51 protein-coding genes (2 of these 51 cut by a window edge) are annotated in these 57671 nt (G+C 70.6%); 25 read left to right on the top strand and 26 right to left on the bottom strand.

The genetic code is table 11. The features are described from left to right. The 3 genes in view from GA707_RS06115 to GA707_RS06125 are tightly spaced (at most 47 nt apart) and all read left to right on the top strand, a layout consistent with a single transcriptional unit that may run on beyond the window. Positions 1 to 846 carry the 3' portion of a Gfo/Idh/MocA family protein gene (locus tag GA707_RS06115; RefSeq protein ID WP_152177510.1) on the top strand. The gene continues 348 nt to the left of window position 1, outside the view, so 846 of the gene's 1194 nt are visible here — the last part of the coding sequence; the start codon falls outside the window, past its left edge; the stop codon is at positions 844 to 846. Positions 847 to 876: 30 nt separating this feature from the next. Beyond that, a complete protein-coding gene (locus GA707_RS06120) occupies positions 877 to 1917 on the top strand; it encodes a sugar phosphate isomerase/epimerase family protein (protein ID WP_370460006.1) in 1041 nt (346 codons plus the stop codon). Between the two features lie 47 nt (positions 1918 to 1964). Further along, complete coding sequence (locus GA707_RS06125; RefSeq protein ID WP_152177511.1) at positions 1965 to 3062, top strand: Gfo/Idh/MocA family protein; 1098 nt, start codon at positions 1965 to 1967, stop codon at positions 3060 to 3062. Positions 3063 to 3207: 145 nt separating this feature from the next. Here the strand turns inward: GA707_RS06125 and GA707_RS06130 are convergent, their stop codons facing one another. The 7 genes from GA707_RS06130 to GA707_RS06160 all read right to left on the bottom strand — a co-directional run bounded on the left by GA707_RS06130 (position 3208) and on the right by GA707_RS06160 (position 11352). Continuing rightward, complete coding sequence (locus tag GA707_RS06130) at positions 3208 to 4134, bottom strand: type IV toxin-antitoxin system AbiEi family antitoxin domain-containing protein (protein ID WP_152177512.1); 927 nt, start codon at positions 4132 to 4134, stop codon at positions 3208 to 3210. A 149-nt stretch (positions 4135 to 4283) separates the two neighbouring features. After that, entirely contained in the window at positions 4284 to 5315 is a 1032-nt protein-coding gene (locus GA707_RS06135) for a Gfo/Idh/MocA family protein (RefSeq protein ID WP_152177513.1), read from the bottom strand. Between the two features lie 4 nt (positions 5316 to 5319). Further along, entirely contained in the window at positions 5320 to 6231 is a 912-nt protein-coding gene (locus GA707_RS06140; RefSeq protein WP_152177514.1) for an ATP-binding cassette domain-containing protein, read from the bottom strand. Next, complete coding sequence (locus tag GA707_RS06145) at positions 6228 to 7268, bottom strand: ABC transporter permease (protein WP_152177515.1); 1041 nt, start codon at positions 7266 to 7268, stop codon at positions 6228 to 6230. Before GA707_RS06145 ends, GA707_RS06140 begins: the two co-directional genes overlap by 4 nt. 4 nt (positions 7269 to 7272) lie before the next feature. Next, positions 7273 to 8271 (bottom strand): substrate-binding domain-containing protein, encoded by a 999-nt coding sequence (locus tag GA707_RS06150; RefSeq protein ID WP_152177516.1) that lies wholly within the window; start codon positions 8269 to 8271, stop codon positions 7273 to 7275. A 94-nt stretch (positions 8272 to 8365) separates the two neighbouring features. Then, positions 8366 to 10384: a 3D-(3,5/4)-trihydroxycyclohexane-1,2-dione acylhydrolase (decyclizing) gene (gene iolD, locus GA707_RS06155; protein ID WP_152177792.1), complete on the bottom strand. Its 2019-nt coding sequence runs from the start codon at positions 10382 to 10384 to the stop codon at positions 8366 to 8368. A gap of 11 nt (positions 10385 to 10395) precedes the next feature. Continuing rightward, complete coding sequence (locus tag GA707_RS06160) at positions 10396 to 11352, bottom strand: TIM barrel protein (protein ID WP_226963560.1); 957 nt, start codon at positions 11350 to 11352, stop codon at positions 10396 to 10398. A gap of 261 nt (positions 11353 to 11613) precedes the next feature. Here GA707_RS06160 and GA707_RS06165 point away from each other — a divergent pair, with 261 nt between their 5' ends. The 7 genes from GA707_RS06165 (at position 11614) to GA707_RS06195 (ending at position 20239) form a co-directional block, all read left to right on the top strand. Further along, entirely contained in the window at positions 11614 to 12855 is a 1242-nt protein-coding gene (locus GA707_RS06165) for a glycosyltransferase family protein (protein ID WP_226963561.1), read from the top strand. Between the two features lie 76 nt (positions 12856 to 12931). Then, complete coding sequence (locus tag GA707_RS06170; protein WP_226963562.1) at positions 12932 to 14230, top strand: glycosyltransferase; 1299 nt, start codon at positions 12932 to 12934, stop codon at positions 14228 to 14230. Beyond that, entirely contained in the window at positions 14227 to 15441 is a 1215-nt protein-coding gene (locus tag GA707_RS06175; protein WP_226963563.1) for a glycosyltransferase family 4 protein, read from the top strand. The genes GA707_RS06170 and GA707_RS06175 overlap by 4 nt, the downstream gene beginning before the upstream one ends. Beyond that, complete coding sequence (locus GA707_RS06180; RefSeq protein ID WP_226963564.1) at positions 15434 to 17233, top strand: ABC transporter ATP-binding protein; 1800 nt, start codon at positions 15434 to 15436, stop codon at positions 17231 to 17233. Before GA707_RS06175 ends, GA707_RS06180 begins: the two co-directional genes overlap by 8 nt. 5 nt (positions 17234 to 17238) lie before the next feature. Then, the gene (locus tag GA707_RS06185; protein WP_152177519.1) at positions 17239 to 18546 is read left to right on the top strand and encodes a phosphotransferase; all 1308 of its coding nucleotides are present in this window, start codon (positions 17239 to 17241) and stop codon (positions 18544 to 18546) included. After that, a complete protein-coding gene (locus tag GA707_RS06190; RefSeq protein WP_152177520.1) occupies positions 18543 to 19664 on the top strand; it encodes a hypothetical protein in 1122 nt (373 codons plus the stop codon). Before GA707_RS06185 ends, GA707_RS06190 begins: the two co-directional genes overlap by 4 nt. Positions 19665 to 19759: 95 nt before the next feature. Next, positions 19760 to 20239 carry a hypothetical protein gene (locus GA707_RS06195; protein WP_152177521.1) on the top strand — a complete coding sequence of 160 codons (480 nt, stop codon included), beginning with the start codon at positions 19760 to 19762 and terminating at the stop codon, positions 20237 to 20239. A gap of 266 nt (positions 20240 to 20505) precedes the next feature. On the opposite strand, the gene rplI is transcribed toward GA707_RS06195, so the two are convergent. The 8 genes from rplI to GA707_RS06235 all read right to left on the bottom strand — a co-directional run bounded on the left by rplI (position 20506) and on the right by GA707_RS06235 (position 27612). Then, positions 20506 to 20952 carry a 50S ribosomal protein L9 gene (gene rplI, locus GA707_RS06200; protein ID WP_152177522.1) on the bottom strand — a complete coding sequence of 149 codons (447 nt, stop codon included), beginning with the start codon at positions 20950 to 20952 and terminating at the stop codon, positions 20506 to 20508. A gap of 26 nt (positions 20953 to 20978) precedes the next feature. Then, complete coding sequence (gene rpsR, locus GA707_RS06205) at positions 20979 to 21215, bottom strand: 30S ribosomal protein S18 (RefSeq protein ID WP_152177523.1); 237 nt, start codon at positions 21213 to 21215, stop codon at positions 20979 to 20981. A 159-nt stretch (positions 21216 to 21374) separates the two neighbouring features. Next, positions 21375 to 21995 (bottom strand): single-stranded DNA-binding protein, encoded by a 621-nt coding sequence (locus tag GA707_RS06210; protein ID WP_152177524.1) that lies wholly within the window; start codon positions 21993 to 21995, stop codon positions 21375 to 21377. Positions 21996 to 22113: 118 nt separating this feature from the next. Then, positions 22114 to 22401, bottom strand: a complete 288-nt coding sequence (gene rpsF / locus GA707_RS06215; protein WP_152177796.1) for a 30S ribosomal protein S6 — start codon at positions 22399 to 22401, stop codon at positions 22114 to 22116. 376 nt (positions 22402 to 22777) lie between these two features. Then, complete coding sequence (locus GA707_RS06220) at positions 22778 to 23017, bottom strand: hypothetical protein (RefSeq protein ID WP_152177525.1); 240 nt, start codon at positions 23015 to 23017, stop codon at positions 22778 to 22780. Between the two features lie 64 nt (positions 23018 to 23081). Then, entirely contained in the window at positions 23082 to 23906 is an 825-nt protein-coding gene (locus GA707_RS06225; protein WP_152177526.1) for an alpha/beta hydrolase, read from the bottom strand. Next, on the bottom strand, positions 23903 to 25300 hold the full coding sequence (locus GA707_RS06230; RefSeq protein ID WP_152177527.1) for a hypothetical protein: 1398 nt from the start codon (positions 25298 to 25300) through the stop codon (positions 23903 to 23905). Before GA707_RS06230 ends, GA707_RS06225 begins: the two co-directional genes overlap by 4 nt. Continuing rightward, positions 25300 to 27612, bottom strand: coding sequence for a transglycosylase domain-containing protein (locus GA707_RS06235; protein WP_152177528.1), 2313 nt, complete (start codon positions 27610 to 27612; stop codon positions 25300 to 25302). The genes GA707_RS06230 and GA707_RS06235 overlap by 1 nt, the downstream gene beginning before the upstream one ends. 211 nt (positions 27613 to 27823) lie before the next feature. Between GA707_RS06235 and GA707_RS06240 the strand changes: the two genes are divergently transcribed. After that, on the top strand, positions 27824 to 28915 hold the full coding sequence (locus GA707_RS06240) for an inositol-3-phosphate synthase (RefSeq protein ID WP_152177529.1): 1092 nt from the start codon (positions 27824 to 27826) through the stop codon (positions 28913 to 28915). A gap of 128 nt (positions 28916 to 29043) precedes the next feature. Beyond that, the gene (locus GA707_RS06245; protein WP_152177530.1) at positions 29044 to 29268 is read left to right on the top strand and encodes a biotin/lipoyl-binding carrier protein; all 225 of its coding nucleotides are present in this window, start codon (positions 29044 to 29046) and stop codon (positions 29266 to 29268) included. Positions 29269 to 29288: 20 nt separating this feature from the next. Here GA707_RS06245 and GA707_RS06250 read toward each other — a convergent pair whose 3' ends face one another. Next, positions 29289 to 30032 carry a PP2C family serine/threonine-protein phosphatase gene (locus tag GA707_RS06250; protein ID WP_152177531.1) on the bottom strand — a complete coding sequence of 248 codons (744 nt, stop codon included), beginning with the start codon at positions 30030 to 30032 and terminating at the stop codon, positions 29289 to 29291. Positions 30033 to 30057: 25 nt separating this feature from the next. Next, positions 30058 to 31599: a CCA tRNA nucleotidyltransferase gene (locus GA707_RS06255; protein ID WP_152177532.1), complete on the bottom strand. Its 1542-nt coding sequence runs from the start codon at positions 31597 to 31599 to the stop codon at positions 30058 to 30060. A gap of 133 nt (positions 31600 to 31732) precedes the next feature. Between GA707_RS06255 and GA707_RS06260 the strand changes: the two genes are divergently transcribed. The 7 genes from GA707_RS06260 (at position 31733) to trxA (ending at position 40911) form a co-directional block, all read left to right on the top strand. Then, entirely contained in the window at positions 31733 to 32188 is a 456-nt protein-coding gene (locus tag GA707_RS06260) for an NUDIX hydrolase (RefSeq protein ID WP_193315225.1), read from the top strand. Beyond that, positions 32188 to 34626: a DUF6049 family protein gene (locus GA707_RS06265; RefSeq protein WP_152177534.1), complete on the top strand. Its 2439-nt coding sequence runs from the start codon at positions 32188 to 32190 to the stop codon at positions 34624 to 34626. Before GA707_RS06260 ends, GA707_RS06265 begins: the two co-directional genes overlap by 1 nt. Positions 34627 to 34693: 67 nt before the next feature. Continuing rightward, positions 34694 to 37300 (top strand): hypothetical protein, encoded by a 2607-nt coding sequence (locus GA707_RS06270; protein ID WP_152177535.1) that lies wholly within the window; start codon positions 34694 to 34696, stop codon positions 37298 to 37300. Positions 37301 to 37305: 5 nt separating this feature from the next. Continuing rightward, entirely contained in the window at positions 37306 to 37905 is a 600-nt protein-coding gene (gene sigM / locus GA707_RS06275; protein WP_193315194.1) for an RNA polymerase sigma factor SigM, read from the top strand. Positions 37906 to 38176: 271 nt separating this feature from the next. Continuing rightward, positions 38177 to 39277: a hypothetical protein gene (locus tag GA707_RS06280; RefSeq protein WP_152177536.1), complete on the top strand. Its 1101-nt coding sequence runs from the start codon at positions 38177 to 38179 to the stop codon at positions 39275 to 39277. 190 nt (positions 39278 to 39467) lie between these two features. After that, positions 39468 to 40451 (top strand): thioredoxin-disulfide reductase, encoded by a 984-nt coding sequence (trxB, locus tag GA707_RS06285; protein ID WP_152177798.1) that lies wholly within the window; start codon positions 39468 to 39470, stop codon positions 40449 to 40451. Positions 40452 to 40578: 127 nt separating this feature from the next. Next, a complete protein-coding gene (gene trxA / locus GA707_RS06290; protein ID WP_152177537.1) occupies positions 40579 to 40911 on the top strand; it encodes a thioredoxin in 333 nt (110 codons plus the stop codon). 253 nt (positions 40912 to 41164) lie between these two features. Here the strand turns inward: trxA and GA707_RS06295 are convergent, their stop codons facing one another. From GA707_RS06295 to rpmH, 9 genes are all read right to left on the bottom strand, one after another. After that, a complete protein-coding gene (locus tag GA707_RS06295; RefSeq protein WP_152177538.1) occupies positions 41165 to 42271 on the bottom strand; it encodes a ParB/RepB/Spo0J family partition protein in 1107 nt (368 codons plus the stop codon). Then, positions 42268 to 43164, bottom strand: a complete 897-nt coding sequence (locus tag GA707_RS06300; RefSeq protein WP_370460007.1) for a ParA family protein — start codon at positions 43162 to 43164, stop codon at positions 42268 to 42270. The genes GA707_RS06295 and GA707_RS06300 overlap by 4 nt, the downstream gene beginning before the upstream one ends. Positions 43165 to 43901: 737 nt before the next feature. Continuing rightward, on the bottom strand, positions 43902 to 44873 hold the full coding sequence (locus GA707_RS06305; RefSeq protein WP_152177540.1) for a zinc-binding dehydrogenase: 972 nt from the start codon (positions 44871 to 44873) through the stop codon (positions 43902 to 43904). 256 nt (positions 44874 to 45129) lie between these two features. Then, positions 45130 to 45888, bottom strand: a complete 759-nt coding sequence (gene rsmG, locus GA707_RS06310; protein ID WP_370460008.1) for a 16S rRNA (guanine(527)-N(7))-methyltransferase RsmG — start codon at positions 45886 to 45888, stop codon at positions 45130 to 45132. 285 nt (positions 45889 to 46173) lie between these two features. Continuing rightward, on the bottom strand, positions 46174 to 46899 hold the full coding sequence (locus GA707_RS06315) for a R3H domain-containing nucleic acid-binding protein (RefSeq protein WP_152177542.1): 726 nt from the start codon (positions 46897 to 46899) through the stop codon (positions 46174 to 46176). Between the two features lie 41 nt (positions 46900 to 46940). Beyond that, positions 46941 to 48092, bottom strand: coding sequence for a membrane protein insertase YidC (gene yidC, locus GA707_RS06320; protein WP_152177543.1), 1152 nt, complete (start codon positions 48090 to 48092; stop codon positions 46941 to 46943). Positions 48093 to 48101: 9 nt separating this feature from the next. Next, complete coding sequence (gene yidD, locus GA707_RS06325) at positions 48102 to 48503, bottom strand: membrane protein insertion efficiency factor YidD (RefSeq protein ID WP_370460009.1); 402 nt, start codon at positions 48501 to 48503, stop codon at positions 48102 to 48104. Next, positions 48500 to 48883, bottom strand: coding sequence for a ribonuclease P protein component (gene rnpA / locus GA707_RS06330; RefSeq protein WP_152177544.1), 384 nt, complete (start codon positions 48881 to 48883; stop codon positions 48500 to 48502). The genes yidD and rnpA overlap by 4 nt, the downstream gene beginning before the upstream one ends. 9 nt (positions 48884 to 48892) lie before the next feature. Continuing rightward, complete coding sequence (gene rpmH, locus GA707_RS06335) at positions 48893 to 49030, bottom strand: 50S ribosomal protein L34 (RefSeq protein WP_152177545.1); 138 nt, start codon at positions 49028 to 49030, stop codon at positions 48893 to 48895. A 636-nt stretch (positions 49031 to 49666) separates the two neighbouring features. Between rpmH and dnaA the strand changes: the two genes are divergently transcribed. The 6 genes from dnaA to GA707_RS06365 form a co-directional block, all read left to right on the top strand. Beyond that, positions 49667 to 51352: a chromosomal replication initiator protein DnaA gene (dnaA, locus tag GA707_RS06340; RefSeq protein WP_152177546.1), complete on the top strand. Its 1686-nt coding sequence runs from the start codon at positions 49667 to 49669 to the stop codon at positions 51350 to 51352. A 662-nt stretch (positions 51353 to 52014) separates the two neighbouring features. Beyond that, positions 52015 to 53151 (top strand): DNA polymerase III subunit beta, encoded by a 1137-nt coding sequence (gene dnaN / locus GA707_RS06345; RefSeq protein ID WP_152177547.1) that lies wholly within the window; start codon positions 52015 to 52017, stop codon positions 53149 to 53151. Positions 53152 to 53327: 176 nt separating this feature from the next. Further along, complete coding sequence (gene gnd, locus GA707_RS06350; protein ID WP_152177548.1) at positions 53328 to 54458, top strand: phosphogluconate dehydrogenase (NAD(+)-dependent, decarboxylating); 1131 nt, start codon at positions 53328 to 53330, stop codon at positions 54456 to 54458. 24 nt (positions 54459 to 54482) lie between these two features. Beyond that, entirely contained in the window at positions 54483 to 55685 is a 1203-nt protein-coding gene (recF, locus tag GA707_RS06355) for a DNA replication/repair protein RecF (RefSeq protein ID WP_152177549.1), read from the top strand. Next, positions 55682 to 56245: a DUF721 domain-containing protein gene (locus GA707_RS06360; protein ID WP_152177550.1), complete on the top strand. Its 564-nt coding sequence runs from the start codon at positions 55682 to 55684 to the stop codon at positions 56243 to 56245. Before recF ends, GA707_RS06360 begins: the two co-directional genes overlap by 4 nt. A gap of 271 nt (positions 56246 to 56516) precedes the next feature. After that, on the top strand, positions 56517 to 57671 hold the start of the coding sequence (locus GA707_RS06365; protein ID WP_152177551.1) for a M14 family metallopeptidase. 1992 nt of this gene lie beyond the right edge of the window; the window shows 1155 of its 3147 coding nt (coding positions 1-1155); it begins with the start codon at positions 56517 to 56519; its stop codon lies off the right edge, out of view.

Below are 57671 nucleotides of genomic sequence, written 5' to 3' on the forward strand. Positions count from 1 at the left end.
ATGGCCGACGCCGCCGCCGCCCACCCCGAGCTCGTCACCGGCACCGGCTTCGTCTACCGCCGCCAGCCCGCCGTCGCCGCGATCCGCGACCTGCTGCGCGCCGAGCTCGGCGAGGTCTCGCACTTCAACGGCCGCTACTGGTGCGACTACGCCCGCAGCGCGCAGACCCCGATGGCCTGGCGCTACAAGGGGCGTCCCGGCACCGGAGCGCTCGCTGACATCGGCAGCCATCTCATCGACCTCGCCGAGTTCGTCGTCGGCCCCCTCTCCCACGTGAGCGGTGCCGCCTTCACGACCAAGGTCACCGAGCGCCATCTCGCCGCCGGCACCACCTACGGACACGCCAAGGCCCAGCTGACCGACGTCACCGAACCCGTCGAGAACGACGACGTCGCGACCTTCACCGCACACTTCGAGAACGGCGCGGTCGGGACGTTCTCCATCTCGCGGATCGCGCCGGGCCACGCCAACAGCCTCGCCTTCGACCTGTTCGCCGAGACCGGGGCTACCAAGTGGGACATGGACGCACCCGCCGAGTTCTCCGTCATCCGAAACCTCCGCGGTGACGGCTACGACGGCTACAACCGGGTCCTCGTCGGGCCCGACCACCCCTACCTCAAAGGCGGGGTGCCGATGGACTTCCCCGGCGTCTCCTTCGGCGTCGGCGACCTCTTCGGCTTCCAGGCACGCGCCTTCCTCGAGCAGGTGGCGGGGATCGACGGTGGCCTGCCACCCGTCGCGAGCTTCGCCGACGGAGTCCGCGACCTGACGATCATCGACGCCGTCATCCGCTCCGCCGAGCAGAACGGCGCCACCGTCGAGCTGCCTCCCCATCACGCGTCCTGACCGACGCCCGCGCCAGCGACTCTGCTCGGCGTGACCACCGCATACCCGATCGCCGTTTCCCAACCACGCACCCAGGAGCACTCCATGTACATCGGTGTCTACAACGCCTGCCTCGCCGACAAGCCGCTCGGTGAGTCGCTCGACGTCATCACCGGACTCGGCCTGAACAGTGTCGAGATCAACTCCGGCGGGTTCCTCCCGCCTATCCACCTGCCGGTCGAGGAGCTGCGCGCGAGCGAGGATGCCCGCCAGGCGTACCTCGGCGAGTTCGCCTCCCGCGGGCTGACGCTCACCGCGCTGAACTGCAACGGCAACCCGCTGCACCCGCGCGCCGACTTCCCGCACCGGCAGGACCTGCTCGACTCGATCGACCTCGCCGCCCTGCTCGGCGTCAAGCGGGTCGTGACGATGTCCGGCACGCCCGCCGGCAGCCCCGGCGGCACCAACCCGGTGTGGAACCCGCTCCCCTGGTGGAGTCCGCTGCTCGACGTCCGCGACCACCAGTGGGAGGTCGCCGTGCCGTTCTGGAAGGACGTCCAGGCGCGTGCGGCCGCCGCGGACGTCAGGGTCGCCATCGAGATGCACCCGGGCAACATCGTCTTCAACCCGGCGACGATGCACCGGCTCGCCGAGTCGATCGGCGCCACCCATGTCGGCGCCGAGATGGACCCGAGCCACCTGTTCTGGCAGGGCATCGACCCGGTGCTCGCGCTGAAGGACCTCGGCTCGCTCGTGTACTGCTCCGCGGCAAAGGACACCCGGATCAACGAGGCCGCCAAGGTCAACGGCGTGCTCGACGACCGCTTCACGCGGGTGAGCGAGGGTGAGCCCGGGTATCTCTCGCTCGGCGGCGGCACGACGCTCTCGGGTTGGCCGACGAACAGCTCATGGGACTTCGTCGCGATCGGCAAGGGTCACGACGTGGTGTTCTGGACCGAATTCCTCCGCGCGCTGCAGGCGATCGACCCGGACCTGCCCTGCAACATCGAGCACGAGGACCAGGAGCTGGGCCAGCTCGAGGGACTGAAGTTCGCGGCCGACAACATGCTCGCCGCCGAGCGCGCCCTCTGACCCTGTCCTTTCCCCGCGGCCCCGGGTCGCCATGACAGGCTCGGCACATGACTGAACCACTGCGCATCGGCATCCTCGGGGCGGCCCGGATCGCTCCGCTCGCCATCGTGGCCCCTGCGCAGGCGACCGGTGCGCGGCTGGTCGCCGTCGCCGCCCGGGACCGTTCGCGCGCCGAGGCGTTCGCGGCCGAGCACTCGGTGGAGCGGGTCCTCGACTCGTATGCGGCGGTCCTGGACGACCCGGACGTCGAGGTCGTCTACAACCCGCTCCCGCACGGGATGCACGCCGCATGGAACATCAGGGCGATCGAGGCGGGCAAGCACGTCCTGACCGAGAAGCCGTCGGCGGCGAACGCCGACGATGCGAGGGTGGTCCGCGAGGTCCTGCGCGTGCGGCGGGGGCGCGGGGATGTCCCCGAGCCGGTATTCATGGAGGGCTTCCACTACCCATACCACCCGATGTTCCATCGGGTGGTGGAGCTCATCGAGTCCGGCGCGGTCGGGGAGGTGGGCCACATCGACGTGCCGCTGCTCATGCCCGACCCCGGCGTCGACGACCCGCGGTGGCGGTGGGACCTCGCCGGAGGATCCGTCATGGACCTCGGCTGCTACTCGCTGTCGTGCCTGAAGCTGCTCGGCGAGAGGTTCTGCGGCGGGGCGCCGGTCGTGGTGTCCGCCGAGGCCGAGACCCGGGAGGATGACGGACGGATCGACGAGCGGCTGTTCGTCCGCGTGGCGTTCCCCTCGGGTGCGACCGGTTCGGGGGGATCCGACATGGCGGCGGACGACTGGTCGTTCACGTTGGTCGTGACCGGGACGCAGGGCGAGATCGTCGTGCCCGCGTTCCCGCTCCCGCACCAGGACGACCGGATCATCGTGCGGTCCGGCGGCACGTCCGAGGCCATAGCGCGGACCCGCCCGGCGGAGTTCGCCGAACTCACCGCCGAGCGGGAGGGGGACCACGTCGAGCGGCTCGGGTCGCGGTCGAGCTACACGTACCAGCTCGAGGCGTTGACCGCGGCGGTGCGTCAGGGCGCTTCGGTCGTGACGGACGCCGACTTCGCTGTGGACGTCATGGAGCTCATCGACGCCGCGTATGCCGCCGCCGGCCTCCCATCGCGGCCCTCCAGCGCGTTTGGTGCGTAGTTACCAGTTCGGTCCGAGACATCGCACCGATTGGTGTCACGACACACCGGTCGAGGACCGTGCGGGCAGCCACGCCGCGAGCGCGTCCTACCGTCACGCCACGCCACGCCACCCCGCGACTCCCCAGCCGAACCACGTCGCGACCTCACCCCCGGCCCGCGCCCTGCGACGCGCGGGCCTGGTGCATCGCCTGGGCGAGGATCCGCTCGAGCCGGCCACGGGTGAACAGGTCACTCCAGGTCAGCCGGACCACCACATACCCCAGGGCTCGCAGCGCATCCTCTCGGCGCTTCTCCGCGATAAGTGCCTCACCGGCGTCCCGGCCGCCGTACTTGACGTCCCCGTCGAACTCCGCGACGACGCAGCCATTGACGAGCAGGTCCACCCGCCCGACGAACGCACCGGTGGGCGTGCGGAGCTCGACCTGGGACTCCACCTGGTAGCCCAGTCCGCGAATGAGTATGCGGCCGAGACTTTCGCCCGGTGACTCGGCCTTGGCGTCGGTCGCCTCGATGAGTTCCCGGCCCCGGGGCGCGAGCCGCGCGAGCTCGACGCGGCACCTCTCCAGTCGGGCTCGGGAGGTCAGCCCTCGATGGAGCGCGGCGTCCGCCGCGACGATGGCGGTGGCGAGACTGTCCCGCCGGACCGTCTGGAAGATCGCGGTCTCGACCGACACCGACCGCACACCCGCGACGAGCGTGCCCTGCTCGGCAGAGGGCATTGCGTAGGTGATGACGCCGGGTCGGTGGTATCTCTCCCGGCCGGGTGCGCAGAGAACGACCGTCTCGAGGTCGGACCGAATGAGGGGCAGGTCGTGCAGGCTGAGCGCCGAGCGCGCCGCAGCCCAGGCCCGCGGCCGTGCTCGGAGGATCCCGCGCGTCAAGGCGGCGTGTCGAGCGCCACGGGTCGCCGGGGGCTCACCGTGTGCGTAGACGCCGTATCCGAGCCGCGTGATCTCGTCCTTGCGCACCGCTCTCAGCAGCTCGTTGTCGCTCATTCCCCACGCAAGCGCGTCGCGCCGGGTGAAGACACCGCCGAGTGCTGCGGCCTGGAGCTCGAAGGCGAAGGTCATGCCGCATACCGTCGCGCCGTCAGGCGTCCCATGGCCATGGCCAGGTCGAACACTTGGGGACGACGCGCCCGGGTCCGCCACCCGATGTGGGCAGCGGACCCGGTGTCGTGCTCGACCGAGCGGTGCGAAGTCTCAGACCGAACTGGTAACTACGCGCCAAACGCGGGGTCGACGAGCTCGACGGGGACGGGGCGGCCCGTCGCGAGGGACTCTATCCCGGCGGTGCACACCGCAGTGGCGGCGTAGCCGTCCCACGACGTCGGGCCGACGACCTCGCCGCGCAGCGACGCGTCGACCCAGGCTTGGACCTCGAGGTCGTAGGCGCGCGAGAAGCGGTCGCGGAAGTCCTCCGGGATGACGCCACCCCACAGCCCGCCGCCACCGTCGCCGCCGGCACTCGTCGTGTAGACCTGCACCGAGGGACGGCCGGCCACGACGGTGCCGCGCTCGCACGTCACCTCGCAGCGCACCTCGTAGCCGATCTGGTTGCGGACGAACACCTCCGACGTCACGAGCGCCCCCGAGGCCATCCGGAAGATCGCGACCTGCGGGTCGATCGTGCCCGCGGGAGCGACCGACGTCGCGGCGGGCGACAGCACGGTGATCTCGGTGATCTCCTCGCCGAAGACGAACCGGGCGACGTCGACCTCGTGGACCAAGCTGTCGCGGACGATCATCTCGGACAGGAACGTGTCCGGGACCGCCTTGTTGCGGTGCACGTTGTGGAGTAGCAGCGGCCGCCCGAGGCGTCCGCTGTCGACGATCTCCTTGAGCTGGGCGTACTCGGGGTCGAAGCGCCGCATGAAGCCGACCTGGATGAGCGGCCTACCTCCCGTCCGCTCCGCCTCGAGCACCCGGATCGAGGACTCGGCGTCCATCGTCATCGGCTTCTCGCACAGGACCGGCTTGCCGTGCTCGATACACGCGAGCAGCTGCGGCTCGTGGACGAACCCCGGCGAGGCGAGCACGACCGCGTCGACCTCGGGGTCGGCGATGAGGTCGAGCGGGTCGCCGACCGCTCGCACCCCGAACCGCTCGGCGAGCTCACCGGCCCGCGCCTGGTCGGGGTCGCTCACGGCCACGAGCGTGGCGTTCGCGGTCCGGCCGGCGAGCCGCTCGGCGTGGTCGGCGCCCATGAGCCCGACGCCGACCACGCCGACGCGCAGCGTCTGTGCCGTCATCCCGTCACGCCTTCTCGTCGTCCGAGCCCGCGTCCTCGCCCGACCCACTGTCCACCGTGGGCGACCCCACTGAGCCGTGTCGGACCTCGTGCCCCTCGACCGTCTTGCCGGGGTCCACGGCGCGCAGCTCGTGGCTGAGCTCGGCGAGCTCCTGTCCGCCGGCCATCTCGCCGGTCAGCTGGTCGAGCGTCAGCTCGTCGCGGTGGGCGTCGAGGACGACGCGGCCCAGCTTGAGGATAACGAAGTGGCTGCCCACGAGGTAGGCGTGGTGCGGGTTGTGGGTGATGAAGATGACGCCGAGACCGGCGTCGCGCATCTTGACGATGTACTTGAGCACCACGCCGGACTGCTTGACGCCGAGCGCCGCGGTCGGCTCGTCGAGGATGACGACCTTGGCGCCGAAGTACACCGCGCGGGCGATGGCGATGACCTGCCGCTGGCCGCCGGAGAGCGACCCGACGGGCCGGTCCATGTCGGGGATGACGATCCCCATCTTCTCGAGCTCTTCGCCGGCGATCCGCTTCATCTCCGCCACGTCGAGCGCGACGCCCTTGCGGATCTCGTTGCCGAGGAAGAAGTTCCGCCAGACCGACATGAGCGGGGCCAGCGCGAGGTCCTGATAGACGGTGGCGATGCCCCGGGCCTGGGCCTCACGGGGGGAGTTGAACTTCGTCTCCTTGCCCTCGACGCGCATCACCCCGTCGGTGTGCTGGTGCAGGCCGGCGATGATCTTGATCAGCGTCGACTTTCCGGCGCCGTTGTCGCCGAGGACGCAGGTGACCTCGCCCTGGCGGACCCGGATGTTCACGCCCCGCAGGGCGTGGACGTTGCCGTAGCTCTTGCCCACGTCGTCGAGCTCGAGCATGTACTCGCCGCGCGGCTCCGCGGCGGGTTCTACTTCAGCCGTGGCGGTCATCGTGCATCAGCCCTCTTCTTGACGTACATGTTGACGAGCACGGCGCCGATGAGCATGACGCCGAGGAAGGTGCGCAGCCAGTCCACGTCCCAGCCCGCATACGAGATGCCGAGGCGGGTCATGCCGTAGATGAGCGCACCGACGGCCGCACCCACGATCGAGCCGTAGCCTCCGGTGAGGAGACATCCGCCGATGACGGCGGCGATGATGTAGATGAACTCGTTGCCGATGCCCTGACCGGACTGCACGGTGTTGAACTCGAACAGGTTGTGCATGCCGACCAGCCAGGCCGCGAAGCCGGTGCCCATGAAGAGCGCCAGCTTGGTCGCCTTGACCGGCACACCGACGGCCCGGGCGGCTGCGGAGTCACCGCCGGTCGCAAGGATCCAGTTGCCGTACCTCGTCCGCAGCAGGAGGAACGACAGCAGCGCGGTCAGCAGGAACCAGTACACGACCGTGATCTTGATGTTGACCGACCCGATGTTGAACTCGGAGGCGAAGACCGCCTGGGCGCTCTCGTAGCCGTCGAGGTCGTTGATCCGGTTCGAGGACACCCCGCCGGTGACGATTCGCGTCACCGCGAGGTTGATGCCCTGGAGGACGAAGAACGAGCCGAGCGTGACGAGGAAGCTCGGGAGCCCGGTCGTGTTGAACAGCCAGCCGTTGAACGCTCCGACGCTGAGCGACAGCACGAGGGCGAGGACGACCCCGACCCAGACGTTGAGGCTGAAGTACCACGCCAGGTGCGCGGCGGCGAGCCCGGAGAACGTCACCGCCACACCGGTCGAGAGGTCGAACTCCCCGCCGATCATGAGCAGGGCGACGAAGATCGCCATGATCCCGATCGTCGAGCAGACGTAGAGGATCGTCCCGATGTTCGCGATGTTCCGGAAGGCGGGGGCGACGGCGAAGAACAACGCCGCGATGACGATGGCGCCGATGAAGGCACCCACCGCCGGCATCGAGAGGAACGTGTTGAGCGCCGACCGGGTCACGACCCGGTCGTCTCCAGACGTGGCGGTGGGTGCCGTACTCATGACGTCACCGAGTGCCGTTGGCGGCGAACTCCGCCACGGCGTCGATGTTGTCGGCGTCGATGAAGGCCGGACCGGTCGCGACGGGTTGACCACCGCCGATGGTGTTGCCGTTGTTGATGTACAGCCAGATGGCGTCGATGGCCATGTACCCCTGCAGGTAGGGCTGCTGGTCGATGGCCCACTCCACGTCGCCGTTCTGGATGGCCTCGACGAGAGCCGCGTTGGTGTCGAAGGTGCCGATCCGGGCCTCGCTGCCGGCTCCCTCCGTGGCGCTGACCGCATTGAGGGCGAACTGTGCGCCGAGGGTGACGATGTAGTCGATCGACGGGTCCTCGGTGAGCGTGGCCTGGAGGGTCGTCACGACGGCGGAGTCGTCGCGTCCGTCGACGTAGACGCGCTCGACCGTGGCACCGGCGGCGCCCTCGATGACACCGTCACAACGGTCCTCGAGCTGCTGCTGACCCTGCTCCTGGATGACGCAGATGACGTTGGTCGCACCGTCCTCGACGACCCGCTCACCGACGGCGATGCCGGCCGGGGTCTCGCCCTGGCCGAAGTAGCCGATCGCTCCGAGGTCCTTCCAGTCGGCCTCACCCGCGTTGAACATCGTCACCGGGATGTCGGCCGCGACGGCGGCCTCGATGGCGGCGCCGAGGGCGCCGGTGTTCGGCGAGGTGACGGCGATGCCGTCGACACCCTTGTCGATCGCGGCCTGGATGAGCTGCGCCTGGCGCGTGGCATCCGGGTCGTTGGAGTACTCCAGGTTGACGTTGTCCTTCTGGGAGGCCATCTCGGCGCCCTTGCGGATGATGTCCCAGAACGTGTCTCCGGGAGCCTGGTGAGTGATCATCGCGATGGTGATCTCCTCGGTGCCGGCCTCGCCGGCTGCCGCGCCGGCCGAGTCGCCACTGTCCTCACGGCCGCCCTCGGAGGAGCAGGCGGCGAGGGAGAGCGCGGCGACCAACGCCACGGCTGCGACGCGGAATCGAGAGGGGAGGGTCATGCTGGTTGTCCTTTCGGGAGTGACCGCGTCGTCGCGGTGCACTGGTGGGATCTGCGGAGGTCCGCATCCTGCAGGAGGGCCGGACCGGATCTGGTCACCGGGTGCGTCCACCTCCTCTGCGCGTGGCCGGCGCCCCGGTGGGGGCGACGAGTGCACGCTGGCTCTTCTTGTGCTCCGCATACGTCCGGTATGCGTCGCTCGTCGAGTCGAGGTCGCTTACCTCGCTCACGGGCACGTCCCACCAGCTCTCGCTGTCGGGCGCGTGGACGAAGGGGTCGGTCTCGACGTGGATGACGACGGGCCCACCGTCGGCGGGCCAGGCCCGGGCCTCGGCGATCGCGGCCTCGAGCTCCTCGCGCGAGTGCACCTCGATGACGTGTGCGCCCAGCGAGCGGGCGTTGGCGGCGAGGTCCACCGGGAGGAAGTCGCCCTCGAGGCGGTGGCTGCCCTCGTCGCGCATCCGGTAGCGGGTGCCGAAGCGCTGGGAGCCGAGGCTCTCGGAGAGGGAGCCGATCGAGTGGAAGCCGTGGTTCTGGACGAGGACGACGATGACCTTGGCCCGCTCCTGGACGGCCGTGACGAGCTCGGTCGGCATCATCAGGTAGCCGCCGTCGCCGACCATCGCGAACACCTCGCGGGTCGGGTCGGCGAGCCGGATGCCGAGCGAGGCCGGCACCTCGTAGCCCATGCAGGAGTAGCCGTACTCGACGTGGTAGCCCTTGCGGTCGCGCACCCGCCACAGCTTGTGCAGGTCGCCCGGCATCGAGCCGGCCGCACAGAGCACGACGTCGCGCGGGTCGGACAGCTCGTTGACGCACCCGATGACTTCGCCCTGGGTGAGCAGGCCCTTCTCCAGACCCTTGGTCACCTTCTTCGGCGGGTTGTAGGTCGCCTCGACCCGCGCGTCCCAGTCCTTCCACAGGCGGCCCTGCTTGCGGCGGTATGCGGCGCTCACCGACCAGCCCTCGAGCTCGGCCGAGAGCGCCGTGAGCGTCTCGCGGGCGTCGGCGACCACCGCATACCCGCTGTGCTTGCCGGCGTCGAAGCCGGCGATGTTGATGTTGACGAACCGGACTCCCTCATCCTGGAAGGCGGTGCGGGAGGCGGTGGTGAAGTCGCTCCAGCGGGTGCCGATCCCGATGACGACGTCGGCCTCGGCGGCGATCGCGTTGGCTGCGGTCGTGCCGGTGGAGCCGATGGCGCCCAGCTGCTGCGGGTGGCCGTGCGGGAGCGAGCCCTTGCCGGCCTGCGTCTCGCCGACCGGGATGCCGGTCGCGGAGCAGAATGCCTCGAGCGCGTCCTCGGCGCCGGAGTAGTGGACGCCGCCGCCGGCGACGAGGAGGGGTCGCTTGGCGCTGCGGATGACCGCGGCCGCCTGCTCGACCCGGATCGTGTCGGGCCGGGGCCGGGAGACGTACCAGACCCGCTCCTCGAAGAGCTCGACCGGCCAGTCGTGGACCTCGGCCTGGACGTCCTGCGGGAGCGAGATCGTCACGGCCCCGGTCTCGGCCGGGTCCGTGAGGACCCGCATGGCCCCGAGGAGTGCGGCGGGCAGCTGCTCGGGCCGGGTCACCTCGTCGAAGAAGCGCGACAGCGGCCGGAAGGCGTCGTTGACGGTGACGTCGCCCGCGTGCGGCAGCTCGAGCTCCTGGAGCACCGGCGCGCTGGCGCGGGTCGCGAAGGTGCCGGAGGGAAGGAGGAGGACGGGTATGCGGTTGATCGTCGCGAGGGCCGCTCCGGTGAGCATGTTGGTCGAGCCCGGTCCGATCGAGGCCGTGCACACCCACGTCGAGAGCCGGTCCTGCTGGCGGGCGTAGGCGACGGCGGTATGCACCATCGCCTGCTCGTTGCGCGCGAGGACGTAGGGCAGGTCGGGCTCGCGGCTCTGCCCTTTGCCAGCCGGCCTGCTCGCGGCGAGCTCCTCCTGAAGGAGGGCCTGACCGATGCCGGCGACGTTGCCGTGGCCGAAGATGCCGAGGCACCCGGCGAAGAGGCGTCGGCGCTCGCCGTCGCGCTCGGTCCACTGCTGTCCGAGGAACCGGATCGTGGCCTGGGCGACGGTGAGGCGGACGGTCGGCTGCTGGGCGCGGTCCGTGGTGGACGGCCGCGACATGCGGAGCGGGCTCATGAGCGGCTCTCCTCCAGGTGGGCCATGACCTGGTCGAGGTGGGCGAGCGAGGTGCGCACGTCGGCGACCGACCGGTTGTCCTCGCCCTCGAGTGGTCCATCGAGGACGGTGTCCTGCTCGAGGACGTACCAGCCGTCGTAGCCGGAGCGTTCGAGCGAGGTGACAATGGCGGCGATGTCGACGTCGCCGGTGCCGAGGGGGACGTACATCCCGGACTCGACGGCCTCGGTGTACGTCATCGTCCCGGCCTGCACCCGGGCGGCGAGGTCGGCGCGGACGTCCTTGAGGTGCATGTGGCCGATCCGCTCAGGGTGGGTGCGGGCGACGGCGACCGGGTCGCCCCCGCCGATGAGCAGGTGGCCGGTGTCGAGACACAGGTGGATGTGCGAGCCGTCCAGGACGCGGTCGACGTCCTCGCCCGACTCGACGAGCGTGCCGACGTGCGGGTGGATCGTCGCCAGCAGGCCGTTCCGGGCTGCGGCGTCGTCGATGCGGTCGAGGTTGGCGAGGAGCGTGGCCCACTGGTCGTCGTCGAGCTCCGGTCGTGAGTCGTAGCCCTCGACACCGGTGGCGGCGGCGATGACGACGACCTTCGCGTGGGCCGCGACCAGACCCTCCATCGCGGTCTCGACCTCGGGCATCGGGTCGTGGTCGGGGTCATGCAGGACGACCGGGACGAACTGGCCGACCGCGCGCAGGTCGTACTCGGCGAGGGTCGCGGCCTTGTCCTCGGGACGGTCGGGGAGGAACCCGTCCGGGCCGTACTCGGTCGCGACGAACCCGAGGGAGCGCATCTGGGTCAGCACCGTCTCGCGGTCGAGCTGGTAGCCCCACCCGGGGACCTCGCACACCCCCCAGCAGATCGGCGCTCCGGCGATCCGCTCCATGAGCGCCCCGCGGGTCGCGGGTCGCGCCGCACCTCCGCTCTGCGCAGCATCGGTGACCGAGCCCATGCCCACTCCTTCGTGTCCATTCGCGACTGCCTGGTGGCTTCTCTGCCGAGGTGACGACCGCATACCCTCTGCTGTCCTTCCGGAAGCCTGCCCGCTCCCGGCAACTCCTGTCAAGCATTTGTCCTAACATTCTGATAAATGCCTTCCGGCAGGTCAGCGGCCCGTGGACGCCGTTTCGGTCCTATTGCCAGGAAGTGGCGGATGAGGACTCTCTCACGGACGGCTCATGGGCCTCTCACGCACACCTCGTTGACTCGAGTCATGTTCACCCGACCGACGACGTGGAGAGGCGAGACCATGCATCCCCGAGGGCACATCGGTTCCGAGCCCCGGCCGATCCGCGTCGCGTTGTACAGCCACGACTCGGTCGGTCTCGGCCACACCCGCCGCAACCTCGCGATCGCCCACGCGCTCGCCGAGGAGCTGCCCCGCCACACCGGACGAAGCGCGACCGGCCTGCTGCTGACCAGCCTGCCGATCCCCACGCACCACCTGCCGGCCGGGTTCGACCTGATCGGCGTGCCGGCCATCGGCAAGTCCGAGGCGGGATACCGGCCGCGCCACCTCGGCGTGCGGATGCCGGAGGTGCTGCGGCTGCGCTCGGACATCCTGCGCGCGGGCGTCCTCGGCTTCCGGCCCGACCTGCTCGTCATCGACCGGCACGTCCACGGGGTCGGCGGCGAGCTAGACGCCACGCTCGCCACGGTGCGCCGGCAGCTCCCGCTGACCCGGGTCGTGCTCGGCCTGCGTGAGGTCCTCGACGACCCGGCGACCGTGGCCTCCGAGTGGGCGGGGCTCGACCTCCACGCCGTGCGCCGGCACCTCGACGCGATCTGGGTGTACGGCGACCCTGTCGTCCACGACCTGCGGAGCACCGGTGAGGTCCCCGCCGAGCTGGCCGACCTGGTCACCCCTACCGGGTATCTCGCGGCCGGCCGGCACCGCCACGGCTCGACCGAGCACGAGCGGCCCTACGTGCTGACCATGGTCGGCGGCGGCAGCGACGGGACGCGACTGTGCCTCGCCGCCGCGGCTGCACCGGCGCCCGTGGGGCACACGCACGTCGTGGTCACCGGGCCCCAGATGAGTGTCGACGACCACCGCGCCGTCGTCGCGGCCGCGGGGCCGGACACCCTCGTCCTGCGCAGCGTGCCGGACGGGCTCGAGTCCATCAGCGGCGCCGCGGCGATCGTGACGATGGCGGGCTACAACAGCGTCACCGAGGCGCTGCCGTTCGGCGGCCCGATGCTCCTCGTGCCTCGCGAGACCCCCCGCACCGAACAGCTCATCCGAGCGCGCTCACTGGAGCGGGTCGGCGCCGTCGACGTGCTGCGCGGGGAGGACCTGAACGCATCGCGGTTGGGGACGTGGCTCGCCGGTGCCGTCGGGCGCCGTGTCGACCGCAGTCACCTCGACCTCGGCGGCCTGACCACCGTGAGCCGGCTCGCCGCCGGCCTCGTCACCGACCTGACCCTTCAGGAGGTTTCCGATGTCGCTGTCTGACGGCGCCGGTGTGGTGCCCGCGCCTCGCGTTTCCCGGTTGGGGAGAGAAACGGCTCCTTCACCACGCTTCGGAACCGTGGTGAACGATGCGTTTCCCGGTTGGGGAGAGAAAAGTGACCCCACCCCCCGGACCGGATACGTCGTCAAGGTGTACCCGCGGTTCTCGGAGACGTTCGTCGTCACCGAGGTGCTCGCCCGTGAGGCCGCCGGGGACGACCTCACGATCTTCGGGCTGCGCCCGACGACGGACGCGCGGTTCCACCCCGAGCTGGCCATGGTGCGCGCCCCCGTCGTGCACCTGACCAAGCCGACGAAGCTGACCGACGGCTGGGCGGGACTGGCTTCAGCGCAGGAGCAGCTGCCGGACTTCGCGGAGCGTTTCGCGTCGATCCTGCCTTACCTCGCGCGCATCGACGCCACCGACGCCCTCCAGGGCATCGACCTCGCGATCGCCGCCCGGCGCCGCGGCATCGAGCACCTGCACGCGCACTTCGCCTCGGTCGCGGCGCGGGTCGCCTATGTCGCCTCCGTGCTGGCTGACATCACCTTCTCCGTGACCACCCACGCCAAGGACATCTTCCACGCCGACGTCGACGCCGACCTCCTCGGCGAGGTCCTCGGCGCCGCGAGCACCGTCGTCGCGATCAGTGAGTACAACCAGGGCTTCCTCGAGGGGCAGTACCCCGAGGTGACCGAGCGGATCCGCCTCGTCCGCAACGGCATCGACGTCGAGAGGTTCACCTACAGCGCACCCACCCCGGTCGGCGACACCCTTCGCGTCGCCGCGGTCGGCCGGCTCGTCGAGAAGAAGGGCTTCGACGTCCTCGTCGACGCCGCCGCGCTCGCCCGCGACCGAGGCCTCTCTCTCGAGGTCCGCATCGCCGGCGACGGCGAGCTGCGGGAGGACCTCGAGGCCCAGATCACCGCCGCGGGGCTCGAGGGCACCGTCACCCTCCTCGGGCCGCGTGGGCAGGACGAGATCCGCGACCTGCTGCGCTGGGCGGACGTCCTCGTCGCCCCGTGCGTCGTCGGCCGGGACGGCAACGCCGACGGCCTGCCCACCGTCCTCCTCGAGGCGATGGCGATGGGCGTCCCCTGCGTCAGCACCGCGGTGACCGGCATCCCCGAGGCGATCCACCCCGCTTCCCCCGAGGGACCGGCCACCGGTCTGCTGCTGCCCCCCGGCGACGTCGAGGCCGTCGCCGCCGCCATGGAGGACGCGGCCCGCCCCGACTTCCCCCGCACCGAGATCGCACGCTCCGCGCGCGCGCTCATCGAGACCGAGTTCGACAGCCGGGTGCAGGCGCGCCGGCTCGCCGACGTCACCGCGCCCTCCGCCCGACCCGCACCCCAGCCGACGGGAGCCGTCCGATGAACCTGCGCGTCGCATACCTCTGCGCCGACCCCGGCGTTCCGGCCTTCGGGACCAAGGGCGCCTCGGTCCACGTCCAGGAGATCATCCGCGCGTGGCGTGCCCGCGGAGCGCAGGTGCACCTGTACTGCACCCGTCTCGGCGACGACGTGCCCGCAGATCTGCGCGACCTCCCCGTCACGCACATCCCCGTCGAGCGCGGCACGGAGCCGGCCGCCCGCGAGCGCGCCCAGGCCGCCGCGGCCGTGCGGCTCGCGCGCGCGGTCCTCGCCGACGGGGCGGACGTTGTCTACGAGCGCTACTCGTTGTTCTCGACGGCGCTGGCCGTCATCGGCGAGCACACGCCCGTCGCGCCGCAGCGGATCCTCGAGGTCAACGCGCCGCTGATCGAGGAGCAGAGCCGGCACCGCACCCTCGTCGCCGAGGCCGGCGCCTGGGCGGCGCTGCGCGCCCAGACCGCCGCCGCGGACCGCGTCGTGGCGGTCTCGCCGCCCGTCGCCGAGTGGGTCGCCCGACACGGCGACATGGGGGCCGGCGGGGACGTCCTGCGGGTCGTCGCGAACGGCGTCAACGTCGACCGGATCCGTCCCTCAGCGGGTGCGCGGTCCGGCCTCCCCGTCGTCGTGTTCGTCGGCACCCTCAAGCCGTGGCACGGCATCGAGACCCTCGTCGAGGCGGCCGCTGCCGCTCGAGAGCCGTGGCGGCTTCGCCTCATCGGCGACGGTCCCCAGGCGGAGGCGCTTCGCGAGCAGGCCGCCCGACTCGGCGTCGAGGTGGACTTCCGCGGGGCCGTCGCGCCCGAGCGGATGGGCGCCGAGCTCGCCGACGCGAGCGTCGCGGTCGCGCCGTATCCCCAGAGCGAGGACCACTACTTCTCGCCGCTGAAGATCTACGAGTATGCGGCGGCCGGTCTCCCCGTCGTCGCCTCCGCGATCGGGCAGGTCCCGCAGATCGTCGCCGACGGCGTCACCGGGACCCTCGTCGCCCCGTCGAACGTCGCGGCGCTGGCGGCCGCGATCGACGACCTCGCGGCCGACCCCGAGCGAGCGGCCCGGATGGGCGCCGCCGGCCGCGAGCGGGCCGTCGCCGAGCACTCGTGGACGCGCGTGCTCGACCGGGTCCTCGAGGGCCTGGCGACGGACCGGCCGGACCGGACCGCGCGGGGGGAGCGTCGCATACCGGAGCTGGTCGAGGCGGGTGGTCGCCGTGGCTGAGCACTCCGCCCTGCGCCGCACCCTGCGGGTCATCCGTCCACACCTGCGCCCGCAGACGACCCTCATCGCCGGTGGTTCGCTCGCCCTCCTCCTCGAGGTGGCGTTCCGCGTCCTCGAACCGTGGCCGGTCAAGTTCGTCGTCGACGCGGTCACGCGCTCCCTCGGCGCCGACCTCGCCGAACCGGGCCCGGTCGCGACGACCCAGCTGCTCCTCGCCTGCGGGCTCGCGACGATCTCGATCGTCGGACTGCGGGCCGTGAGCAACTACGTCGCGACGGTCGCCTTCGCGCTGGCCGGCTCGCGCATCGCGACCGCGGTCCGGCAGCGGGTCTTCGACCACGTCGCGCACCTCTCGCGCCGCTTCCACACCTCCTCCCGCAGCGGCGACGTCGTGCAGCGGCTCGTCGCCGACGTCGGCCGCCTCCAGGAGGTCGCCATCACCGCAGGCCTGCCCCTCATCGTCAACGTGTTCACGCTCGTCGCGATGTCCGGTGTCATGCTGTGGATCGACCCGGCCCTCGCGGTCGTCGTCGCCGGGGCCGCGCTCGTCTACGTCGTCTTCGCCCGCACGAGCACCGAGAACATCACGACCGCGGCACGGAAGACCCGGCGCAACGAGGGCGACCTGGCCAACCTCGCCCAGGAGACTCTGGGCGCGATCCAGGTCGTGCAGACCTACAGCCTGCAGGGCGAGCTGTCCCGACGCTTCACCGCGAGCAACAAGCGCTCGCTCACCGAGGGGGTCAAGGCCCGCCGACTCGCCGCCGCGCTCGAGCGCCGCACCGACGTCCTCATCGGCGTCGCGACCGCCATCGTCCTCGTCTTCGGCGGCTCGCGGGTGGCGAACGGCGCGATGACCCCGGGTGACCTCGTCATCTTCCTCACCTACCTCAAGACCGCGATGAAGCCGCTGCGTGACCTGGCCAAGTACACCGGCCGGATCGCCCGCGCGGCCGCCTCCGGCGAGCGGGTCGCCGACCTCCTCGACACCGAGAACGACATCGTCGACCCCGAGCACCCCGTCGAGCTCGGCAGGGTCGAGGGCCGCATCGACCTCGTCGGCGTCACAGTCGACCACGGCGACGGTCCGGTGCTCGCGGGTGTCGACCTGCGCATCGAGCCCGGCGAGCGGGTCGCCCTCGTCGGCGCCTCCGGCTCGGGCAAGTCGACCCTGACGACCCTCCTGCCACGCCTGCTCGACCCGGTAGCCGGGCAGGTTCGGATCGACGGCACCGACGTCCGTGACGTCCGCCTCGCCGACCTGCGTGCCCAGTTCAGCGTCGTCCTGCAGGACACCGTCCTGCTCAGCGGCACGATCGCCGACAACATCCGCCACGGCAACCTCGACGCGAGCGACGACGACGTCCGCCGTGCGGCCCACCTCGCGCGCGCGGACGGCTTCATCGCGCGGATGCCGAACGGCTACGACAGTCTGGTCGGCGAGCGCGGGGTCACCCTCTCCGGCGGCGAGCGCCAGCGCATCGCCGTCGCCCGCGCGCTCCTGCGCGACGCCCCGATCGTCATCCTCGACGAAGCGACCACCGGCCTGGACGAGGAGAACGCCGCCGCCGTCCGCGACGCCATCGCCACGCTCACCGCCGACCGCACGACGCTCATCGTCACTCACGACGACGACCACGCTCGAGAGGCCGACCGAGTCCTGCGCGTCGAGGACGGGCGGGTCACCGAGGTCACCGCGCACGCGTCCCCCGACGCCGGCGCCGCGCCGACCGAGCCGCTCGACTTCAGATCGACCCTGTCGCTCGCGGTTGTCACAAGAGGATCATCGTGACTGTCATGACACCTCCGTCCCGGCCGATGAACGACCCGCTGACCAGCGCATACCCCGTCCTCGACGCGGCTCGCCTGAGCGAGCTGGTCGAGGCCGAGGTATGCGCGGGCGGGCTCCGGCACAAACCCGGACGGTCGACCAGCGCGAGTCTGCTCAGCCGGGGCGCGGGTCGACCGCTGGGCTGGGTGCAGATCCTGCTCGGTCACCAGCCGGAGAAGGTCGCCAACGCCCGCCGGCGCGCGTCCGCACGAGGGCGGACCGTGCGGGTGCGCGACCTGCCCGACGTGGCCGGGGTGCTCGTGCACGGCCCGATCGACACCGACCCGAGGCTCCACCGCGGGCTGGCGACGATCTCACCGGTGCTGCCCGATGTGGGGGCAGCGATCGCCGACGGAGCGGTCGAGGTGCTCCGGTACAACGCGCTGCGCCGCCTGGTGCTGCGGGGCGGCGACCTCGACACGAGTGGCCACCTCCACCCCGGCCACCCGTGGGAGGTGGCGGGGCGGCCGGGCACCGGGCTCGTCGACGGCGTGCCGTCGACCGAGGTCGTCAGGGTCAGTGCGGTCCGGCGCGGCCCCGGACTGCGCGCGGCGGCTGAACTGGCGGCGCGAGGGCTGCCGGTGGGTGCCGCCGTTCTGGACCCGGTCACCCCGACGTCCCGACACGTCACGGTCTGGCCGTGGGTCCACGGCCTCGACCTGGCCCACACACCGGACGGGGATGCCGCGGCGGCCGCGGCCCGCGCCCTCGCCGGCATCCACATCGTCGCGGACTCGGTGGGAGGACAGCGCATCCAGCGGATGCTCACGCCGGGAGACCCGCCTCGGCACCGGGTGGCTCGGATCGTCACCGACGCGCTGGCGATCGCGCCGGAGCTGTCCGGTCGGATGCTGCCGCTGATCGAGCGTCTCCCCGAACCCGCCTGGGACACCGGGCACATCGTCCATGGCGACTTCTCGGCCGATCAGGTGATCCGGCGCGACGCGACGCCGCAGCACCGGGGGACGGAGGCGGCGGGCGACGACATCACGATCATCGACCTCGACCGGGTCCGGCTCGGCGACCCGCACGAGGACCTCGGCTGCTTCGCGGCCGCCGAGCTGCGGCGCACCGGCGGATGGGGGCTGCTGCCGGACCTCGTGGCGGCCTATCCCCGCCCGGTGCGGCGCGGCTCTCTCCACGCGTGGACCCTGCACGCCCTCGTCATGCGGCTGCTCGAGCCGTTCCGCAGTGCCGCACCGGACTGGCGCGGCGAGATCTCCGAGCGGTTGGACGAGATCGATCGGGTCCTCACCGAAGGCGTGCTGTCGTGACCCTCGGCGCAACCGGCGTCGGCACAGGGCACCCGCGCGGCGGTCCCGTACCCGGCGTCGTGCACGCCGGCGACGAGACCGTCGTCGTCGGGCGGGCCTGGCCGAGCGTGCGGGTCGAGGCCGACGGCGGTCGCATCATCCGGATCGAAGGCCACGACCGGGACGGCCGGCTGCGCGCCGGGCGCCTCGTCGTCAGCGGACCTCCCGGTGCGCCGCGCCACGACGTCGTCCTCAACCGCCCCGGGCACGACCGGAAGCTCCCCGCCCTCGAAGCCGTGGCCGGCCGCGGGACGCTCGTGGTCCACCGGCTCGGGCGGCGTGCCGTCGTCCGCCACGACGACCGGTTCGTCAAGGTGCTGCGCCCCGGCTCCTCGGACGCGGTGGCCCACCGCTCGCGGGTCGGTGCCCGGATCGCCGCGTCCGCCGGGTTCGTCGCCGCCGAGGTGCTGGACGCCGGACCGGGCCGGATCGAGTTCGCCGTCGTCCCCGGGCAGGACCTGCACAGCGCCGGCGCCTCGATGGACCTGGCGTCCTGGGCCGACGCGTGGGACGCGTGGGCCGACGCCTGGCCGGCCTTCGCCCGAGCGGACGCCTCACCTGAGAGGCCGCCCGCGCATACCGCCGCGGACGAGCTGACCGGACTGGTCACCTGGCTCGACCACACTCATGCCTTCGCCGCACTGCCGCGGCTGCAGCGCGAGCTCGTGCTGCGCTGCCGGGCTCTCGGCGACGAGCTCGCCGCGACCGAACCCGACGCCCCCGTCGTCAGCCACCGCGACCTGCACGACAAGCAGCTGCTCTGGGACGGACGGCGGGCCGGGCTGCTCGACCTCGACACCCTCGCCCTCGCCGAGCCTGCGCTCGACCTGGCCAACCTCGCCGTACACGCCGAGCTGCGCACCCACCAAGGGCTGTGGTCGCGACATCACCGTGACGTCGTCCTCGAGCGCGTCGAGCGGGTTGCCGACGACCTGGCCGTCCAGCCGCGGCGGATGCGCGCGTACGCCGAGGCGACCCGGCTGCGGCTGACGATGCTCTATGCGTTCCGGCCGCGGTGGGCGCCGCTCATGGCCGACTGGCTGCATGAGAGGTCTCTCACCGCCGTCTCATCGACCTGACGGGTTCGGTCGCGACAGTGGAGTCGTGACAGTGCAGCAGGCAGAGAACGGGTCCCGTCGCCGGGCCCTCTCGACCACCCACCAGGAGTGACACGATGAAGATCGCCGCAGCCGTCCTCGGCTTCCTCCTCACAGGTGCGCTCAGCGCCTTCCTGTGGACCGGAGCCGTGCGGGCCGAGCCGGGCCAGGGCACCCCGACCCCGACGGACACCTCCCCCATCACGCTGCCGAGGTCGAACGAGTCCGTGGGCCAACCGGACACCGGCTCCAGCCCGACGACTTCGGCCCGCCCGGATACGACGGCGCAGTCGACCGGTGCGACGGCGACCGCCGACCCGAGCGCGACCCCAACGGCCACGCAGACCTCGACCTCTTCGGCGACGGCGTCCACCACCCCGTCTGTCGTCACGCCGTCGGCCCGTCCGAGCACGCGCACCTCGGCACACGCGCCCCCGGCCGACTCCTCCCGGGGCGCAGGCTCGTCGTCCGGCTCGTCCTCGTGGGACGACGATGACGATGACTGGGACGATGACTGGGACGACGATGACGACGATGACGACGACGATGACGACTGAGGCCCTCGGCTGATGAGACACCGTTCCGCGACCTGACACGCGTCATCCGGTCCTTGCACCCGAACTGCGACCTGACCCCTGCAATGGTGCGCGTCAGGTCGCAGTTCGGGTGCAGGGGCCGGGGTTCGGGAGCCTGGCCGCAGATCAGGCCGAGGGTGCGGAGCACGGATCGGGCGACCACCGCATACCGCAGACCAGCACAGACACGGCGAAGCCGCCCCGATCGACTCGGGGCGGCTTCGGCGTGAGGGGAGCCGGGCCGGCGCTCAGCCGGCGACGACGGACAGGGTGACTGTCGCCTGGACCTCGGGGTGCAGGCGCACGAGCGCGGTGTGCTCGCCGACCGACTTGATCGTGCCGGGGACCTCGATCTTGCGGCGATCCAGCTCGGGACCGCCGGCGTCCTTGACGGCCGCGGCGATGTCGGCCGTGGAGACGGCGCCGAAGAGGCGACCCTCCTTGCCGGCGTGCGCCTCGACGGTGATCGGAGCCGACTCGAGGCGGGCCTTCATCGACTGCGCCTCCTCGAGGGTCTTGACCGCGCGGGTCTCGCGACCCTTGTTGATCGCGTCGACCTGCTTCTGACCGCCCTTGGTCCACGGCGTCGCCAGGCGACGCGGCATGAGGAAGTTGCGGGCGTAGCCGGGCTTCACGTCGACGACGTCACCGGCGGTGCCGAGGCCGGAGACCTCGTGGGTGAGAATGACCTTCATTGCTGCAGTGTCCTTTCGGTGACGGCTCAGCGAGAGGAGCTGGAGTACGGCAGGAGGGCCATCTCGCGGGCGTTCTTCACGGCCTGCGCGATGAGGCGCTGCTCCTGGACCGACACACCCGTCACCCGGCGCGCGCGGATCTTGCCGCGGTCCGAGATGAACTTCCGCAGCAGCGCGGTGTCCTTGTAGTCGATGGTGTCGATCTTGGCGACCTTGAGCGGGTTCGCCTTCTTCTTGGGCTTGCGAATGGCGGGCTTGGCCATCGTGGTGCTCTCCTTTTCGGATGAGCCCGAGCGCTGCTCGGGATGGTGGTGAATCTGTGTCGAGTTGTCGTGCTGTGCTCGCGACCGCGGTCCCGACTGGCTGTCCGGTATGCGGTGCTCGCGTCGATCAGGCCTGTCGCCCTGATCGTGGTCCGCGGATCAGAAGGGGGGCTCGTCGTAGGACGGCGCGGTGTTCCACCCGCCGCCCTGCTGGCCTCCCTGGTTGCCACCCTGGCCGCCACCGGCGGGGGCACCCTGGGGTGCTCCCTGTCCGTAGCCGCCCTGGCCGCCACCCTGGCTGCCACCCTGGTTGCCCCAGGTGCCGCCACCAGTGCCGGACCCGCCCGGGCCGGTGGCCCACGGGTCCTCCTGGCTCTGGCCGCCGCCGAAGCCACCGCCACCACCGCCGCTGCGCTGGCTCTTGGTGACCTTCGCCGTCGCGTACTTCAGGGACGGGCCGATCTCGTCGACCTGCATCTCCATGACGGTGCGCTTCTGACCGGTCTCCTTGTCGTCCCAGGAGCGGGAGACGAGGCGACCGGTGACGACGACACGGGTGCCCCGGTGCAGCGACTCGGCGACGTTCTCGGCCGCCTCGCGCCAGATGGAGCAGCGCATGAACAGCGTCTCGCCGTCCTTCCACTCGCTGGTCTGCCGGTCGAACGTGCGCGGCGTGGAGGCCACGGTGAAGTTCGCGACCGCCGCACCCGAGGGGGTGAAGCGGAGCTCCGGGTCACCGGTGAGGTTCCCGACGAGGGTGATGACGGTTTCGCCAGCCATGTGAGGTCCTTACGCGTGGAGTCGGTTGCTGGTGTCGGTTGCTTGGGGTTGGTGCTGACTGATCTGCGGGTGCGCTGTCGTGGCTGCGCTGTGCTGATTTAGCGCTTCCGGGTGCCGCTCAGGCGCCGGGGCGGAAGAGCTTGGTGCGCAGAACCGACTCGTTGAGGCCGAGCTGGCGGTCCAGCTCCTTGGCCGTGGCCGGCTCACAGGTGAAGTTGACGACGGCGTAGATGCCCTCGCCGCGCTTCTTGATCTCGTAGGCGAGACGGCGGCGACCCCAGATGTCGACGTTGTCGACGGTGCCGCCATCGGTCGTGATGACCTTGAGGAACTTGTCGAGTGAGGTAGCGACGGTGCGCTCCTCGGTCTCCGGGTCGAGGATGACCATGAGCTCGTACTGACGCATGCTGATAACCCAGCCTCCTTCGGTCTTGGCGGTCACGGTCCTTCCGTGACAGGAGGGTTGCATGGTTCGCCGACAGGGCGGGACGGTTATCCACAAGACCCGTGCGACGCATACCGATCGATCGGGATCCGGGACGGACCTCGGGCAGGCGGATGCAGACGCGCGCGGCGAACCTGACCAGGGTACCCGGTGGCCGGTGGACTCGCGAAAACGTTGCCCGCCGCCGACTCCGTCTCCATCGCGCCCCTGGCATGCCACCGTCGTGACGCTCACGGCCCGGCATGCCAACCGCGCGGCATATCGCGCCCCTGGCATGCCACCGTCATGACGCTCACGGCCCGGCATGCCGACCGCGCGGGCGAGCGGCCCCGCGACGTCAGGGCGTCGGACGCTTCCCCGTCGACCCGCCATCCGAGCGTGACCTCGAGCCGAGCGACCAGACCACGGCGCCGATGACGATCCCGAGCCCGCCGCCCATGGCGGCGCCGAGGGCGAGCCCGGTCGGGCCGCCGACGAGCAGTCCGACGATGGTGCCGAGACCCGCCCCGAGGATCAGCCCCAGGCCGACCGCATTCGCTGACCTCGCTGACTGTGCTGACTGTGACGTGGGTGCCACTTCGATCCCTCCTGACCTCCACCGTCCCGCACCCCGTGGCAGCGGTCAATGACGCAGGGCACACTCACTCGATCACGTCGTCGGCCAGCGCCGCGACCTGCTCGGCGAGGAACGGCCCGAACCACACCGCGTCGTTGTGGCCCACGCCCGGGAGGACGACCTCGCGATGCAGGGTGCCCACCGAGCGGGCGAGCGCTGCCGACGACTCGGCCGGGACGATGTCGTCGGCATCGCCGGACAGGACCACGACCGGCACGGTCGAGTCGGCGAGGTGACGCGCCGACTCGAACCGGTCGCGCAGGATCCGCTCGACGAGCACCCGCGGATAGTGCGCCGAGCCGACATCCACGAGCGAGGTGAACGGCGAGCGGAGCACGATGCCGGCCGGCGGGTCGCTCACGGCGAGGCGCGCGGTCACCCCTGTGCCGATCGACTCGCCGACATAGAGCGTCCGCTCCGGCGCGAACCCCACCGAGCGGAGGTATGCGGCACCCGCCTGCGCGTCCGCCACGAGTCCGTCCTCGCCCGGCACTCCAGGGTTGCCGCCGAACCCGCGGTAGTCGAGCAGCAGCACCGTCAGGCCTTCGGCCGCGAGCGCACGACCGACATCGAGCCGACCGGCGCGGTTGCCGCCGTTGCCGGGCAGGTAGAGGACCGCGACGTCACGGTCGGCGCCCGTCGGACGGATCAGCCAGGCGTCGAGCTCGAGACCGTCGGCCGTCTCCAGCCGGACGTCCTCCCCGTGGACACCCGGTGCGGCCCGGCTCACGGTGCCCGGATCGCTGCGGTCGGGGACGTAGACGAGGTGACGCTGCCCGAACCACGCCGCGCCGACGAGGCCGCCGAGCACCGCGGTCAACACCGCCGCGACCACGACCGCCCGCCTCATCCCGCCGATGGCCGGGAGTCGTGGTCGTGGGCTTCGCCCGCAGGTGCCGAGCGGCCCGGGTAGTCGGGATCGTCGACGTTTCCCGGTTGGGGAGAGAAAGGGTGCCTTGACGACGCTTCATTACCGTGGTGAACGTCGAGTTTCCCGCTTGGGGAGAGAAACGTGAGGTCACCACCCGGCTCGCCAGAAACATCGATGTCCGGCTCGGCGGCGGAGAGGTCGACGACGCGCCACATCAGGTAGCCGATGGCGGCGAGGCGCAGCAGGAGGAAGAAGGCGTACCACCCGGCGGGGAGTCCGCGGTCGGGCTCCTGCAGCCCGCCGAGGTAGAGCCACACCATCGGGTAGTAGACGACCTCGGCGGCGGCCCAGACGAGCATGTCGCGCCACGGCAGCGAGCTCAGCGCGACGAGCGGCACGAGCCAGAGCGAGGCCTGCACCGGCACGGCGGAGCCGGTCACGAGCACGGCGGCCACGCCGAGCAGGGCGAGGTCCGCCGTCGCCGGCGTGCGCCGAGCGGTGGCGACGTGCCAGAGCACGAGGGCGGCGGCCACGGCCCAGCCGGCGAGGACGAGCCACGGCGTCAACCACGTCGGCAGCGGCTGGCCGGCCAGTGACGGCAGCAGCCAGATCGACCCGTACGACGGCACCGCGTCCCACCACGCCTGCACCGGTCCGGTGATCCGGTCGAGCTCACCGAGCAGTGCGGCTCCCCCGACGATCGCCGCCCCACCGGCCCCGAGTCCGAGAAGCATCGCCCGGGGGCTCCGGCCGGACCTCGCGGCGACGGCGAGCAGGACGACGACGAGGATGAGGGCGTAGGACCGGGAGAACACCGCGAACGCCAGCAGCAGCCCCGCCGCGGCGTCGAGCCGGCGTCGCCAGGCGAGCAGCGCAAGGACGGCGAGGGTGACGCCGACGATCTCGGCCGACAGGAGCAGGGTGAGCGGCACGACCGGGCAGAGCACGACGAGCAGGGCGCGGGACGGGTCGTCGAGCCGGTATGCGGCGGTCGCCACCGCGACCACGGCCAGGAGGACGAGGCTCACGAGAGCCCAGAGCAGGACATAGCTGCTCTGGGCCGACGCCTCAGCCGCCCGCACGGGGGCCGCGACGAGCCGGAGGGCGAGGGCGGTGACGACCGGCTCGGAGACCTCACCGCCGCCGCGCAGCGCGGTCAGCGCGGACGGCAGGTCGGAGTAGCAGGCCCGCCAGAGCGGCGCCTGACCGCCCCATCCGTTGTTGAGGCACCAGCCCCTCAGCGCGAGCGCGGCGAGGACCGGCAGCGCCGAGAGGAGGACGGCCAGCCGGGCCCAGCCTGCGGCCGAGGTGACCTGCGGTGCGGTATGCGCGCCGGGCGGGCCGCCGATGACGCGCCAGGGGGTCTGGCTCATCAGCCGTCGCCGGAGTCACCACCGCCGCCGCCGCCGCCGGAACCGCCGCCGGGACGACCGCCGCCGGGCGGGTTCCCTCCGCCTCCGCCACTGCCGTCAGGGGGTCCGCCGGTCTCGGTGGGTGTGGGGGCCGGGGGCGTCGGGGTCGGTTGCGGCTCCTGCGTGGGCTCGGGCGTCTGGGTCGGCTCGGGCTCCTCGGTGGGCGTCTCGGTCGTCGGCTCCTCGGTGGGCGTCTCGGTCGTCGGCTCCGGCTGAGGCTCCTGGGTCGTCGCCGGGGGCGGCGGGGGTGGTGCCTGGGTGCGGGTCGGCACGTTGCTCTCGCCGGTGTCCGCCGGCTCCGGGAAGGGGATGACCTCGGTGCCGTCGAGCGCGGCCACCATGTAGTCGGTCCAGATCCGGACCGGGATCGTGCCGCCGGTGATGCCGCCCTCGTAGCCGGGGATGTCCGTCATCGCGACCGGAGTGCCGTTCTCGTCCTGGAACATGCCGACCGCCGTCTCCAACTGGGGCACGAAGCCGTTGAACCACGCCGAGCGGAAGCTCTCCGAGGTTCCGGTCTTGCCCGCCGAGGGACGGTCGAGGTTCTCGCCGGCGTACCGGCCGGAGCCCGACTCGGTGACGCGGGTCATGGCGTCGATGAGGTCGCTGACCTGGTCGGCGTCGAAGGCGCGCTCGGCCCGGGGTTGGGCCTCGTAGTCGATGTCGCTCCCCTCGACCGTCGACGTGATCGACCGGATGAGATAGGTGTCGGAGCGCTCGCCCTCGGCGGCGAACGTCGCATAGGCCTTGGCCATGTCGGCCACCCGGACGGTGGCCGTTCCGAGCACGTTCGCGGGGTTGTTCTCCAGACCCTCCTCGGGGACGCCGGCCTTGACGGCGGACTCGGTGGTCTTCTCCGGCCCGATCTCGAGGTTGAGCTCGGCGTAGGCGGTGTTCACCGAGTTCTCGGTGGCCTGACGCAGGTCGACCCGGCCGTACGAGACGTCGCCGAAGTTCTTGACCCGGCCCTCCTCGTTGCCGACCGACTCGAACTCCTCGAAGAACGCGGGCGAGTTGCCGTTGAACGTCGACCGGGTCGAGATGCCCTCCTCGAGAGCCCCCATGAGGGTGAACGGCTTCCACGTCGAGCCGGCCTGCATGGTGGCCTGGGTGGCGTTGTTGAACTGGCGCTCCTGGAAGTCGCGACCGCCGTACATCATCGTGATGGCGCCGTCACCGGGAACGACGGACATCGCGCCCACCTGGAGGTTCTCGGTGCCCTCGCCGGTGGGCATCCACTCGTCGACGGCGGCGACGATGGCGTCCTGCTGCTGCTTCTCGATCGTCGTGACGATGCGCAGGCCGCCGGTCTCGATCTGGGCGTCGGTCAGTCCGAGCGAGCCGGTGAGCTCCCGCTTGACCTCGTCGGTGATGTAGCCGAGCGGACCCGGGGCACCGCGGTACTGCTCGCTCGGGGCCACGGTGGGGAAGTCGGCCGCCGCACGGTCGGCCTCGTCCAGCCAGCCCTGCGACACCATGCCGTCCATCACGTAGTCCCAGCGGACCTTCGCGGCCGCGGCGTTCTCGGTGCCCACGGCCGGGTCGAGGTAGGACGGCTGCTGGATGATGGCCGCCAGGAGGGCTCCCTCCTCGACGGTGAGCTCGCTGACGTCCTTGCCGAAGTAGGCCTGGCTCGCGGTCTGGATGCCGGAGGCACCACGGCCGAAGTAGATGGTGTTGAGGTAGTTCTCGAGGATCTCGTCCTTGCTCAGCTCGCCGTCGATCTTCACCGAGATGAGGATCTCCTTGGCCTTGCGGACGTAGGAACGCTCCTGGGTGAGGAAGTAGTTGCGGACGTACTGCTGGGTGATCGTCGAGCCACCGCCGGACGTCGAGTCGCCTGTGACGAGTCCCACGACGGCCCGGCCGAGTCCCCGGACCGAGATGCCGTCGTTCTCGTAGAAGGTGCGGTCCTCGGCGGCGAGCACGGCGTTGCGCACGTGCTCCGGCACCTCGTCGATGGACACCGAGTCGCGGTTGATCTCCGAGAGTCGGTCCAGCTCGGTCTCGCCGTCGGCGTAGTAGATGACCGAGGCCTCGGCCAGGGCCGCGTCGTTGGGTTCGGGGATGTCCGTCATCGCATACGCCATCCCCAGGCCGACCAGGCCGAGGACGCCGAGCGACAGGATGGTGATGAGGATCGCGCGGCCCCAGCGGGGCCGCTTCTTCCGACGGTCGGCGCGGGCGTCGGCGCGACTGCTCGGAGAGCTCTTGGCCGAGTTCTTCGGGGTCCGGGAGGCGGACGCGGCGGAGCGACTGGATCGGGCGCTCATAAGATCTGGATACTTCTTCCGACGACGGAGTGCGGGCGGGCGTGCGGGCCCGTGCTGTGGGCCCTCTGGTTCCAGTATGGGCCTAACGACCGATGCCCGTCGTGCGTGCCCATCGGGGTTGGGCGTATGCTGACGCGAGCCATTAGTGACATAGGCAGGCATTTGTCACATCAAACCGTGGGTGCGTCACCCCCCTCATCAAGGAGTTCCGATGGGTTCCATCCGAGTCGCGATCGTCGGTGTCGGCAACTGCGCGAGCAGCCTCGTCCAGGGGGTGGAGTACTACAAGGACGCCGACCCTCAGGGCAACGTGCCCGGCCTGATGCACGTCCGCTTCGGCGACTACCACGTCAGTGACGTGGAGTTCGTCGCCGCGTTCGACGTCGACGACACCAAGGTCGGCAAGGACCTCGCCGAGGCGATCAACAGCAGCGAGAACAACACGATCAAGATCTGCGATGTCCCGACCAGCGGCGTCACCGTCCAGCGCGGCCCGACGCTCGACGGCCTGGGCAAGTACTACCGGATGACCATCGAGGAGTCCGCCGCCGAGCCGGTCGACGTCGTGCAGGCCCTCAAGGACGCCGAGGTCGACGTCCTCGTGTCCTATCTGCCGGTGGGCTCCGAGGAGGCCGACAAGTTCTACGCGCAGTGCGCGATCGACGCCGGCGTCGCCTTCGTCAACGCCCTCCCGGTCTTCATCGCCAGCGACCCCGAGTGGGCCGCGAAGTTCGAGGAGGCCGGCGTCCCGATCATCGGCGACGACATCAAGAGCCAGGTCGGCGCGACGATCACCCACCGCGTCATGGCCAAGCTGTTCGAGGACCGCGGGGTCGTGCTCGATCGGACCTACCAGCTCAACGTCGGCGGCAACATGGACTTCAAGAACATGCTCGAGCGTGAGCGTCTGGAGTCCAAGAAGGTCAGCAAGACCCAGGCCGTCACCTCCAACCTCGACGGTCCGCTCGCCGGCAAGATCGACGACCGCAACGTCCACATCGGTCCCTCGGACTACGTCGCGTGGCTCGACGACCGCAAGTGGGCCTACGTCCGCCTCGAGGGTCGCGCGTTCGGCGACGTCCCGCTCAACCTCGAGTACAAGCTCGAGGTCTGGGACTCGCCCAACTCGGCCGGCATCATCATCGACGCCATCCGCGCCGCGAAGATCGCCAAGGACCGCGGAGTCGGCGGCGCCCTGCTGTCCGCCTCGTCCTACCTCATGAAGTCCCCGCCCGAGCAGCGCGAGGACACCGAGGGCCGGTCTCGGCTCGAGGCCTTCATCCGCGGCGACGAGATCCGCTGACGCGACCACCGCATACTCCATCGCCCCGGCCGCTCCGCGCCCCCGTCGCCCGACGACGGGGGCGCGCTGCGTTCCGCGACCCGGCACCCGACATCCCACCCGGGCCGCGCTCGCTAGGCTGCTGTGTCATGGGTCACGTCCACGTCCTGTCCGAGCTGGTCGCCAACGTCCTCAACGTCAGTGTCGGCGTGGGCGACACCGTCTCGGTCGGTGACGAGATCGTCCTCGAGGAGTCGATGAAGATGGAGATCCCCGTTCTCAGCGAGGTCGACGGAACCGTCGTCGAGGTCAAGGTCGAGCCGGGGGACGTGGTCCAGGAGGGCGAGATCCTCGCGGTGATCGACACCCGCTGAGCGCCGCGGGAGCCGGCGCGTCAGTCGCCGGCGGTCACCGCTCGCACGACGACGACGGTGATGTTGTCCCGCCCGCCGGCGTCCTCGGCGGCGGCGCAGAGCAGGTCGGCCGCCGCCTGGGCGCTGGGTGCGTCGGCGAGGATCCGGGCGATCTCGGCGTCGCGGAGCTCGCCGGTCAACCCGTCCGAGCAGACGAGGAAGGTCTCCTCGCCCGACGGGTCGCGATCCCAGACGTCCGGTTCGGGGTCGAGCTCGAGACCGAGGGACCTCGTGATGATGTTGCGGGCCGGGTGGATCGCGGCCTCGGTCCGGGTGATGTACCCCGCGTCGACGAGCTCCTGGACCTCGGAGTGGTCGACCGTCAGCTGGTCGAGGCGTCCATCCGCGAAGCGGTACACCCGGGAGTCGCCGAGGTTGAACACGAGCCAGCGGCGAGCACTCGCCGGGCCGATCAGCGCCACGCCGGTGAGCGTCGTGCCCATCCCCCGCCGGCGGCGCTCGGCCAGACCGGCCTCGATGATGCTCGCGTTGGCGTCCGAGACGGCTGCGACGACGAGCTCGGGGGTGATCGGGTCGTGCTCGGACAGGCGGTCCATCGCCTCGATGGCCAAGGCACTGGCCACCTCACCCGCGGCGTGCCCGCCCATCCCGTCGGCGACGGCGAAGACCCGGTCGCGCACGAGGTAGGCGTCCTCGTTGTGCTCACGCACGCGACCGACGGCCGTCCTCGCGCCGACCTCCACCGTCGTCCCCGCCACACTCATACTCTCTCGTCACGCACCCTTCCGCTCATCGGCTCCGCTGTCGTTCCCTGCCCGGCTGCTGCTCCTGCACCGACTTCGGCTGCTCGGCCCACCACGCGAGCAGACGCTCGCGCGCGGCGGCCGGACCGATCGGTCCTTCGTCCAACCGTACGGCGAGCAGGTACTTGTACGCCTTGCCGAGCACAGGGCCGGGCTCGATCCCCAGCACGGCGGCGATCTCGTTGCCGTCGAGCTCGGGCCGGACCGCCTTGAGCTCCTCCTGTTCGAGGAGCACCGCGATCCGCCGCTCGAGGTCGTCATAGGTGCGCGCCAGCCGCTGGGCCTTGCGGGCGTTGCGGGTCGTGGAGTCGGCTCGGGTGAGCCGGTGCAGCCGGGGCAGGAGCGGTCCGGCGTCGGTCACGTAGCGGCGCACGGCCGAGTCGGTCCACTGGCCGGTCCCGTAGCCGTGGAAGCGCAGGTGCAGCTCGACCAGACGCGAGACGGCCTTGGTCGTCTCCTTGTCGAAGCGCAGCGCCCGCATCCTCGCGCGGGTCAGCTTGGCGCCGACGACCTCGTGGTGGTGGAAGCTCACCCCGCCACCGGGCTCGAGGCGCCGGGTGGCCGGCTTGCCGATGTCGTGCAGGAGCGCCGCGAGGCGCAGCACGAGGTCGGGACCCGGCACCTGGTCCTCCGGCGCACCGGGCGGACCCTCGAGCGCCATCGCCTGCTCGAGGACGATGAGCGAGTGCTCGTAGACGTCCTTGTGGCGATGGTGCTCGTCGATCTCCAGCTTGAGTGCGGGCAGCTCGGGCAGGACGTATGCGGCGAGCCCGCTCTCGACGAGAACCTCCAGTCCGGCGCGGGGTCGGTCGGCGAGGACGAGCTTGACGATCTCGTCGCGGACGCGCTCGGCGGAGACGATGTCGATCGTCTCGGCCCGGTCCCGCATCGCAGCCGTCACGCGCTCGGAGAGCCGGAAGCCGAGCTGGGCGGCGAAGCGCGCTCCGCGCATCATGCGGAGGGGGTCGTCACCGAAGGAGACCTCCGGTGCGGTGGGCGTGTCGAGGACGCGAGCGCCGAGGTCGACGAGTCCGCCGTGGGGGTCGGCGAAGCTCAGGTCGGGCAGCCGCAGCGCCATGGCGTTGACCGTGAAGTCACGGCGCAGCAGATCGTCGGTGAGGTTGTCCCCGAAGGCGACGACCGGCTTGCGGGTCAGGCCGTCGTAGGCGTCGGCCCGATAGGTGGTCACCTCCACCGTCACCGGGCCGTGCCGGGCACCGATCGTGCCGAACTCCTTGCCGATGTCCCACCAGGCCTCACCCCACTCACGCAGGATCGCCGCCGTGTCGTCCGGCAACGCACTCGTCGTGAAATCCAAGTCGGGAGAACCGCGCCCGAGGAAGGCGTCCCGCACCGGTCCGCCCACGAGGGCGATCTCGTGACCCGCCTCGGTGAAGCGGCCGCCGAGGTCGCGCAGCAGCGGGATCACGGGCGCGAGCTGAGCGACCGCCCGCTCGCGTAGGGCGCGGACCTGCTCGTCGCGCAGAGGTGCACGCGGCGGGACGGAGGGCTCGGTGGGGGCAGGCACGACATCCAAGGGTATGCGTTCGGCACCGGGTTACAGTGAACGGATGAGCGAGGTCGCAGCGTCGAAGGGGGACGAGCCACCGGCCCGCGCACGCGACCGGCGCAGCCCCCGCCCGACGCCGCCCCGCCTGTCGATGACGAGTCGGCTGCCTGCGGTCGAAGAGCGCTCCGCGGGAGGCATCGTCGTCGACATCCACGGCGGTGAGGCGCGCATCGCGGTGATCGCCCGCCGCAACCGCGCGGGGCGGATCGAGTGGTGCCTGCCGAAAGGGCACATCGAGGGCGACGAGACCCTCCCCGAGACCGCCGAGCGCGAGATCGCCGAGGAGACCGGGATCGAGGGCCGGGTGCTCATCGAGCTCGGCACCATCGACTACTGGTTCGCGACCCCCGACAAGCGGGTCCACAAGTTCGTCCACCACTACCTGCTCGAGGCGACCGGGGGGACGCTGACGATCGAGAACGACCCCGACCACGAGGCCATCGACGTCGCCTGGTTCCCACTCCGCGAGGCCCACCGTCACCTCACCTTCCCCAACGAGCGCCGGATCGCCCGGATCGCGTGGATGCGACTCGCGGGAGAGCCGTAGTGGCCCGAGCCCGGGCGGCGGCGACGCCGCTCGCGCTCGCGCTCACGCTGCTGCTTCTCCTCGCCGTCCTCGTCTCCGGGTTTCCGTCCGCCTCCGCTTCCTACGGCGCGTCCGCGTCCCACCCTGCCTCCGCGCCCCTCGCCATCTCCGCTCCCGCGTCCTCCGCGCTCCCGGCAGCCGACGAAGAGCAGACCTCCGGGGTCGGCCTGACCGGGGTCGATCCGCTCGTCGCGACCCCCGGCCGGCCGGTGACCGTCTCCGGAACGCTCGACGTGGCCCGGCTCGGTCTCGACCTGTCCGAGGCTCCCGGCGAACCTTCGGACGCGGCCACCCCGCCGACCAGCCCGAGCCCGACCACGCCCGGCTCGACCTCCGCCGACCCGCCGGCGAGTGAGCCTCCGGTGGCCACGGTGGAGGTCCGGCTGGGCGGGCAGATCCCCCGCACGAGCGAGGAGGTCGACGCCTGGCTCACCGCTCCCGGGCCCAGCGGGGGCACGCTCATCGCGAGCTCCCCGGTCGCGGCCGGCACCGACCCCGGGGCCGAGAGCATTCCGTTCGACGTCACGATCGACGACGTCGAGGAGTGGGTGAGCGACGCATACGGAATCCTGCCGGTCAGTCTCGAGGTCGTCACGGCCGGCGACTCCGAGCCGGCCGGTGTGCTGCGGACGTACGTGCCCTACGAGGTCCGCAAGGAGTACGAGCCGCTCCAGGTCATGCTCGTCGTCCCGGTGACCGTGCCGCTGGACCTCGCGCTCCTCGGGGAGTTCGGCGACGAGCGGACCGCCGCCTGGGAGAGCCTCGTGGGCGAGAACGGCACGCTGCGACAGGTGCTGGCCGCCGCGGACGACCCGAGCATCGCCTGGGCCGTGGACCCCGCCCTGCTCGAGCCCGGTCCGGCCCCGGCCGAGGTGCCCGACGACGAGGAGGAGGACCAGGGCGCCGAATCCCAGGGCCCCGCCGTCACGACTCAGCCGACCACCGCGCCCGGCACCTCCGGGCCCTCCCCCACATCGCCCACCGTGTCGGGAGCACCGGGCGGGACCCCCACACCGCCGACGGACACGGCCACCGACGACGGGACGGACGAGCAGGACCTCGAAGAGCCTCCCCCCGGCGTCCGCGAGCACACGCTGCGAGCCGAGTTCGCGGCGGACCTCGTCGAGGGCGTCGACGGCCGCACCGTGCTGCTGCTGCCCCAGCACGACGCCGACATCGGAGCCCTCGCCGACGACACGACGGACGACAGCACCCCCGAGGCGGTGCGCGACCTCCTCACCCCGCCGCTCGACGTGGCCGCCGCCAGGGAGACCCTCGAGGGAGCGGGCGCGGAGGTGGCGCCGACCGTGTGGCCGGCCGCCGGCGCCTGGAGCACCTCCCTCGACGCTGCCTTCGCCGAGCTGCTGAGCTCGGCGGCGGCGGGCGGCGCAGAGGACGCCGCGGCCGCCACCGGGACCCCGTGGATGGTCATGCCCTCGTCGGACAGCCTCACGCAGAGCACGCGCGGACCGTTCAGCTCGCCCGCGGGGATCCCCGTCACACCCTACGACGCCACCTTGAGCCGAGCGGCCGGCTCGGCGCACGACGAGTCCTCCACGGTCACGGCCGGTCTCGCCATGACCGCCCACTCGCTCATCGAGCTCAACGAGCTGCCCGGCACGACCCGGCACCGGATCGTCGTCCTCGAACGCGACAGCGCGTCGACCGGAGCGGCCGGCGACCTCGACGCCGTCGTCGACGCCGTCCCCTGGCTCGAGCCGGCCGGACTCGGCGACGCCGGCCGCCGCGGAGCGCTCGTCGAGGTCACCCCGCCGGCCGAGACCGCCGTGCTCGACGACGACCGCGCCCGCAACCTGCTGACCACGGTCGGCCGGCTCCCCGTGGCGGCCTCCGTGCGGGCGGACGACGGGTCCGACCTCGCGACCCGCGGAGCCGACGTCCTCGACCAGCTCGTGTCCCTCCGATGGCGCGGCGCCCCGGAGGACTGGACCACCGCATACCAACCGATCGGGACGACCGTCTCCGAGACGTTCGAGGGACTGACCATCCCGTCCCGCGACATCTCGTTCCTCGCCGACAGCGGACTGCTGCGGGTGACCGTCGAGAACTCCCTCGACACCGGCATCGAGAACGCCGTGCTCGACCTCACCGTCGAGGACCCCATCCTGCGGGTCGAGAGCGGACCCCAGCCGGTCGAGGTCGGGGCCGACAGCCGGACCACCGTCGGCTTCGACGCGGTGGCCATCGCCTCCGGCCGGGTCGACGTCACGGCGACCCTGCGGGCGCCGGACGGGACGATCCTCAGCGAGCCGACGGCGTTCTCGGTGCGGGTCTCCCCGACGTCGGACTGGATCTACTGGGTGCTCGGGGCTCTCGCGGGGCTGGTCCTCGTCATCGGTGTCGTGCGCACCGTGACCCGGCGACGTCCCAGCGCCTGACGGGACGGCCGCTTAGGATGGCACGGACGGCCGCCGCGAGGAGGACGGCCGCCGCAAGGAGGACTCTGTGCAGGGAATCGGACCAGGCAGCGTCCTCGGTGGGCGCTACACCGCCGACCGACGGACCGCACAGTACGCCGGCGCCGAGCGCTGGATCGCCCGCGACACGACGCTCGACCGTGCGGTGATGCTGTTCACCGTGCCGCGGTCGCACCCCAACGTCGACGCCGTGCTCGACGCAGCACGCCGCAGCGCCGGCCTCGACAACTCCCGGCTCAGCCGCATCCTCGACGTCGGCCATGACGACGACCTCGCCTATATCGTCGAGGAGGCTCTCGAGGGCGCGCACAGCCTCACCACCCTCCTGTCCGCCGGACCGCTCCCCGCTCCCGAGGTGCGCCGGATCGCCGGCGAGACCGCTCTCGTGCTCGACCTCGCCCGCCACCGCGGCCTGCACCACCAGCGCCTCACCCCCGACCTCGTGATGCGGACCGTCGACGGGGACGTCAAGGTGCGCGGACTCGCGACCATGGCCGCCCTCGCCGGGGTCGATGACGTCGACGACCAGAGCGCCGCGCGGGCGGACGCCGTGGCGGTCGTCGCCATCGCCTACGCCGGGTTCACCGGCCACTGGCCGCTCCCCGGCGACCGCGGTGGTCTGCCGCCGGCACCGCGGGTGTCCTCGCACGTCGCGGCGCCCTCGGAGATCGCCGTCGGCGTCCCGGCCGACCTCGACGCCCTGTGCCGGCTGACGTTCGCCAACGACCAGGGTCCCATCACCCCCGGAGACTTCGCCCGGCAGATCGCGCCGTGGTCACCCATCCCGGTGCTGCTGCCGACGCTCGACGCACCCGAGCCCGCAACCATGTCGACCGACACCGGCTCGGACCAGGGTGCCGCCGACCGGGCCGAGGTCGTGTCTGCCTCCGAGCCGGACTGGGACGCGGACGGCGCTGAGACCGCCGAGGATCCCGTAGCTGTCGCCACTGTCGGTGACGACGAGGCGGACGCCGGGAGCGACGCGGCTTCCGAGGGAGCGGCCGCTCCTGCCGCGGGTGGTGCCCATGATGCGACCGACGGCGACGACGTCGGTGGCAGGGATGGCTTCGACGACAGCGAGGACGCCGCCGACAGCGAGGGCCGAGACCCCGGGCAGGGCGTCCGCACCGCTGCGGCCGCCGCCGGAGGGGCAGCGCTCGCCGGTGCTGCGGCCGGTGCCCGCCCTCCCGGACCGGGTATGCGGTCCACCGACCCCGGACCCGGCACCTCCACCGGTGCTCAGGGGAGTGGTGGTCAGGGTCGCTCCAACGGTGCGGCCCAGGGCGGCGGTCCTGGTCGCGGGACCGCAGGCCCGGCCGGCCGTCCCGGCGGCCCCAAGGGTGCCGTCCCGGTGGCCCGCCGCGTGCCCGCGGCAGCCGGCCCGGGGGGGCCCGGCGTCAAGGGCGGAGCGGGCGCACAGGGTAGAGCGGGGTCGGCCCTCGACAGCGGGCAGAGCAGGCCGGGCGGCGAGGCCGGAGCCAACGGCTCCGCCGGAGGCCCGGGAGCCGGCAGGCAGGTCGCCGCGCGCGCGTCTTCTGCCCCCGGGGCCCCGACGCAGCCGCCGCAGTCCGCCAGCCCCGAGGGTCCGAGCACGGTCGCCGCGATGACCGCGGCGACGACCGCCGCGCTCGCCTCGTCGAAAGCAGCGACCGTCAGTGCCGCGCGAGCTCTGTCCGGCCGGCTCTCCGAGTGGTCGACGACCACCCGAGAGCGAGCGCGTGACGCCGTCGAGGACGTGCGCGCCCGCCGCGAGCAGTCCGCCGCCGACCGGGCCCGGGATACCGGGCCGAACGCCGAACCCTCCGGCGGGCGTCCCCAAGGCGCCACCAAGACAGCCTCCCGGCCTGCTCTCGCCCGCACCGGCGCCGCGGGTGGTGTCGCCGGCGGAGTCGACAGCCGCGACGGCGACCGCCTCGAACCCCCCATCCCGCTGCTCCCGCCGTCGGCGGCCGAACCCCTGACCCGCGACCAGTCGCGGATGGCGATCGGCATCATCGTCGGCTTCCTCGTCCTCGCACTCGTGCTCGCCATGTGGGGTCTCTCGCGCATACCGTCGCTGCCGACCCTCGCCGGCTCGAACGACGGCGCACCGGCGGCCTCTCCGACCGCAGGTGCCACCGACGACGCCGCCGAGGGTGGCGAGGACGGCGAGAGCGACGGTGGGGGCGACGGCTCCGCAGCCCCCTCGGGCCCGCTGGAGATCGCAGCGGTCAACGACTTCGACCCGCTCGGTGACGGCGCCGAGCGCCCCGAGGAGCTCGATCTGATCCTCGACGGGGACGACTCGACGTTCTGGGCGTCCGAGGGCTACCGCTCCAGCGAGTTCAGCGGACTCAAGATCGGCCTCGGAGTGATCCTCGACCTCGGCGAGTCGGCGGACGTCGGTGAGGTCACGCTCGAGCTCCCCAGCACGTCCAGCGGGACCATCCACGTGACCGACGACTCGAGCTACACCGAGGGCGCCGAGCTCGGCGATCTGGCGGTCGCAGGCGAGTTCAGCGGCGATGGATCGGTCACCGCCACGCTCGACGAACCGGCCACCGGTCGGTATGTCATCGTCTGGTTCACCGAGATCTCCGACGGGGGCGAGCAGTGGTACCGCGCCCGACTCGCCGGAGCGACGGTCACCAGCTGACGACGGTGGACACGCCGAGAGGACTCGCCGGGGGGCAGGACCCCGCCGAGACGTCGGACGCCGACCTCCTCGCGCGGCACGTCGCCGGCGACCCGGACGCGTTCGGTGAGATCTTCCGGCGGCATCGGGACCGGATGTGGGCGGTGGCGCTGCGGACCGTCGGCGACCGGGAGCTGGCCGCTGACGCCGTTCAGGAGGCGTTCATCGCCGCGTTCCGACGGGCCGACCGCTTCCGTGGTGAGTCGGCGGTGACGACGTGGCTGCACCGGATCACCGTCAACTGCGCGATCGACCGGCTCCGGCGGCAGCGACCCACCGCTCCGTTGCCCGAGGTCGATCCCGCCGACACGCACGACCGCTACGCCGAGGCCGACACGGCGCTCGACGTCCACGCGGCCTTGGCGACGCTGCCCGAGGCGCAGCGCCTCGCCATCGTCCTCGTCGACATGCAGGGCCTGTCCATCGCGGAGGCGGCCGCTGTGCTCGAGGTTGCCGAGGGCACGGTCAAGTCGCGCTGTTCGCGCGGCCGCGCCGCCCTCGCGCCGCTCCTCACGAGCCGCGCGGCGGCGCTGCAGCGGACCGGAAGGGAACCGGAGACGCCGTGAGTTCGTCAAACACCTCGTGGACGGTCGTCGACCGGTCCTCGGACTCGATCGGCCCCGATCCCCTCCCCGGACCGGCCGTAGACCCGACCGTTCACCGCCCCACATATGACCGGACCCGACGACGGCGCGTCATCTCGCGAGACCGCGCTCACGCAGCCCGTCACCGCACAGACAGCCGTAGAGCCAGCCACAGATACAACCGCAGCAGAGACACCAGAGACACCGACAGCCCGCCGATGCAGCACACGACTCGAACCGAGAGGAGCCCGAGGTGAGCGCCCCCCGCGACATCGACCCGCACACCCCGGGCCCCGGCGACGAGGACCACGACCCGACCGGAGTGCGCGCCCTCCTCGCCTCACTCCCCGACCCGGGCCCGATGCCTCCGGAGCTGGTCCGGCGGATCAGCGAGAGCCTCGCCGCCGAGCAGAACGGCCACGCCCACGCGGACAGCTCTTCCGAGGGGTATGCGGGCGTCACCCCTCCCCCATCCCTCGCCTCCGTCGCCGCCGCCTCGAGCGATCGTTCGCGGGACGACGGCCGTCGGGTGAGCGACGGAACCGCGGGGGACGAGGGCGACGGCTCAGGTGGTGAGGATGGTGGCGAGGGCGGCACAGTCCACCGCTTCCCTCGGACACCGCACGATCGACCGACGGCGAGCCCGCTCCGGCGCCTCCCGGCCATCGCCGTCGCTGCCTCTGTCGTCGTCCTCGCCGGTGCGGTCGTGCTCGGCGTGCTCGCCACGCAGACCGGTCTGGGGGGCACCGACTCCCTGGACGCGGCCGTACGGGCGACCATGAGCGCGGCCGACGCCGGGTCCGCCGATGACGAGGCTGCGGGTGGAGCCGCCGCCGAGGACTCGTCCGGTGGGACCGCGGACTCCGGGGCCGCAGAGACCGGCGCCGAAGAGAGCGCGCCACTGGCCAGCCCGCTCGAGGGCGACGCCGCGGCGATGGCGGCGGCCCCGGTCGCGTTCCTCAGCAGTGGAGCGATCGTCACGACCGCCAACGTCGCCGGCCACGCGAAGGCGATGCGTGACGGCAGCACCGGTGTCGTCGACGAGGCCTCCCGCGCCGTCATGAGCGACAGCCCCGTGGGAACCGCCGAAGGGGCGGCGGACTGTATCGGCGAGCTCCTGGACCGTCCGATGGCCGAAGTCGCCGCGCTGCTGACGGCCGTCGACTTCGTCCGTCACGACGGGTCGGACGCGGCACTGATCCTGGTGCGGGAGCCGCTCGAGGCGACCCCGGGCAGCGGTTCCACGGACGACGGTGCGGGATCCGGAGAGGCGAGCACCGCATACCTCGTGCCGGTGGACTGCGGAGCCGGGCGGGCCTGGACGTTGCAGCCTCCCGTCCGCCTCGACTTCTGAACGGTTCCCCGGCCACGCCCCGGCTGTCGACGCCGGGGTGAACGGCGCCTGGGGGCCCCCGACCTGAACGGGAGTGTGCGGCAGGCTGTGCGGAACAACGTGGCCGTAGGATCGGTTGCAGAGTCCGACTCCCGACCCATCGCGATCGGGTATCCCAGCCAGATCCACAGACCAACCGCGAGGACGATCCATCGTGAGCACCGAGCCACGTAATGTCATCATCATCGGCTCCGGCCCGGCCGGCTACACCGCCGCCGTCTACGCAGCCCGCGCGAACCTCGAACCGCTGCTCTTCGAGGGAGCGGTCACGGCCGGCGGCGCCCTGATGAACACGACAGAGGTCGAGAACTTCCCCGGGTTCGCCGAGGGCATCATGGGGCCGGACCTGATGCTGCAGATGCGTGTTCAGGCTGAGCGCTTCGGGACTGAGATCGTCACCGACGACGTCACGGCCGTCTCGCTCGAGGGTGACCTCAAGACCGTCACCGACGGGTCGGGCACGACCTACTCCGCCCACTCCGTCATCCTGGCGATGGGCTCGGCGTACCGCGAGCTCGGTCTGCCCAACGAGAAGCGCCTCTCCGGGCACGGCGTGTCCTGGTGCGCGACGTGTGACGGCTTCTTCTTCAGGGACCAGGACATCGTCGTCGTCGGTGGCGGGGACAGCGCTATCGAGGAGGCCACCTTCCTGACCAAGTTCGCCCGCAGCGTGACCATCGTGCACCGCCGCGATGAGCTCCGCGCCTCGAAGATCATGGCCGACCGGGCCTTCGCCAACGACAAGATCACGTTCGCCTGGAACTCCGAGGTCGTCGACATCCACGGCGAGGACAAGCTGACCGGCGTCACCCTGCGCGACACGGTCACCGGCGCCACCCGCGACCTCGACGTCACCGGCCTGTTCGTGGCGATCGGTCACGACCCGCGCAACGAACTGATCCAGGGAGTGGTCCACCTCGACGCCGAGGGGTATGTGCTGTGCCAGGGCCGTTCGAGCCTCACGTCCGTGCCCGGCGTCTTCGCGTGCGGGGACCTCGTCGACCACACCTACCGACAGGCGATCACCGCAGCCGGGTCCGGCTGCGCCGCCGCTCTCGACGCTGAGCGCTACCTGGCCCACCGCGAGGACGGGACCGACGTCAGCACCGCCCAGACCGCCACCGTCTCCGTCTGATCGCCGTCGGTGATCGTCGTCGCCGTGTGATCGCGGCTGTATCCGATGTCCATCCCCGTCTGACCACTCCCTTTGTCCGACCGCCAGCTCACCACCGACCCTCACCCGACCGAAGGATCTCTCTCCCATGGCTGACCTCAAGTCCACCACCGACGCGACGTTCGACTCCGACGTGCTCAAGTCCGACGGGGTCGTCCTCGTCGACTTCTGGGCCCCGTGGTGCGGGCCGTGCCGCACCGTGGCGCCGATCCTCGAGGAGATCGCTCGCGACCACGGCGACAAGATCGAGGTCGTCAAGCTCAACACCGACGACAACCCCGGCGTGACGGCTCGCTACGGGATCATGAGCATTCCGACGATGCATGTCTTCATGGGCGGTGAGATCGTCAAGACGATCCAGGGCGCCCAGCCCAAGCCCCGCCTGCTCAAGGAGCTGGAGCCTTTCCTCAACCGACCCTGACGGCGTCGCCCATACCGTGGGGCGACGAGGTCGTTGAACGTGACCGAGGCCGTGAATCTTCCTGTCTATCAGGGGGTTTCGCGGCCTCGGTCGTTGTCTGAGTGTCTGGTGTCGATCTGAGTCTTTGGTCGGATGGCGCACGTCGGGCGACTCCGGCAATGAAGCGCCCAACCTGCCGGGGTGGGGAAAGGTGACGCAGGCGGTGGCTGCGAGTTCGAGGTCCGCCGACCTCGGAGCGAGTGTCCCCGGAGGATCAGCCGTCGCTGAGCTCGTCGACCGACTCCCGTGCCTCCCGAAGCCCCAGCAGGTCGAGGATCCGGTTCAGGTCCTCCATCGAGGCGAACTCGATGGTCATCTTCCCCTTCCGCTGCCCGAGGCTGATGCCGACACGGGTGTCGAGATGGTCTCCGACCGCGACCGAGATGTCGTCGAGCTGCGGGTGCAGACGTCCGGGTCGCGGTCGGCGCTGCCGTGGCGTGGGGGTGTCGTCGCCGAGAGTGACGATCTCCTCGACCGAACGGACCGAGAGTCCCTCAGCGACGATCCGCTGGGCGAGGCGCTCCATTGCGGCCGCGTCCTCCAGTGCCAGGAGGGCCCTGGCGTGCCCGGCGGACAGCACCCCAGCGGCGACCCGTCGGGCGACCAGCGGGGGGAGCTTGAGGAGCCGGAGCGTGTTGCTCACCTGGGGGCGGGATCGCCCGATCCGGCTGGCCAACTGCTCCTGGGTGCACTGGAAGTCCTCGAGCAGCTGCTGGTATGCCGCCGCCTCCTCGAGTGGGTTCAGCTGGCTGCGGTGCAGGTTCTCCAGAAGCGCGTCGCGCAGGAGATCGTCGTCATCGGTGGCCTTGACGATCGCGGGGATGGCGTCGAGGCCGGCCTCCTGCGTCGCACGCCACCGCCGTTCGCCCATGATGAGCTCGTACCGCACACCGTCGACGTGCTCCGTCAGGGGACGGACGACGACCGGCTGGAGGACGCCGATCTCCCGGATGCTGTGCACCAGCTCGCCCATCTCGTCCTCGTCGAAGACGGTGCGGGGCTGCTTCGGATTGGGCCGGATCTGATGCACCGGCACCTCTGCGTAGCTGGCCCCCGGGACCGGTCGCAGGTCTGTGTCGTTCTCGCCGTCAAGAGCTGTGCCCTCGAGGTCCGTGGGAGTCGTCGGCTCGGCGTGGTCGCTCTCACCACTGCCTGCGTGGTCAGCGACCCGAGATCGGTCCGACGTGGCTGTTGCCGTGGCTGTTGCCGCCGTCGCCTCACCCGGAAAGAAGACGTCCACCGGACGACTTCCGGTCGATGTGGTCGAGGTGGGAATCAGCGCTCCGAGTCCTCGTCCGAGCCCACGACGCTTCTCACTCATCGAACATCCTCTCCATCGGGGCCACCGGCCGGGACGGATGCCCCTGAGTGGACCGTCTCGTCGACCTGCGCTGCGCCCCCGAGCCCGGTCCCGGATTCGGGGGAAACGGATTCGGCCGCTGTGTCCCCTGATGAGGCTCCCCGGTCGGCCAGTTCCGCAGCCGCCTCGCGGTAGGCGAGTGCGCCCGTACTCATCGGGTCGTAGGTGATCACCGTCTGACCATGGCTCGGAGCTTCTGAGACTCGCACCGACCTCGGGACGGTGCTCTGTAGGGTCTCGGAGCCGAAGTGGGTTCGGACCTCATCCGCCACCTGTGCCGACAGGCGAGTGCGAGCGTCGTACATCGTCAGCAGAATGGTGGACACGTGCAGGGTCGGGTTGAGATGGGTCCGGATCATCTCGATGTTCTTCAGCAGCTGCGACAGTCCCTCGAGGGCGTAGTACTCGCACTGGATGGGAATGAAGACCTCATCGGCTGCGACGAACGCGTTGACGGTCAGCAGTCCCAGGCTCGGAGGACAGTCGATGAGCACGTAGTCGATCCGCTCATCTCGGTCGGCGAGGTATGCGGTGATCGCCCGTCGCAGGCGCGTCTCGCGAGCCACGAGCGAGACGAGTTCGATCTCGGAACCGGCGAGGTCGATCGTCGCGGGAGCGCAGAACAGCCCATCGACGTCCGGACAGGGCTGGATGATCTCGGAGAGCGACGTGCCATCGACCAAGACGTCGTAGATGCTGGTGACGTCGGAGTGGTGAGGCACGCCGAGGGCCGTGCTTGCGTTGCCTTGCGGGTCGAGGTCGACGACGAGCACGGACAGGCCGGCGAGGGCCAGCGCAGCCGCGACATTGACCGTAGTCGTCGTCTTGCCGACGCCACCCTTCTGGTTTGCCACAGTGAGGATCCGAGTCCTGTCCGGACGCGGGAAGACGCGATTGTCCAGTTCCTGCTTCTGCCGAGTCTCTTTGACCACTGCTCGCATGAGGGGAGTGTCGGTCAAGGGCGTTTCACGTGAAACGCGAGACTGACGGGTCGATGCCGTTGTGATTGTGATTGCCTCGGTCACCGTTTCACGTGAAACGTCCGAAGCGTTCGGTTCGACCCGAGATGCTGGCTCATCACCCGCTGGCCCGCCAGGTTCTTCCCCCGCGTCGCTGATTTGCTCGTGGTCCTCCCCCGAAGAATGTGTTTCACGTGAAACATCGGGCTGCTCGACCTCGTTCACCGTGGCCGCATCGACCGTTGCGTTCGAGGTGTTGTCCCGACCGAGTTCAGCAGTCTGATGGTCCCCATCCCCTGTGGATAACTCTGTGGATCCATCGCCCCCAGTGGATGTCTCGCCGTCCTCGCTCGACGACTCGGTCTCCCTCGACCCGGTGTCGTCTGCCGATGCGGCGCCGCTGCCGGAGGGGCTGGCAGGGCCGGGCCAGCCCAGTCGAGCGCTGTGTGACTCCCCGCTTTCTGAGCGTGCGGGGAAGCCCAGCCCCTTGGCAACGCGTCGCCACAGCGGCTTGTCGGCAGCCTGGTCGAGATGCTCGGAGGTCACAGCGGATCAGCCTAATGGGTCGGATCGTCGAGCGCGGACGCGACGGCGTCAGGGTGTGTGGATAAGTCTGTGGACACGTGCCCCGCTCAGCCGACGGTGAAGACGATCTTGCCCACGACATCACCGTGCGCCATGGCCGCGAAACCTTCCGCGGCCTCAGTCAGCGGTCGCACGGAGTCGATGAGGGGCTCGATGCCCGCGGTCGTCACGAGCTGGGTCAGACGTTCCAGCTCAATGCGCGATCCCATCGTGGAGCCGATCACCCGCAGCTGCTTGAAGAAGATCTTCGTGAGCTCGGCCTTGGGTGGCGCATCACCGGAGGTGGCTCCGGAGATCACGATGGTGCCACCGGGGTTGAGTGAGTTGACCGAGTGGGACCACGTGGCCGCTCCGACGGTCTCCATGACTGCGTCGACGCGGGCAGGCAGCCGCTCTCCCGACGCGAGAGCGCCGACCGCTCCCAGTTCGAGGGCTCGCTGAGCCTTGGCCTCGTCCCGCGAGGTCACGAACATCCGGTAGCCGGCTGCCGCGCCGAGTTGGACCAACGCCGTCGCGACACCCCCGCCGGCCCCTTGGACCAGGATGCTTCCACCGGGGGTGACCCCGGAGTTGATGAACAGCATCCGGTAGGCCGTCAGCCATGCCGTCGGCAGGCACGCGGCCTGGACGAACGACAGCTCGGTGGGCTTGTGCACGATGTTTCGAGCGGGGACCCAGACCTCTTCGGCCAGCGCGCCGGGGTAGACCTCCGAGAGCAAGGAGCGACGGGGGTCCAGCGTTTCCTCGCCTGTCCAGTCAGGATGCGAGATCACGGCGTGCACGAGAACCTCGGTGCCATCGTCGAGCACTCCGGACGCGTCACATCCGAGGATCATCGGAAGTCGGTCGGCGGGTAGGCCGACCCCCCGCAGGCTCCAGATGTCGTGGTGGTTGAGCGAGACGGCCCTGACCCGCACCCTGACCCACCCTTCAGGCACGGCTGGACGCTCGATGTCACCTACCTCGAGGCCGGACAGCGGGTCGTCAGCGGACTGGCGGGCGGCGTAGGCGGCGAGCATGGCCCCACTGTATGGGTGTCGTGACCGGTTTCGGACGGAGGGTCGTCATCACGAGCATCGGCTGGGGGCGCCTCATGCCGACGACTGGGTCGCACTCGGAGGGTGTTCGACTGGTTCGGGCCCATTCCCTGCCATCCCCGCATGCCCCGCAATCCCCCCGCGCATTGTCGTCCGGTGCCGGCGGCCTGCACCCGGTCGCGCAGTCTGCCACCTGGGTGATTGAGTCGACTGTCCGACTGCCTCCCGGCTGCGCGAGTCAGTCCGGCGCAGTTCGCTCCTGTGGTGACGTTCGGCTCCTGCGCTTGTTGCGATGACCCGATCCATTGGCGCGGGACGGGCTTGATGTTCCAGTCTTGCCCCGACCCTGAGGAAGGCCCTCGCGGACCTTGTCGACGACGACCACGGTGGTCGGGTCATCAAGAACCAGCGACCCGCACAGGCGGATGCGGGCCTTTCCGCCCCCCAACCGCTGCAGTGTTGCCGTGGCCTCCGAGATCTCACGCTCGGCCGAGGAGCCTTTCATCGCGACCAGCCTCCCTCCGACCGGCAGCAGCGGAAGGCACCACCGTGCGAGCCGGTCCAGGGGAGCGACAGCCCGAGCGGTCACGACATCTGCAGTCATCCGACTGTGCATCTCCTCCGCCCGAGCGCGCACGACTGTCACATCGAGGCCGATGTCGGCGGTGACCATGTCCAACCACGCGGTGCGCCGCTCCATCGGTTCGATGAGCGTCATCATGAGGTCGGGCCGAGCGATCGCGAGAGCCAGTCCGGGCAAGCCGGCTCCGCTCCCGACGTCGATGACCGACGCCCCTGACTCGATCTCGTCGGCGACCACAGCGCAGTTGAGGATGTGCCTGTCCCAGAGGCGTGGCACCTCCCGCGGACCGATCAGACCGTGGGTGATCCCGGTATCTGCGAGATACCGGGCGAACCGGACCGCCAGCTCCACCCGTTCGCCGAACACCACACGCGCTGCCGGCGGTGGGTCCGGCACGACGGGGGTCGGTGACACCGGTCGGTCGGCGCCATCCCCGCTGCCCACCTCGGATCCGTGTCTCGCGTGACCTTTTGGGCTATCCACCGGTGCAGTATCGCAGGGGCTCGGATCCCGAAGGGTCGAACCCGTTTGCCTCGTTTCACGTGAAAACATGGGTGCACGAGACGGGGACGAAGACAAGGACCGCATCCGGGTGACCGGTTCCGTTTCACGTGAAACGTCGACTGGCGGTCCACCCCCAACAGAGCACAGCGGGGACCGGCCTGACGGCCGGTCCCCGCTGACGTTGTGGCTGTACGCCTACTCCGCAGGGAGTACCACGACGAAGCGGTGCGGCTCCACTCCGTCGGACTCCGAACGCAGGCCAGCAGCGAGCACCTCGTCGTGGACGATCTTGCGCTCGAAGGCCGTCATCGGCTCCAGCTCGACCTGGTTGGCGGTCTCCTTCACCTCGCCGATGACGCCCCGGGCCACCTCCACGATCTCTGCGCGACGAGCTGCACGGTGTCCGGCGATATCGAGCATCAGTCGGCTACGCTGACCGGTCTCGCTCTGGACGGCCAGCCGCGTGAGCTCCTGCAGCGCCTCGAGAACCTTCCCGTCAGGGCCCACCAGCCGGCGTGGCACCCGGCCGTCGTCGGAGTCGACGATCGAGACGGCCGCACGATCTCCGTCGACGTCGACATCGATGTCACCCACGATGTCGCAGATGTCGAGAAGCGCCTCGAGGAAGTCGGCCGCGATGTCACCCTCCGCTTCGAGCGCACCGCGCCGGGACGAACCCGTGCCCCCACCCGACGACGCGCCGGCGTCGGAGCTCACTGACGGAGGCGAGTCTGCGTCACTGACCGAGTCATCCGAGCTCGACTCATCGGTGCTCGACTCATCGGTCCTCGCCCCGTCACTTCTCGACTCATCGCTGCTCGACTCCTCAGCGCCGTCTCCGTCCAGCGTCGACTCGGTGGTGTCCGCTGCCTCGGCTCCGGTGGGGTGGTCGGCCTCGGTGCCGAAGGTGTCAGTGCTCATCGTCTCTCCTTGCGTGGTGGTTCGTCGGCGGGTCAGCGGGGCTACGTGGAGCTCGTTCCGCTGCTCCCCCCGGAGTCACTTGCGCTCTTCGCGCCGCTCTTGTTCTTCGCCGCCGCCTGAGGCTTGCCCGGCTGTGCCTTGCCCTGCTGCGCTGCGTTCTGGGGCCGCGGCGGACCGCCCGGTCCGGAGCCGGCGGGCTTCGCCTTGCCCTTCTTGGCGCGCTTCTTGGACTTGGGCTGGGTCCGCTGGCGTGGGGCCTTCTCCTCCTCCACCTCGACGTCCTCCGCCGCGTCCTCGTCCTCGTCCGAGGAGGCCGACAGACCGGGCAGCGACAACTCCTTCAACGGCTTGCCCCGGCGCTTGCGCCGCTCGTGCAGCGCCTTCTCGGCCGGGGACCCGGGGGCAGGCATGCGCCGAATGACATAGAACTGTTGGACCATCGACCACACGTTCGTCGTGAACCAGTAGATCAGGACGCCGATGGGGAAGTTGACGCCGGTGACGGCGAAGACGATCGGGAGGACGTACAGCAGCACCTTCTGCTGCTTGGCGAAGGGGTTGTCCAGAGCCGATGCCGGCATGTTCTTGCGCATCAGCTGGTACTGCGTCGTGAAGGTCGTGGCCGACATGAGGATGATGAGCACGACCGTGACGACGCGGGTGTTCCAGCTGTCGGCGGTCATGAAGGTGTCGGACAGCTGGGCACCGAAGATGGTCGCCTGGTCGAACTCCTGCGCGACCTCCTGGGTGATGGGGCCGATCGGATCGCTGGTCCCCGCAGCGATCCCGGACACCCCGTACAGCACCCGGAACAGACCGAAGAAGAACGGTGACTGCAGGAGGATCGGAAGACACGAGCTGAACGGGTTCGTCCCCGTCCGCTTGTACAGCTCCATCGTCTCCTGAGTCATCGCCTGGCGAGACTCGGGATCGCTCTTGCCTTTGTACTTCTTCTGGATCTTCTGCAGCTCGGGCTGGATGATCTGCATCTTGCGGGAGGCATGGATCTGCTTGACGAAGAGCGGGATCATCGCCGCGCGCATGACGACGACGAGGCCGACGATGGACAGCGTCCAGGTCCACCCCGAGGCCGATGGCATCCCCAGGTTCACGAACAGGGTGTGGAAGCCATACATGATCCACGCCACGAGCCACTCGATGGGCTCGATGAGTGAGGTGAAGAAGTCGATCACGACAGTCCTTTAAGGGTGGTGGTGGTCGGGCGTTCGCCCTGTGGAGCGGGGACCGGTATTGGGCCGGTGGGCATTCGGTCGTTCGGGGACGTGGTCCACGCCCCCCGGCGTCCAGGGGTGACACCGGAGCAACCGCCGCACCGCCAGCCAGGTTCCCTTGATGGGGCCGAAGCGTTGGATCGCCGTGAGTGCGTACGCACTACACGAGGGGTAGTAGCGACAGCTCGGTGGCGTCAGCGGGCTGATAAGCAGTTGGTAGCCCTTGATCAGCCAGATCAGGGGAAGGGCGACGAGCCGCCCGACGCGGCCGATAATCCGACGTACGGTCGATTCCGGAGCAACCGTTTCCGAGGCGGCCGCGTCGACCTGCCGGCCGTGGTCCTGCCGGCTCTGGTCCCGCGCTGTGCTCAAGGTGCCGTCACTCCGACCGCGTCGGTCCCGACCCGGGCGACCACGGAGGCCAGCAGGCGCTCGAGCTCCGCGCCCAGCTGCGTCGAGGTCGCATCCGCCGCAGATGGCTGGGCTCGCACGACGACGTCCACGCCGGGAGGAAGCGTCGACAGCAGCCGTGCCGTCTGTGCCCGCAGGCGCCTCTTCACCCGGTTGCGCATGACGGCACCGCCGACGTTCTTGGACACAACAAAACCGACCCGCGGCGGTCGGGCCGCTCGCGAATCGGTCAGGTTGGCGTGCACCACGAGGAGTCGTGATCCCGCTCGGGCCCCGCCGGGGCGCCTCGTCACCGCGGTGAACTCGGCGCCGGTGCGCAGCCGGTGTCGGGCCGGCAGCACGGGAGGCCGTCAGGCGGAGAGCTCGGTGCGGCCCTTCCGGCGACGGGCGGCGAGGATCGCCCGACCGGCGCGGGTGCTCATCCGGTGGCGGAAGCCGTGCGTCTTGGCGCGACGACGGTTGTTCGGCTGGAACGTGCGCTTGCTCACGGTGGTTGGCTTTCGTCAGGTCGAGGCTGTCTCGACGGTCGTGTCCAGGGTGTGGGGTCTGGTCGGTTGTGGTGTCTTGCCCGGGAGCGGGCCGGACGAGCGGACCGGCCGAGATCGTCAGGCGACACTGTCAGTCATAGGGAGTCCTTCGGACCTCCCATGAACGCACCGGGCACACGCACACGCGTCCCGCGATGGCGACAGTGTCAGCAGGCGAAAACAGCCGGGACGTATCGGATGCCATCGCACGGAGTATGCGCGACCCACCTGATCGTGTCCAGCCAGACTGCTCAACGGTACGTGAGCGCACCCAACACGGTCAAACGATGACGGATACCGAGGCATGGGTTCCATTACCCTGGCCGTGCTCAATTCCCAGGGCCGACACGCCGATGGGAAGCGGACGAATGGCCGAGATCTCAGCGCTCCGATTGCGATCACCGCGAAGGGCCGATAGCCTCCCCTGATTGTGGATAACCCACAGATCTGTCCCCAAATGTGGACAAGTGTGTGGAAAGGTACCCCGAGGAGCCGCCGGTTCGCTCCGGTCCGCGGCTCCCGCGGCGGCGAGCACAGCGTCAGCCGACCGCGTCGACGGCTCCGTGGACGGCAACGAGCAGATAAGGGTGAACGAGCGTGCCGGATGGGGACATCGACTACAGCCAGGTGTGGCGCCAGGTCCATGAGCGACTCGACGCGATCGGGCTCCCGTCCCAACAACGGGCCTTCCTTCAGCTCGCCTCGCTCCGGGGCATGCTCGACTCGACCGCCCTGCTCGCCGTGCCCAACGACTTCACGAAGGACATCATCGAGCGCAACCTGCGCGAGCACATCACCGATGCCCTGACCGTCGTCCTCGCCGACCGCGCTCCCGCGGGTCAGATCTCCATCGCGGTGACGGTGGACGCGGCGATGTCGGAGTCCGAGCTCGGGTTCGACCAGCCGTCCGCTCCACAGCCGGGGGGCGGCGAGCACGTGAGCCGTCCCGGCGCCGGCTCGGGCCACGGATTCACCGCGACCCCCGGTGTGCCGCACGGCACTGCGCGTCCGGCGGCCGAGGGGCGCCACGACGACGTGACGACCGCGGTCGACGACGCGACGATCGAGGTGGCCACCACCGAGCGCTTCGCCGACCACGGAGCGGGGCCCCGCCTGCGATCCGCCTCCGCGGGCCTCGACGGCCTGCCACGGGATCGGACGATCTCCGAGAGCGGACCACAGTCGGACGGCGACGTCATCGACTTCATCCCTGGTCCGCGGGCCCATCCCGGTGAGCTCGAGCCGCTCGAGGCCACTCACCTCAACCCGAAGTACCTCTTCGAGCGCTTCGTCATCGGCTCGTCCAACCGCTTCGCGCACGCCGCGGCGGTCGCCGTCGCCGAAGCCCCGGCCAAGGCGTACAACCCGCTGTTCATCTATGGCGAGTCCGGTCTGGGCAAGACCCACCTGCTTCACGCCATCGGGCACTACGCGCGAATGCTCTACTCCCACGTCCGGGTTCGCTACGTTAACTCGGAGGAGTTCACCAACGACTTCATCAACAGCATCCGGGACGACAAGGCCGCCAACTTCCAGCGCCGGTACCGCGACGTCGACGTCCTCCTCATCGACGACATCCAGTTCCTCTCCGGCAAGATGCAGACCCAGGAGGAGTTCTTCCACACCTTCAACACGCTGCACAACGCCAACAAGCAGGTCGTCATCACCTCGGACGTGCCGCCGAAGTCGCTCAACGGCTTCGAGGACCGGATGCGCAGCCGCTTCGAGTGGGGTCTCATCACCGACGTCCAGCCGCCGGACCTCGAGACCCGCATCGCGATCCTCCGCAAGAAGGCGATCCAGGAGAAGCTGAGCGTCCCGGACGACGTCATGGAGTTCATCGCCTCACGAATCTCGACGAACATCCGCGAGCTCGAGGGCGCACTGATCCGGGTCACCGCGTTCGCAAGCCTGAATCGGCAGCCGGTCGACATGGCGCTTGCCGAGACCGTCCTGAAGGACCTCATCCCCGGCGACGGGGGCAGCCAGATCACCGCGGCTCTGATCATGGCGACGACCGCCGACTACTTCGCCCTGGCGCTCGAGGACCTCAAGGGTCCCTCGCGCTCGCGGGTGCTCGTCACCGCGCGTCAGATCGCCATGTACCTGTGCAGGGAACTCACCGAGCTCTCCCTGATCCAGATCGGTGAGCACTTCAACGGCCGGGACCACACGACGGTGATCCACGCCAACAAGAAGATCGGCCAGCTCATGACCGAACGGCGCGCGATCTATAACCAGGTGACCGAGCTGACGAACCGGATCAAGCAGCAAGCTATCTGAGCGCACGTGACCGGCGTCACACCCGACGCATCAGTCACACGGTTATCCACACCCTTGTCCACAGGCATGTGGAGAAGTGCCCGGCCGTATGCGCAGCGGGCGTCCACAGATGTGGACAGAACTGTGGAATCCCGGCAGAACAAGCACAGTCCGCCCTCTGTTCACGACATGGTCGTGACCTGTGCGTAACGGCAGACGACCTGTGGGTGAACACTCCCACCATGTGGATCTCGTTGTGGATGACGAACCGCCGTCAACAGTGCCGTCGTCGGCCGGGGATGGCGGTGCCCAGCTCGTCAACATCGGCGACGCGCGATCCGACCTGGGCAAACGCCTGATATCCACATCGTCCACCGCCCCGATGATGACTACGAGACCTAGAGCCACATATCCCGGTGCTCCGACAACGACACGGAAGAGCGAGGTGCCGGGTCGGCCGAGTGGGCGCATGAATGACAACTTCCGGCCCTGCACGGAAGAAACCATGCAAGACTGGCCTGCCCACCTGGTGTCGTGCCCGGCGCTGTGTAGTTCTGTCGACATCTCCCTGTATGACGGCGGCCCTTCACGAGCAGCCCGTACGCCCACCGGGTCGCCAAACCTCGCGGGTCACCGGTTGCGGTGACGTCCGCACCTGTGTGATCAGACGAAGGACGGTCCTCGTGAAGTTCAGGGTTGAACGCGACACCCTCGCCGACGCCGTGACCTGGGTCGCGCGCGGCCTGCCGGCCCGCCCACCGGTGCCGGTGCTCGCCGGTGTGCTGCTCTCCGCCGATGCCGAGGCCGGCACGATCACCTTGTCCGCGTTCGACTACGAGGTCTCGGCCCGCATCTCGGTTCCGGCCGATGTCGAGGAGGGAGGAACGGTCCTCGTCCTCGGTCGCCTCCTGGCCGACATCTCCCGAAACCTGCCCAACAAGCCGATCGACGTCGCCGTCTCGGGCAACAAGGTCGAGGTGGCCTGCGGCTCCTCGCGCTTCAGCCTGCTGCAGATGCCCGTTGGGGACTACCCGAGCCTGCCGGTAGCGCCCGAGACGAGTGGCTCGATCGACGGCCACACGTTCACCCAGGCGGTGGCGCAGGTGTCGGTCGCGGCCGACCGCGGCGACACCCTACCGATCCTCACCGGGGTCAGGCTCGAGATCGACGGCGACAGGATGACGTTGCTCGCCACGGACCGGTACCGCCTCGCGATGCGTGAGCTCAGCTGGCGGCCGGCGTCCTCCGACGTGTCCTATGTCGGCCTGATCCCGGCTCGCACCCTGAGCGAGACGGCCCGGGCGCTCGGTGCGTCCGCCTCGGTGGACCTCGCGCTCGGCTCGACCGCCGGCGGGGACGGACTGATCGGCTTCGAGGCCGGCTCGCGCCGCACGACCTCGCGACTCCTCGACGGTGAGTACCCCAAAGTCACCTCGATCTTCCCCACGTCGACCGATACGGAGGCCGTCATCCGCACGGCGGACCTCGTCGAGGCGGTCAAGCGGGTCTCGCTCGTCGCCGAGCGCAACACGCCCGTCCGGCTGCGGTTCGCTGAGGGTCAGGTCGCGATCGAGGCCGGCACCGGCGAGGACGCCCAGGCATCCGAGGCGGTCGGCGCCGAGATCACCGGCCCGGACATCGAGATCGCCTTCAACCCGCACTTCCTCCTCGACGGCCTGGGCGCCGTGGGGACCACGTTCAGCCGCCTCGCCTTCACGCAATCGAGCCGGCCCGCGGTTCTCTCCGGCCAGGAGGAGGAGGACGGCGAGCCCGACACCTCCTACCGCTACGTGCTCATGCCGGTCCGCTTCGCCGGCTGACGAGGCCCGCCCCCGCGATCCCTGCGACGCACTCTCGCGAGGACTAGCCTGCTGGAGAGGTATGCGGTGGTCGGGTCGTCGGTTCACCCGAGCGCCAGTCCAGAGCACCGAACCTGAGCACCGAACCCGAGCACCGCATACGGCAACCGAACGAAGGCGACGAACGAAGGGGCACCATGCAGCTGGGTCTGATCGGTCTGGGGAAGATGGGCGGCAACATGCGGGAGCGCCTGCGCCGCGCCGGGCATGAGGTCGTCGGCTACGACCGCAACCCGGAGGTGTCCGACGTCAAGAGCCTCGCGGCGATGGTCAAGGCGCTCGATGCCCCGCGGGTGGTGTGGGTGATGGTGCCGCACGGCAAGCCGACCCGTGACACGGTCGCCAAGCTGGCCGATCTTCTCGACAAGGGCGACCTCGTCATCGATGGCGGCAACAGTCGGTTCACCGACGACATCGAGCACGACAAGATGCTCCGGGCCAAGGGGATCGGCTATGTCGACTGCGGTGTCTCCGGCGGGATCTGGGGCCTCGACAACGGCTACGGCCTGATGGTCGGCGGGACCAAGGCGAACGTCAAGAAGGCGATGCCGATCTTCGATGCGCTCCGCCCGGAGGGGCCGCGCGAGGAGAGCTTCGTCCACGCCGGCGAGACCGGTGCCGGGCACTACGTGAAGATGGTGCACAACGGCATCGAGTACGGCCTGATGCACGCCTACGCCGAGGGCTACGAGCTCCTCATGAAGAAGGACATCGTCAAGGACGTACCCGGCTCGTTCAAGGCCTGGAGCCGCGGCACCGTCGTGCGGTCGTGGCTGCTCGACCTCATGGCCAAGGCGCTCGAGGAGAACCCGGGCCTGGACGACGTGGCCGACTACGCCTCGGACAGCGGCGAGGGGCGGTGGACCGTCGAGGAAGCGATCGAGCTCGCCGTGCCCATGCCGGTCATCTCGGCCTCCCTGTTCGCAAGGTTCGCCTCGCGACAGGAGGTCAGCCCGGCCATGCAGGCGGTCTCGGCGCTGCGTGGACAGTTCGGCGGTCACCAGGTGATGACCGTGGACGAGGCCAAGGAGCTGCGCGCCGAGGCGGCGGCGGGACCGAAGACCCCGGACGAGGCGCGGGCCAAGGTCGAGCGCAAGGAGGGACCGAGCGCCCGCAAACCCTCGAAGCAGGCTGCGAAGAAGGCCGCTGCCGAGGGTCGCGAGGCTGCCGAGGCCGGGCCCTCGAGCGGCTCCGGGTCGACTCCGCGCAAGGGCAAGGGTGCGGCGGCTGCCGGCCCGACCAGCGGGTCCGGCGCGACGGACGAGTAGCGGACCACCGCATACCCTCGCCTTGTGCACGTCCGTCACCTGTCCCTCGCGAGCTTTCGCAGCTATGACCGGGCCGAGTTGCCGCTCGTGCCGGGGGTGACGACGCTCGTCGGCGAGAACGGGCAGGGCAAGACGAATTTGGTCGAGGCGATCGGCTACGTCGCGACGCTCGCGAGCCACCGGGTGGCGACCGATGCGCCGCTCGTGAAGTTCGGCGCCGACCAGGCGATCATCCGGTGCGCGGTCGTGCGTGATACCCGCGAACAGCTCGTCGAGCTCGAGATCAACCCGGGCAGGGCGAACCGCGCGCGGCTCGGCCGGGCCGCGCAGACCCGGCCGCGGGACGTGCTCGGGACGCTGCGCACGGTGCTGTTCGCGCCCGAGGACCTCTCGCTCGTCAAGGGCGACCCGGGCACGCGGCGGCGTTTCGTCGACGACCTCCTCGTCGCCCGCCAGCCACGTTGGGCGGGGGTGCGCGGCGACTACGAGCGGATCGTCAAGCAGCGCAACGCACTGCTGAAGTCGGCCGCGCCGGTGCTGCGGCGCGGCAACCGGGGGGCGTCGCGGCCGCGGCGGCCGGATCAGGAGCCGGTGGACGAGGCGCGGGCCAGTGCGCTGCACACGCTGGATGTGTGGAACTCCCATCTGTCGCAGGTGGGTTCGCAGCTGCTCTATGCGCGGCTGCGGATCCTGCGCGACCTCGGGCCGCATCTGGCCCAGGCATACGCTCAGGTCAGCGATGGAGCGGGAGAGGCGCGGGTGCGCTACGAGTCGTCGCTGCACGAGGGGGCTGCCGCGCGGATCGCTGGCGGGGACGTGCCGGAGCCGGCCGAGCTCGCCGAGCTGATGCTCGAGTCGCTCGAGCGGCTTCGGGCGCAGGAGGTCGAGCGGGGGGTCGGCCTCGTCGGTCCCCACCGCGACGACATCGTGCTCACCCTCGGCGAGCTGCCCGCCAAGGGGTATGCGAGTCACGGCGAGTCCTGGTCCTTCGCCCTGGGCCTGAAGCTGGCTGCGTACCGCCTGCTGCGTGCCGACCTCGACGACGATCCGGTGCTCATCCTCGACGACGTGTTCGCCGAGCTCGACTCCGGTCGGCGAGAGCGGTTGGCGGCGATGATCGGCGACTGCGAGCAGGTGATCATCACGGCCGCCGTCGGCGAGGACGTCCCGAAATCGCTTGGGGGGCAGACGTTCTGGGTCAAGGACGGGGAGGTGGTCCCGGGGTGAGTGGACCGGACGAGCGCGATGTCGGCGCCGGTGCCAGGGCTCCCGGTGCCGGTGCCGAGGGCGGCGAGGACGTCGACGCTGCTGCTGCTGCGCTGGCCAGGGCTCGTGCCAAGGCCGCGGACGCGGGGCTGCGGCCGGGGTCGGCTCCGCAGCGTCGTCGGCGGGTCGGCAGTGGCGGTGCGGGCGAGGGGCGTCGCGACGGCCGGGACTTCGCGCTGATCGGCGACCAGGTCGAGGCGATCGTCGCGGACCGGGGCTGGGACGTCGACGTGGCGGCCGGCTCGGTCATGGGGCGGTGGCCGCAGATCGTCGGAGTCGAGCTCGCGGCCCACGCCGCTCCGGTGACCTTCGAGGACGGGGTGCTGACGGTGCGCTGCGACTCGACGGCGTGGGCGACCCAGCTGCGGCTCATGCAGAGCCAGCTGCTCGCCCGGATCACCGAGGACGTCGGGGCCGGTGTCGTCGTGGAGCTGCGGATCGTCGGCCCCACCGCGCCGTCGTGGTCGCGCGGCCCGCGCCGCACCGCCGGCGGCCGGGGGCCGCGCGACACCTACGGCTGATGCCCTCCCCCTCCCCGCGTTTGGTGCGAAGTCATCAGTTCGGTGCGAGATCTCGCACCGGTCGGTGGAACATCGCACCGGTCCCGGCCCGTCGACTCCCTCGCCACCTTTCGACCCCACCCGTGAACCACCGTCCTGCCCCCCGTCGACTCCCTTCGACCTCTCCTTCCCTCCCCTGCGACCCCCTCCATCCCCTGCCGTTCAGGACCTTGACCAGCCCATAACAGGGGGAGGAGCATGGGCCGGATCACGTCTGAACCCGGGAGGTTCGATGTTCCGTCGACTCGCCATCGCGACCACTGCGGCAATCGTCATGACGGGGGTGAGCACACCGACGCTGCTTGCGGCCCCCTCACCGGGCGGCGTGGACGACCTCCTGGCGGTCTATACCGGCACTGTGGACGCCGACGGTCTCGCGGCCATCGTCGGGCTCGGGGTCGACCGCCACGACATCGTCGCTGGTCCAGCCCCGGGCGGACCCGGCGAGATCGAGGTCGAGGTCATCCTCAGCAGCGACCAGGCCGCCCAGCTCGACGCAGCCGGCGCCGCGCTCGAGCAGAAGTCCGCCCCGCAGTCGCGACTGCGGACCTTCGGGGTGCAGCAGACGGTCTACGACCAGTACCTCGGCGAGGGCGGCATCCAGGAGGAGCTGGTCCAGCGCGCTGCCGACAACCCGACGATCGCCCGCCACGTCGTCATCGGGCAGACGGTGAACGGGACGGACATCTCCGCCGTGCGCGTAACGCGCAACGTGGGGAGGGTCAAGGAGGGCCAGCGCCCGACCACTGTCTTCGTGGGTGCCCAGCACGCGCGTGAGTGGATCACTCCCGAGATGGTGCGCCGGCTGCTCGACGACATCCTCGGCGGCTACGGCACGGACCAGCGCATCACCGACCTCGTCAACACCACCGAGATGTGGTTCGTCCCGGTCGCCAACCCCGACGGCTACGACTTCACCTTCGAGGAGGGCAACCGACTCTGGCGCAAGAACCTCGCCGACAACAACGGCGACGGTGCCATCACGCCCGGCGACGGCGTCGACCTCAACCGCAATTTCGCGACCCGTTGGGGCTACGACAACGAGGGCTCCTCGCCGATCCCCGCGAGTGAGACGTATCGAGGTCCCGAGCCCAGCTCTGAGCCCGAGACGCAGGCTCTCGACGCGCTGTTCGCCCGCATCACCCCACAGTTCCTCGTCAACTACCACTCCGCTGCCGAGCTGCTCCTGCACGGTGTCGGGTGGCAGGTGGCCACGCCGTCGCCCGACGACGTGATCTACGAGGCGATGGTCGGCGACGACGCCGACCCGGCGGTGCCGGGCTACGACCCGGACATCTCCGCGGAGCTCTACACGACGAACGGTGAGACCACCGGCCACATGCAGGATGCCTACGGCACGCTCGGCTTCACTCCCGAGATGTCGACG

Source organism: Nostocoides sp. F2B08 (assembly GCF_009184895.1).
Classification (GTDB): Bacteria; Actinomycetota; Actinomycetes; order Actinomycetales; family Dermatophilaceae; genus F2B08.

Excerpts from the sequence above, each read along its gene's own strand:
- iolD (WP_152177792.1), bottom strand. The coding sequence starts at position 10,384 with ATGTCGCGGCCGTCCACCACGGACCGCGCCCAGCAGCCGACCGTCCGC.
- GA707_RS06315 (WP_152177542.1), bottom strand. The coding sequence starts at position 46,899 with ATGAGCACTGACACCTTCGGCACCGAGGCCGACCACCCCACCGGAGCC.
- GA707_RS06230 (WP_152177527.1), bottom strand. The coding sequence starts at position 25,300 with ATGAGCCAGACCCCCTGGCGCGTCATCGGCGGCCCGCCCGGCGCGCAT.
- GA707_RS06240 (WP_152177529.1), top strand. The coding sequence starts at position 27,824 with ATGGGTTCCATCCGAGTCGCGATCGTCGGTGTCGGCAACTGCGCGAGC.
- rplI (WP_152177522.1), bottom strand. The coding sequence starts at position 20,952 with ATGAAGGTCATTCTCACCCACGAGGTCTCCGGCCTCGGCACCGCCGGT.
- GA707_RS06165 (WP_226963561.1), top strand. The coding sequence starts at position 11,614 with ATGTTCACCCGACCGACGACGTGGAGAGGCGAGACCATGCATCCCCGA.
- GA707_RS06225 (WP_152177526.1), bottom strand. The coding sequence starts at position 23,906 with ATGAGGCGGGCGGTCGTGGTCGCGGCGGTGTTGACCGCGGTGCTCGGC.
- trxA (WP_152177537.1), top strand. The coding sequence starts at position 40,579 with ATGGCTGACCTCAAGTCCACCACCGACGCGACGTTCGACTCCGACGTG.
- GA707_RS06185 (WP_152177519.1), top strand. The coding sequence starts at position 17,239 with ATGACACCTCCGTCCCGGCCGATGAACGACCCGCTGACCAGCGCATAC.
- GA707_RS06130 (WP_152177512.1), bottom strand. The coding sequence starts at position 4,134 with ATGACCTTCGCCTTCGAGCTCCAGGCCGCAGCACTCGGCGGTGTCTTC.
- GA707_RS06245 (WP_152177530.1), top strand. The coding sequence starts at position 29,044 with ATGGGTCACGTCCACGTCCTGTCCGAGCTGGTCGCCAACGTCCTCAAC.
- GA707_RS06175 (WP_226963563.1), top strand. The coding sequence starts at position 14,227 with ATGAACCTGCGCGTCGCATACCTCTGCGCCGACCCCGGCGTTCCGGCC.
- GA707_RS06135 (WP_152177513.1), bottom strand. The coding sequence starts at position 5,315 with ATGACGGCACAGACGCTGCGCGTCGGCGTGGTCGGCGTCGGGCTCATG.
- GA707_RS06235 (WP_152177528.1), bottom strand. The coding sequence starts at position 27,612 with ATGAGCGCCCGATCCAGTCGCTCCGCCGCGTCCGCCTCCCGGACCCCG.
- GA707_RS06295 (WP_152177538.1), bottom strand. The coding sequence starts at position 42,271 with ATGAGTGAGAAGCGTCGTGGGCTCGGACGAGGACTCGGAGCGCTGATT.
- GA707_RS06145 (WP_152177515.1), bottom strand. The coding sequence starts at position 7,268 with ATGAGTACGGCACCCACCGCCACGTCTGGAGACGACCGGGTCGTGACC.
- rpsR (WP_152177523.1), bottom strand. The coding sequence starts at position 21,215 with ATGGCCAAGCCCGCCATTCGCAAGCCCAAGAAGAAGGCGAACCCGCTC.
- GA707_RS06125 (WP_152177511.1), top strand. The coding sequence starts at position 1,965 with ATGACTGAACCACTGCGCATCGGCATCCTCGGGGCGGCCCGGATCGCT.
- GA707_RS06250 (WP_152177531.1), bottom strand. The coding sequence starts at position 30,032 with ATGAGTGTGGCGGGGACGACGGTGGAGGTCGGCGCGAGGACGGCCGTC.
- GA707_RS06210 (WP_152177524.1), bottom strand. The coding sequence starts at position 21,995 with ATGGCTGGCGAAACCGTCATCACCCTCGTCGGGAACCTCACCGGTGAC.
- GA707_RS06305 (WP_152177540.1), bottom strand. The coding sequence starts at position 44,873 with ATGCTCGCCGCCTACGCCGCCCGCCAGTCCGCTGACGACCCGCTGTCC.
- GA707_RS06160 (WP_226963560.1), bottom strand. The coding sequence starts at position 11,352 with ATGGGCTCGGTCACCGATGCTGCGCAGAGCGGAGGTGCGGCGCGACCC.
- GA707_RS06150 (WP_152177516.1), bottom strand. The coding sequence starts at position 8,271 with ATGACCCTCCCCTCTCGATTCCGCGTCGCAGCCGTGGCGTTGGTCGCC.
- GA707_RS06260 (WP_193315225.1), top strand. The coding sequence starts at position 31,733 with ATGACGAGTCGGCTGCCTGCGGTCGAAGAGCGCTCCGCGGGAGGCATC.
- rpsF (WP_152177796.1), bottom strand. The coding sequence starts at position 22,401 with ATGCGTCAGTACGAGCTCATGGTCATCCTCGACCCGGAGACCGAGGAG.
- GA707_RS06140 (WP_152177514.1), bottom strand. The coding sequence starts at position 6,231 with ATGACCGCCACGGCTGAAGTAGAACCCGCCGCGGAGCCGCGCGGCGAG.
- gnd (WP_152177548.1), top strand. The coding sequence starts at position 53,328 with ATGCAGCTGGGTCTGATCGGTCTGGGGAAGATGGGCGGCAACATGCGG.
- GA707_RS06195 (WP_152177521.1), top strand. The coding sequence starts at position 19,760 with ATGAAGATCGCCGCAGCCGTCCTCGGCTTCCTCCTCACAGGTGCGCTC.